Origin of the sequence: Streptomyces sp. NPDC046881 (genome assembly GCF_040645015.1) — a bacterium.
Taxonomy (GTDB): domain Bacteria; phylum Actinomycetota; class Actinomycetes; order Streptomycetales; family Streptomycetaceae; genus Streptomyces.
Genome location: NZ_JBEYXJ010000005.1, coordinates 1 through 53,927, shown reverse-complemented (window position 1 = coordinate 53,927; position 53,927 = coordinate 1). Strand labels below are relative to the sequence as shown.

General features: G+C 71.6%; 59 protein-coding genes. 25 read left to right on the top strand and 34 right to left on the bottom strand.

Annotated features, from left to right (window positions below):
- Window positions 1-84: 84 nt before the first annotated feature.
- From ABZ923_RS04570 to ABZ923_RS04555, 4 genes are all read left to right on the top strand, one after another.
- Complete coding sequence (locus ABZ923_RS04570) at window positions 85-735, top strand: class I SAM-dependent methyltransferase (protein WP_361466710.1); 651 nt, start codon at window positions 85-87, stop codon at window positions 733-735.
- A 22-nt stretch (window positions 736-757) separates the two neighbouring features.
- Window positions 758-1,714: an N-acetylmuramoyl-L-alanine amidase gene (locus ABZ923_RS04565; protein WP_361466708.1), complete on the top strand. Its 957-nt coding sequence runs from the start codon at window positions 758-760 to the stop codon at window positions 1,712-1,714.
- Window positions 1,715-1,830: 116 nt separating this feature from the next.
- Complete coding sequence (locus ABZ923_RS04560; RefSeq protein WP_361466705.1) at window positions 1,831-2,580, top strand: hypothetical protein; 750 nt, start codon at window positions 1,831-1,833, stop codon at window positions 2,578-2,580.
- A gap of 104 nt (window positions 2,581-2,684) precedes the next feature.
- Window positions 2,685-3,695, top strand: a complete 1,011-nt coding sequence (locus ABZ923_RS04555) for an LLM class F420-dependent oxidoreductase (RefSeq protein WP_361466702.1) — start codon at window positions 2,685-2,687, stop codon at window positions 3,693-3,695.
- Here the strand turns inward: ABZ923_RS04555 and ABZ923_RS04550 are convergent.
- Complete coding sequence (locus tag ABZ923_RS04550; RefSeq protein WP_361466699.1) at window positions 3,692-4,285, bottom strand: hypothetical protein; 594 nt, start codon at window positions 4,283-4,285, stop codon at window positions 3,692-3,694. The two genes, ABZ923_RS04555 and ABZ923_RS04550, sit on opposite strands and share 4 nt — an antisense overlap.
- Before the next feature lie 161 nt (window positions 4,286-4,446).
- Between ABZ923_RS04550 and ABZ923_RS04545 the strand changes: the two genes are divergently transcribed.
- Entirely contained in the window at window positions 4,447-4,740 is a 294-nt protein-coding gene (locus ABZ923_RS04545; protein WP_361466696.1) for a hypothetical protein, read from the top strand.
- Window positions 4,741-4,744: 4 nt separating this feature from the next.
- On the opposite strand, the gene ABZ923_RS04540 is transcribed toward ABZ923_RS04545, so the two are convergent.
- The 3 genes from ABZ923_RS04540 to ABZ923_RS04530 are packed head-to-tail and all read right to left on the bottom strand — an operon-like array spanning window position 4,745 to window position 7,904.
- Window positions 4,745-5,815 (bottom strand): prenyltransferase/squalene oxidase repeat-containing protein, encoded by a 1,071-nt coding sequence (locus ABZ923_RS04540; protein WP_361466693.1) that lies wholly within the window; start codon window positions 5,813-5,815, stop codon window positions 4,745-4,747.
- Window positions 5,812-6,564 (bottom strand): class I SAM-dependent methyltransferase, encoded by a 753-nt coding sequence (locus tag ABZ923_RS04535; protein WP_361466690.1) that lies wholly within the window; start codon window positions 6,562-6,564, stop codon window positions 5,812-5,814. The genes ABZ923_RS04540 and ABZ923_RS04535 overlap by 4 nt, the downstream gene beginning before the upstream one ends.
- Window positions 6,558-7,904 (bottom strand): glycosyltransferase family 4 protein, encoded by a 1,347-nt coding sequence (locus ABZ923_RS04530; protein ID WP_361466929.1) that lies wholly within the window; start codon window positions 7,902-7,904, stop codon window positions 6,558-6,560. Before ABZ923_RS04530 ends, ABZ923_RS04535 begins: the two co-directional genes overlap by 7 nt.
- Window positions 7,905-8,229: 325 nt before the next feature.
- Between ABZ923_RS04530 and ABZ923_RS04525 the strand changes: the two genes are divergently transcribed.
- Window positions 8,230-8,850 (top strand): TetR family transcriptional regulator, encoded by a 621-nt coding sequence (locus ABZ923_RS04525; RefSeq protein ID WP_358640844.1) that lies wholly within the window; start codon window positions 8,230-8,232, stop codon window positions 8,848-8,850.
- 31 nt (window positions 8,851-8,881) lie between these two features.
- On the opposite strand, the gene ABZ923_RS04520 is transcribed toward ABZ923_RS04525, so the two are convergent.
- Window positions 8,882-9,064: a hypothetical protein gene (locus ABZ923_RS04520; protein WP_361466685.1), complete on the bottom strand. Its 183-nt coding sequence runs from the start codon at window positions 9,062-9,064 to the stop codon at window positions 8,882-8,884.
- A 164-nt stretch (window positions 9,065-9,228) separates the two neighbouring features.
- Here ABZ923_RS04520 and ABZ923_RS04515 point away from each other — a divergent pair, with 164 nt between their 5' ends.
- Entirely contained in the window at window positions 9,229-12,864 is a 3,636-nt protein-coding gene (locus tag ABZ923_RS04515) for a helix-turn-helix domain-containing protein (protein WP_361466682.1), read from the top strand.
- A 266-nt stretch (window positions 12,865-13,130) separates the two neighbouring features.
- Here ABZ923_RS04515 and ABZ923_RS04510 read toward each other — a convergent pair whose 3' ends face one another.
- The 17 genes from ABZ923_RS04510 to ABZ923_RS04430 all read right to left on the bottom strand — a co-directional run bounded on the left by ABZ923_RS04510 (window position 13,131) and on the right by ABZ923_RS04430 (window position 22,654).
- Window positions 13,131-13,364, bottom strand: a complete 234-nt coding sequence (locus ABZ923_RS04510) for a ferredoxin (RefSeq protein ID WP_361466679.1) — start codon at window positions 13,362-13,364, stop codon at window positions 13,131-13,133.
- A gap of 3 nt (window positions 13,365-13,367) precedes the next feature.
- Window positions 13,368-14,819: an aldehyde dehydrogenase gene (locus ABZ923_RS04505; protein WP_361466677.1), complete on the bottom strand. Its 1,452-nt coding sequence runs from the start codon at window positions 14,817-14,819 to the stop codon at window positions 13,368-13,370.
- Between the two features lie 106 nt (window positions 14,820-14,925).
- Window positions 14,926-15,153: a hypothetical protein gene (locus ABZ923_RS04500; protein WP_361466674.1), complete on the bottom strand. Its 228-nt coding sequence runs from the start codon at window positions 15,151-15,153 to the stop codon at window positions 14,926-14,928.
- Window positions 15,154-15,266: 113 nt separating this feature from the next.
- The gene (locus ABZ923_RS04495; RefSeq protein WP_361466671.1) at window positions 15,267-16,514 is read right to left on the bottom strand and encodes a site-specific integrase; all 1,248 of its coding nucleotides are present in this window, start codon (window positions 16,512-16,514) and stop codon (window positions 15,267-15,269) included.
- Window positions 16,514-16,711 carry a helix-turn-helix domain-containing protein gene (locus ABZ923_RS04490; RefSeq protein ID WP_361466669.1) on the bottom strand — a complete coding sequence of 66 codons (198 nt, stop codon included), beginning with the start codon at window positions 16,709-16,711 and terminating at the stop codon, window positions 16,514-16,516. The genes ABZ923_RS04495 and ABZ923_RS04490 overlap by 1 nt, the downstream gene beginning before the upstream one ends.
- Window positions 16,708-18,087, bottom strand: a complete 1,380-nt coding sequence (repSA, locus tag ABZ923_RS04485) for a replication initiator protein RepSA (RefSeq protein WP_361466666.1) — start codon at window positions 18,085-18,087, stop codon at window positions 16,708-16,710. The genes ABZ923_RS04490 and repSA overlap by 4 nt, the downstream gene beginning before the upstream one ends.
- Window positions 18,084-18,287 carry a hypothetical protein gene (locus tag ABZ923_RS04480; RefSeq protein ID WP_361466664.1) on the bottom strand — a complete coding sequence of 68 codons (204 nt, stop codon included), beginning with the start codon at window positions 18,285-18,287 and terminating at the stop codon, window positions 18,084-18,086. Before ABZ923_RS04480 ends, repSA begins: the two co-directional genes overlap by 4 nt.
- Window positions 18,287-18,469: a hypothetical protein gene (locus tag ABZ923_RS04475; RefSeq protein WP_361466661.1), complete on the bottom strand. Its 183-nt coding sequence runs from the start codon at window positions 18,467-18,469 to the stop codon at window positions 18,287-18,289. The genes ABZ923_RS04480 and ABZ923_RS04475 overlap by 1 nt, the downstream gene beginning before the upstream one ends.
- An 85-nt stretch (window positions 18,470-18,554) precedes the next feature.
- Window positions 18,555-19,106, bottom strand: coding sequence for a GGDEF domain-containing protein (locus ABZ923_RS04470; protein WP_361466659.1), 552 nt, complete (start codon window positions 19,104-19,106; stop codon window positions 18,555-18,557).
- Between the two features lie 94 nt (window positions 19,107-19,200).
- The gene (locus tag ABZ923_RS04465; protein WP_361466656.1) at window positions 19,201-19,515 is read right to left on the bottom strand and encodes a SpdD-like protein; all 315 of its coding nucleotides are present in this window, start codon (window positions 19,513-19,515) and stop codon (window positions 19,201-19,203) included.
- Window positions 19,516-19,531: 16 nt separating this feature from the next.
- Complete coding sequence (locus tag ABZ923_RS04460) at window positions 19,532-19,690, bottom strand: hypothetical protein (RefSeq protein ID WP_107066016.1); 159 nt, start codon at window positions 19,688-19,690, stop codon at window positions 19,532-19,534.
- A gap of 11 nt (window positions 19,691-19,701) precedes the next feature.
- Window positions 19,702-19,893: a mobile element transfer protein gene (locus ABZ923_RS04455; protein ID WP_361466653.1), complete on the bottom strand. Its 192-nt coding sequence runs from the start codon at window positions 19,891-19,893 to the stop codon at window positions 19,702-19,704.
- A gap of 23 nt (window positions 19,894-19,916) precedes the next feature.
- Window positions 19,917-20,585, bottom strand: coding sequence for a DUF2637 domain-containing protein (locus ABZ923_RS04450; RefSeq protein ID WP_361466651.1), 669 nt, complete (start codon window positions 20,583-20,585; stop codon window positions 19,917-19,919).
- Window positions 20,585-20,743 (bottom strand): hypothetical protein, encoded by a 159-nt coding sequence (locus tag ABZ923_RS04445; RefSeq protein WP_361466648.1) that lies wholly within the window; start codon window positions 20,741-20,743, stop codon window positions 20,585-20,587. Before ABZ923_RS04445 ends, ABZ923_RS04450 begins: the two co-directional genes overlap by 1 nt.
- Window positions 20,744-20,747: 4 nt before the next feature.
- Window positions 20,748-20,885, bottom strand: a complete 138-nt coding sequence (locus ABZ923_RS04440) for a hypothetical protein (RefSeq protein ID WP_353755688.1) — start codon at window positions 20,883-20,885, stop codon at window positions 20,748-20,750.
- A gap of 54 nt (window positions 20,886-20,939) precedes the next feature.
- Window positions 20,940-22,295 (bottom strand): FtsK/SpoIIIE domain-containing protein, encoded by a 1,356-nt coding sequence (locus tag ABZ923_RS04435; protein WP_361466645.1) that lies wholly within the window; start codon window positions 22,293-22,295, stop codon window positions 20,940-20,942.
- 2 nt (window positions 22,296-22,297) lie between these two features.
- Window positions 22,298-22,654: a hypothetical protein gene (locus ABZ923_RS04430; protein ID WP_030346257.1), complete on the bottom strand. Its 357-nt coding sequence runs from the start codon at window positions 22,652-22,654 to the stop codon at window positions 22,298-22,300.
- A gap of 147 nt (window positions 22,655-22,801) precedes the next feature.
- On the opposite strand from ABZ923_RS04430, the gene ABZ923_RS04425 reads away from it, so the two are divergent.
- The 3 genes from ABZ923_RS04425 (at window position 22,802) to ABZ923_RS04415 (ending at window position 25,124) form a co-directional block, all read left to right on the top strand.
- Window positions 22,802-23,170: a winged helix-turn-helix domain-containing protein gene (locus ABZ923_RS04425; RefSeq protein ID WP_361466642.1), complete on the top strand. Its 369-nt coding sequence runs from the start codon at window positions 22,802-22,804 to the stop codon at window positions 23,168-23,170.
- A gap of 234 nt (window positions 23,171-23,404) precedes the next feature.
- Complete coding sequence (locus ABZ923_RS04420; RefSeq protein ID WP_361466639.1) at window positions 23,405-24,619, top strand: helix-turn-helix transcriptional regulator; 1,215 nt, start codon at window positions 23,405-23,407, stop codon at window positions 24,617-24,619.
- A gap of 19 nt (window positions 24,620-24,638) precedes the next feature.
- Entirely contained in the window at window positions 24,639-25,124 is a 486-nt protein-coding gene (locus ABZ923_RS04415; RefSeq protein ID WP_361466637.1) for an NUDIX hydrolase, read from the top strand.
- A gap of 464 nt (window positions 25,125-25,588) precedes the next feature.
- Here ABZ923_RS04415 and ABZ923_RS04410 read toward each other — a convergent pair whose 3' ends face one another.
- Window positions 25,589-29,149, bottom strand: coding sequence for a hypothetical protein (locus ABZ923_RS04410; protein ID WP_361466634.1), 3,561 nt, complete (start codon window positions 29,147-29,149; stop codon window positions 25,589-25,591).
- 628 nt (window positions 29,150-29,777) lie between these two features.
- Here ABZ923_RS04410 and ABZ923_RS04405 point away from each other — a divergent pair.
- Complete coding sequence (locus ABZ923_RS04405; RefSeq protein WP_361466631.1) at window positions 29,778-30,806, top strand: MBL fold metallo-hydrolase; 1,029 nt, start codon at window positions 29,778-29,780, stop codon at window positions 30,804-30,806.
- Window positions 30,807-30,877: 71 nt separating this feature from the next.
- Here the strand turns inward: ABZ923_RS04405 and ABZ923_RS04400 are convergent, their stop codons facing one another.
- Genes ABZ923_RS04400 through ABZ923_RS04385 form a run of 4 tightly spaced genes read right to left on the bottom strand, consistent with a single transcriptional unit; the run spans window position 30,878 to window position 34,691 of the window.
- Window positions 30,878-32,275, bottom strand: coding sequence for an FAD-dependent monooxygenase (locus ABZ923_RS04400; RefSeq protein WP_361466629.1), 1,398 nt, complete (start codon window positions 32,273-32,275; stop codon window positions 30,878-30,880).
- Entirely contained in the window at window positions 32,268-33,476 is a 1,209-nt protein-coding gene (locus tag ABZ923_RS04395; RefSeq protein WP_361466926.1) for an MAB_1171c family putative transporter, read from the bottom strand. The genes ABZ923_RS04400 and ABZ923_RS04395 overlap by 8 nt, the downstream gene beginning before the upstream one ends.
- Window positions 33,476-34,105 carry a hypothetical protein gene (locus tag ABZ923_RS04390; protein WP_361466626.1) on the bottom strand — a complete coding sequence of 210 codons (630 nt, stop codon included), beginning with the start codon at window positions 34,103-34,105 and terminating at the stop codon, window positions 33,476-33,478. Before ABZ923_RS04390 ends, ABZ923_RS04395 begins: the two co-directional genes overlap by 1 nt.
- A complete protein-coding gene (locus ABZ923_RS04385) occupies window positions 34,098-34,691 on the bottom strand; it encodes a helix-turn-helix transcriptional regulator (RefSeq protein ID WP_030341168.1) in 594 nt (197 codons plus the stop codon). The genes ABZ923_RS04390 and ABZ923_RS04385 overlap by 8 nt, the downstream gene beginning before the upstream one ends.
- Window positions 34,692-34,941: 250 nt before the next feature.
- Between ABZ923_RS04385 and ABZ923_RS04380 the strand changes: the two genes are divergently transcribed.
- The 8 genes from ABZ923_RS04380 (at window position 34,942) to ABZ923_RS04345 (ending at window position 43,508) form a co-directional block, all read left to right on the top strand.
- Window positions 34,942-35,997, top strand: a complete 1,056-nt coding sequence (locus ABZ923_RS04380) for a hypothetical protein (RefSeq protein ID WP_361466623.1) — start codon at window positions 34,942-34,944, stop codon at window positions 35,995-35,997.
- Window positions 35,998-36,361: 364 nt separating this feature from the next.
- Window positions 36,362-37,582: a prenyltransferase/squalene oxidase repeat-containing protein gene (locus ABZ923_RS04375; RefSeq protein ID WP_361466621.1), complete on the top strand. Its 1,221-nt coding sequence runs from the start codon at window positions 36,362-36,364 to the stop codon at window positions 37,580-37,582.
- Entirely contained in the window at window positions 37,579-38,229 is a 651-nt protein-coding gene (locus tag ABZ923_RS04370; protein WP_361466620.1) for an SCO2322 family protein, read from the top strand. Before ABZ923_RS04375 ends, ABZ923_RS04370 begins: the two co-directional genes overlap by 4 nt.
- Window positions 38,216-39,382, top strand: coding sequence for an energy-coupling factor transporter transmembrane component T (locus ABZ923_RS04365; protein ID WP_361466619.1), 1,167 nt, complete (start codon window positions 38,216-38,218; stop codon window positions 39,380-39,382). The genes ABZ923_RS04370 and ABZ923_RS04365 overlap by 14 nt, the downstream gene beginning before the upstream one ends.
- Entirely contained in the window at window positions 39,379-41,085 is a 1,707-nt protein-coding gene (locus tag ABZ923_RS04360; RefSeq protein ID WP_361466617.1) for an ATP-binding cassette domain-containing protein, read from the top strand. The genes ABZ923_RS04365 and ABZ923_RS04360 overlap by 4 nt, the downstream gene beginning before the upstream one ends.
- Window positions 41,082-41,915 (top strand): ECF transporter S component, encoded by an 834-nt coding sequence (locus ABZ923_RS04355; RefSeq protein WP_361466615.1) that lies wholly within the window; start codon window positions 41,082-41,084, stop codon window positions 41,913-41,915. The genes ABZ923_RS04360 and ABZ923_RS04355 overlap by 4 nt, the downstream gene beginning before the upstream one ends.
- A gap of 293 nt (window positions 41,916-42,208) precedes the next feature.
- On the top strand, window positions 42,209-42,661 hold the full coding sequence (locus ABZ923_RS04350) for a transglycosylase SLT domain-containing protein (protein ID WP_361466614.1): 453 nt from the start codon (window positions 42,209-42,211) through the stop codon (window positions 42,659-42,661).
- Between the two features lie 157 nt (window positions 42,662-42,818).
- On the top strand, window positions 42,819-43,508 hold the full coding sequence (locus ABZ923_RS04345) for a YoaK family protein (RefSeq protein ID WP_361466612.1): 690 nt from the start codon (window positions 42,819-42,821) through the stop codon (window positions 43,506-43,508).
- Between the two features lie 27 nt (window positions 43,509-43,535).
- On the opposite strand, the gene ABZ923_RS04340 is transcribed toward ABZ923_RS04345, so the two are convergent.
- Window positions 43,536-44,771: a cytochrome P450 gene (locus ABZ923_RS04340; RefSeq protein ID WP_361466609.1), complete on the bottom strand. Its 1,236-nt coding sequence runs from the start codon at window positions 44,769-44,771 to the stop codon at window positions 43,536-43,538.
- A gap of 230 nt (window positions 44,772-45,001) precedes the next feature.
- On the opposite strand from ABZ923_RS04340, the gene ABZ923_RS04335 reads away from it, so the two are divergent.
- The gene (locus ABZ923_RS04335) at window positions 45,002-46,171 is read left to right on the top strand and encodes a steroid 3-ketoacyl-CoA thiolase (protein WP_361466607.1); all 1,170 of its coding nucleotides are present in this window, start codon (window positions 45,002-45,004) and stop codon (window positions 46,169-46,171) included.
- On the opposite strand, the gene ABZ923_RS04330 is transcribed toward ABZ923_RS04335, so the two are convergent.
- The gene (locus tag ABZ923_RS04330) at window positions 46,155-46,352 is read right to left on the bottom strand and encodes a DUF397 domain-containing protein (RefSeq protein ID WP_361466605.1); all 198 of its coding nucleotides are present in this window, start codon (window positions 46,350-46,352) and stop codon (window positions 46,155-46,157) included. The genes ABZ923_RS04335 and ABZ923_RS04330 overlap by 17 nt on opposite strands.
- A complete protein-coding gene (locus tag ABZ923_RS04325) occupies window positions 46,324-47,160 on the bottom strand; it encodes a helix-turn-helix transcriptional regulator (RefSeq protein WP_361466602.1) in 837 nt (278 codons plus the stop codon). Before ABZ923_RS04325 ends, ABZ923_RS04330 begins: the two co-directional genes overlap by 29 nt.
- A 108-nt stretch (window positions 47,161-47,268) precedes the next feature.
- On the opposite strand from ABZ923_RS04325, the gene ABZ923_RS04320 reads away from it, so the two are divergent.
- A complete protein-coding gene (locus ABZ923_RS04320; protein WP_361466925.1) occupies window positions 47,269-47,655 on the top strand; it encodes an ATP-binding protein in 387 nt (128 codons plus the stop codon).
- On the opposite strand, the gene ABZ923_RS04315 is transcribed toward ABZ923_RS04320, so the two are convergent.
- Window positions 47,628-48,722 (bottom strand): alkene reductase, encoded by a 1,095-nt coding sequence (locus tag ABZ923_RS04315; RefSeq protein WP_361466600.1) that lies wholly within the window; start codon window positions 48,720-48,722, stop codon window positions 47,628-47,630. The genes ABZ923_RS04320 and ABZ923_RS04315 overlap by 28 nt on opposite strands.
- A gap of 143 nt (window positions 48,723-48,865) precedes the next feature.
- Window positions 48,866-49,876 carry an AsnC family transcriptional regulator gene (locus ABZ923_RS04310; RefSeq protein WP_361466598.1) on the bottom strand — a complete coding sequence of 337 codons (1,011 nt, stop codon included), beginning with the start codon at window positions 49,874-49,876 and terminating at the stop codon, window positions 48,866-48,868.
- Window positions 49,877-50,136: 260 nt separating this feature from the next.
- Here ABZ923_RS04310 and proP point away from each other — a divergent pair, with 260 nt between their 5' ends.
- A complete protein-coding gene (gene proP, locus ABZ923_RS04305; RefSeq protein ID WP_361466595.1) occupies window positions 50,137-51,510 on the top strand; it encodes a glycine betaine/L-proline transporter ProP in 1,374 nt (457 codons plus the stop codon).
- A 187-nt stretch (window positions 51,511-51,697) separates the two neighbouring features.
- Window positions 51,698-52,369: an O-methyltransferase gene (locus ABZ923_RS04300; RefSeq protein ID WP_361466593.1), complete on the top strand. Its 672-nt coding sequence runs from the start codon at window positions 51,698-51,700 to the stop codon at window positions 52,367-52,369.
- Between the two features lie 25 nt (window positions 52,370-52,394).
- Here ABZ923_RS04300 and ABZ923_RS04295 read toward each other — a convergent pair whose 3' ends face one another.
- Window positions 52,395-52,787, bottom strand: coding sequence for a hypothetical protein (locus ABZ923_RS04295; protein ID WP_361466590.1), 393 nt, complete (start codon window positions 52,785-52,787; stop codon window positions 52,395-52,397).
- 110 nt (window positions 52,788-52,897) lie between these two features.
- Between ABZ923_RS04295 and ABZ923_RS04290 the strand changes: the two genes are divergently transcribed.
- A complete protein-coding gene (locus tag ABZ923_RS04290; protein ID WP_361466588.1) occupies window positions 52,898-53,338 on the top strand; it encodes a DUF1992 domain-containing protein in 441 nt (146 codons plus the stop codon).
- On the opposite strand, the gene ABZ923_RS04285 is transcribed toward ABZ923_RS04290, so the two are convergent.
- Entirely contained in the window at window positions 53,327-53,743 is a 417-nt protein-coding gene (locus ABZ923_RS04285; protein WP_361466585.1) for a hypothetical protein, read from the bottom strand. The two genes, ABZ923_RS04290 and ABZ923_RS04285, sit on opposite strands and share 12 nt — an antisense overlap.
- On the opposite strand from ABZ923_RS04285, the gene ABZ923_RS04280 reads away from it, so the two are divergent.
- A partial coding sequence (locus tag ABZ923_RS04280) for a hypothetical protein (RefSeq protein ID WP_361466582.1) occupies window positions 53,742-53,927 on the top strand: 186 nt, incomplete at its 3' end. The two genes, ABZ923_RS04285 and ABZ923_RS04280, sit on opposite strands and share 2 nt — an antisense overlap.

Here is a 53,927-nt window from a genome sequence, read left to right as displayed (position 1 = left end):
TTCCGTCCGCACCCCCTGTCACCCGGTCGGCGGGGGGTGCGGCAGCATGGGCGCTCTGATTGCCGTACGACCGAAAGGCGTCCCATGCCCGCCGCTCCCCAGCCCGAGATCCTGGCCGCGTTCGAGGCGGCGAAGGGGTTCATGCCCCTCGACGAGGGGCTCGCCCTGTACGACGCCGCCGTCACCGCCGGCCGGCTCGGGCTGCCGGTGCTGGAGGTGGGGACCTACTGCGGGCGGTCCACGATCCTGGTGGCCGACGCGGCCCGCGCGACCGGGGTCACCGCGCTGACCGTCGACCACCACCGGGGCAGCGAGGAACAGCAGCCCGGCTGGGACTACCACGACCCGGAGACGGTCGACCCCGAGATCGGCCTCATGGACACCCTCCCGGCCTTCCGGCGCACGCTGTTCAAGGCGGGCCTGGAGGAGCACGTGGTCGCCCTCGTCGGCCGTTCCCCGCAGGTCGCGTCGGTCTGGAACGCCCCGCTCGGGTTCGTGTTCATCGACGGCGGCCACACCGACGAGCACGCCACCGCCGACTACGAGGGCTGGGCCCCGCACGTCGCCGAGGGCGGGCTGCTGGTCATCCACGACGTCTTCCCCCATCCGGAGGACGAGTTCACCGGCCAGGCGCCGTACCGGATCTACCTGCGGGCCCTGGAATCCGGGGCGTTCACGGAGGTGTCGGCGACCGGCTCGCTGCGTGTCCTGCGGCGAACGGAGGCGGGGACCTGACGCCCCGGTTAGAGTCGCAGACGTGTCGTACACAGGCCCGGACTTCGATCCCCCACAGCAACGCCGGCCCCGGCGCGGCCCGCTGACCGTGGCGCTCGCCGCGCTGGTGCCCGGCGCGCTGCTCGGCTGGTTGGTGTACGAGGCGGTGGGCGGCGGCTCGGGCGGCGAGGACCGTACGGCCTCGCCGGCGCCCGTCCCGCGCAGCGCCACGGCGTCCTCCGCGACGCCGGCCGCCTCGCCGAGCGACGACGCCAAGGCGTCCGGCTCGCCCTCGCCCTCCGCCCGGCCGGGCGGCACCGGTCCGCTCAAGGGCAAGGTCGTCGTCATCGACCCGGGGCACAACCCGGGCAACTTCCGGCACACGGCGGAGATCAACCGCCAGGTGGACATCGGCACCAACCGCAAGGAGTGCGACACCACCGGGACGTCCACCAACGACGGTTACACCGAGGCGCGGTTCACGCTCGACGTGGCACACCGGCTGCGGACCCTGCTGGAGGGGCAGGGCGCCACGGTGAAGCTCACGCGCGACGGCGACAGCCCGGCCTGGGGTCCGTGCGTGGACGAGCGGGCCCGGATCGGCAACACCGCGCGCGCGGACGCGGCGATCTCGATCCACGCCGACGGCTCCGCCGAGGGCGACCGCGGCTTCCACGTCATCCTGCCGGGCTCCGTGCACGCCGGTGCCGCCGACACCCGTGCCATCGTCGGCCCGTCCCACGACCTCGGGGTGCGTATCGCGGGCAACTTCCTGCGCGAGACGGGCGAGCCGCCCTCCAACTACCTCGGCGACGGTACCGGTCTCGTCACGCGCACGGACCTGGGTGGTCTCAATCTGTCAACGGTTCCCAAGGTGTTCATCGAGTGCGGCAACATGCGCGATAGCAAGGACGCGGCACTGCTGACCAGCGGCGCCTGGCGGCAGCGGGCTGCGCAGGGGATCTCTGAGGGAATCGTGAGTTTCCTGCGCGAGTCGTGACCGGTGGGCGGAACCGGGCGGACAGCCGGATCTTGCGGACGGTAGTGTCTACCGACGACGAGACGACCTACGAAGGACCTGAAGTGAATATCCGCTCCCTCACTAGAGGCGACGGCGTGGTGATCGGAGCAGCGGTGGTGCTGTTCATCGCGTCGTTCCTCACCTTCCAGAGCTACTCCTTTTTCGGCGCCTCGGCCGACGGGAACGCGTGGGACAGCCTGGGCATGGGCCTGGGCATCTACATGGGCGCGGTGATCGGTGCCGTCCTCATCGTCGTCAACCGCTGTCTGCCGCAGCCCCGCAAGGTGCTCGGACTCGACCTCGCCCAGATCGGCACGGCGTTCCCGGTCCTGACGGCCTGGGTGCTGCTGTGGACGCTGATCGACACGCCTGACGGTGCGGACGTCGGTGCCGGTCTCGTCCTCGGTTTCATCGCCGCCCTGGTGCTCGCGGGTGCCGCCATCGCCACCCCGCTGGTCCCCGCCCTCCAGGCCGCCCTGGTCCCGGCCCCCAAGCCGGCCGCCCCGCAGCCCTACGGCGCCCAGCCGTCCGGTGGTTACGGCTACCCGGGCGCCCAGCCGCAGCAGCCGTACGGTGCGCAGCCGCAGCCGGGGCAGCCGTACGGGCAGCAGCCGCCGGCCGCCCCGGCGCCGCAGCCGGCCACGGCCGACTTCTCGCCGTTCTGGTTCGCCGTGCCGGTGACCCGCCCGCTGTTCGCGGAGGACGGTTCGCCGACGCCGATCGCCGAACTGGCGCCGGGCACCTGGTACCTGGCCGTCGAGCAGCGCGGTGCCGCGCTGGTCGCGCAGACCCAGGACGGCCGCCGTGGCGTGCTCCAGGACACCTCGGGCATCCAGCGCGGCTGATCCGGCCGCCGTACCGCACCGGCCCCTCGCCCTTCCGGGCGGGGGGCCGTTGTCGTACAGTCGCCTCCCGGCTGGTATCTGACGGATCGCCAGGAGGCAGGCGCATGCGGCTCGGTCTCGCACTCGGCTACTGGGGACGCGGTCCGGACGCCGGCCATGTGCCGCTCGCCCGGGAGGCGGAACGGCTCGGCTACGACTCGGTGTGGACGGCGGAGTCGTGGGGCTCGGACGCCTTCACCCCGCTGGCCTGGATCGCCGCGCAGACCTCGACGATCAGGCTGGGTACGGCCGTTGCGCAGATGGCCGCCCGCTCGCCGGCCGCCACCGCGATGCACGCGCTGACCCTGGACCACCTCTCCGGCGGACGGGTGCTGCTCGGGCTCGGCCTGTCCGGGCCGCAGGTGGTGGAGGGCTGGTACGGCCGCCCGTTCCCGGCCTCGCCGCTGACCGCGACCCGGGAGTACGTGGACGTCGTACGGCAGGTGCTGCGCCGGGAGGCGCCGGTGGCGGTGGACGGACGGTTCCACCCCCTCCCCTACCGGGGTCCGGACGGCACCGGGCTCGGCCGACCGCTCAAGCCGATCACCCATCCCCTGCGCCGCGACCTCCCCGTCCTCCTCGGCGCCGAGGGCCCGCGGAACGTCGCCCAGACGGCCCGCATCGCCGACGGCTGGCTGCCGCTGTACTGGGCGCCGAGCCGGCCCGAGGTGTACGGGGACGTGGTGCGGGAGTTGCCCGAGGGGTTCCTGGTGGCGCCGATGGCCCGGGTGAAGGTGTGCGACGACGTCGCCGAGGGGCTGCTGCCCGTGAAGGCCATGCTCGGCTTCTACATCGGCGGGATGGGGCACGCGGCCCGCAACTTCCACGCCGACCTGATGGCCCGCATGGGGTACGAGGCCGAGGCCCGGCGGATCCGGGAACTGTTCCTCGCGGGACGCCGGGAGGAGGCCGTGCTGGCCGTGCCGGACGCCTTCGCCGACGAGATCTCCCTGGTCGGCCCGCGCGAACGCATCGCCGAGCGGCTGGAGTCGTGGCGCGCGGGCCCGGTGACGGACCTGCTGGCCCTGTCACCGGACCCGCACAGCCTGCGGGTGCTGGCGGAGCTGAACTCCTAGCCCTTGGTCAGCTGGGAGGTGGAGGGCACCTGGTCCTTGACCGGGGCGTCGGCGCTCTTGCCCGCGTCCTTGACGTCGCCGATGACGCCCTCGAACAGGCTCGCCGCGTTCCCGTCGCCGTTGCGGAGCTTGGACGGCAGGTCCTTCAGCGACGCGATGGCGGCGGTGAGCGGCGCGAGCGCCTTGGACAGGGTCGGGTCGGCCTGGGCGTTCTTCTGGGCCGCCTTGAGCCGGTTGTAGGCGAAGGCACCGGCCAGGCCGGCCTTGATCAGGGTCGTCTTGCGGCCCTTGGCGCCCTTCTTGAACTTCCCGGCCTTCCAGGGCTTCACGATCCACTGGTAGGTCGCGCCGGCGGCGAGGCCCGCGTCCACCACGAAGCGGGTCTTGGCGAACTTGCGCTTCTCCGCGGACGTGGTCGGGCTGGGGGTGACGGCGGCGGGCTCGGCCCGCACCTCCCCGCTGTCCTGGGCACTGTTCTTCGTGCTGGTCCTGGTACTGCTCGCCTGCTCGCCGCCGCAGGCCGTGGCACCGGCCACCAGGGCACAGCACAGGGTGAGCGCCACGACGAGGCGCCGTATCGGTACGGGCACGAGGTCCTCCGGACGTGTCCTCCCCGAGCGGTCTGCTTCCTCCGGCAGCCTCACCCGAGCCCGTCGGATCCGCCACCCGGGGGATGCCGTCCGGGTGGCGTCCGGGTGGGGTCCGGGTCCTGTCGTGGTTTCACCGGCGTTCGCCCGGCAATCCGGAAGGTATGTCCCCTCGATATCGCAACGGTGCGAATCAGGCCGGGACGGTCATCGCGATCGTCGCCGACGTCATGGCGCTGATACTCGGCCTGTGGATCCTGATGTACCTGCTGGACGCCAACCGGGCCAACAGTCTGGTCCAGTTCGTCCACGACGCGGCCTCCTGGCTGGCCGGGTGGTCGCACGACCTGTTCACCTTCGACGAGGCATGGGCGCGGGTGGTCGCCGGATACGGTCTCGCGGCCGTGGTCTACCTGTTCGTGGGCCACGCCATCGCCAACCGGATGCACCGGCACTGACCGTTCAGCGGCAGCAGTCCGGGTCGAGGCCCGCCGGCAGGTGGTCGCCGCCGAACACCGCGCACGTGGCGTCGTGGCCGCCCAGTGCGGCCACGGCCAGCAGCAGGGAGCCCGCCGTCCAGGTGGTCAGCTCGCGGGGCCAGATCGCGTCGTCGTCGAAGACGTAGCCCGTCCAGTACAGGCCGCTCTCCGGGTCCCGCAGGTGCTGGATGGACTGGAGGATCTCCAGCGCGCGGTCGGACTCGCCCATCGCCCACAGGGCCAGGGCCAGTTCGGCGGACTCGCCGCCGGTCACCCACGGGTTGGGCACCACGCAGCGCACCCCGAGCCCGGGGACGACGAACCGGTCCCAGTCCGCCTCGATGCGGGCCTTGGCCTCCGCTCCGGTGAGCGCGCCGCCGAGGACCGGGTAGTACCAGTCCATCGAGTAGCGGTCCTTGTCCAGGAAGCGCTCGGGGTGGCGGCGGATCGCGTGCCGCAGCGCCCCGGCCGCCAACTCCCAGTCCGGCTGCGGCTCCTCGCGCTCCTCGGCGAGGGCGAGGGCGCAGCGCAGGGCGTGGTGGATCGAGGAGCTGCCGGTCAGCAGGGCGTCTGAGGTGGGCGTGCCGTCGTCCTCGCGGCGCCAGCCGATCTCCCCGCCCGCCTGCTGCAGGCGCAGCACCCACTCGACGGCCGCGTAGACGGTCGGCCACATCCGGTCCAGGAACGTGTCGTCGCCCGTGGACAGGTAGTGGTGCCAGACGCCGACGGCTATGTAGGCGACGAAGTTGGACTCGCGGGCGCGGTCGGTGACCTCGTCGTGGGCGCCGTCGGCGTAGGCGGCGTACCAGGAGCCGTCCTCGTTCTGGTGCCGGGCGAGCCAGTCGTAGGCCCGTTCGGCGGCCTCGTGCTCGCCGGCCGCGTCCAGGGCCATGGCGGCCTCGGTGTGGTCCCACGGGTCGAGGTGATGCCCGCGGAACCACGGGATCGCGCCGTCCTCCCGCTGCACGGCGAGGATGCCGCGGACGGTCGCGGCGGCCTGCTCGGCGGTGAGGACCCCGGGCAGGACGAGGTGTTCTGTCCGGGGGGTGGTCACTTGGCGGCCACCCCGTCGGTCTCGGCGAGCCGGGGCAGGTGCGGCTTGGTCGCGTAGACCACGAAGCTCTTGCCGATCAGCGGGTTCAGCGCCTGTTCGGCGAGCCGGGTGGCGAGCGGCTTCTTCATGATGTCCCAGACCAGCAGCTTGTGGTACGCCCGCACCGGCAGCGCCTTGTCGTTGTCGACGCCGAACGCGCACTTCAGCCACCAGTACGGCGAGTGCAGCGCGTGCGCGTGGTGGGTGCCGTACGGCCTCAGGCCCGCCTCGCGGACCTTCCCGACCAGCTCGTCCGCCTTGTAGATGCGGATGTGGCCGCCCTCGACCTCGTGGTAGGCGTCGGACAGCGTCCAGCAGACCTTCTCGGGGCCGTAGCGCGGCACGGTGATCGCGATGCGGCCGCCCGGCCGGAGCACGCGCACCATCTCGGCGAGCACGCCCTTGTCGTCGGGGATGTGCTCCATCACCTCGGAGATGATGACGACGTCGAAGGACTCGTCGGGGAAGGGCAGGGCCAGCGCGTCGCCCTCCATCGCGGTGGCGGTGGCGCCCTCCGGCGCCTCTCCGGCCTCCTTCATCGCCGCGAACCACTTGGCGACCTCGCGGATCTCCTCGCCGTTCTGGTCCAGTGCCACGACCTGGGCGCCGCGCCGGTAGCACTCGAAGGCGTGCCGGCCGGCTCCGCAGCCGAGGTCCAGGACACGGTCGCCGGGGGCGAGCGGGAACCGGGAGAAGTCGACGGTCAGCACGTGGCCCTGCTTTCGGAGGAGACGCCTGCAACACTTGCCGGGGCCGCGGAGCGGCCGGTGGTCGGGGCCGCGGGACGGCTGTGGCCGGCCGCGGGGCGGTGGGGGCCCGCGGAGCGGGCGATGGCCTCGCGGTAGTGGGCGACCGTGCCCTCGGCGGCGCGGGCCCAGGTGAAGTTGCGCAGCACCCGTTCGCGGCCCGCCCGGCCCAGCCGCACCCGCAGCTCCGCATCGCCGAGCAGCCGGACGAGCCCGGCGGCCAGCGCGCCCGCGTCGCCGGGCGGTACGGCCAGACAGGTCTCCCCGTCCGGGCCGGCGACCTCGGGGATCGCGCCGCCGGTGGTGGCGAGCAGCGGGGTGCCGGTGGCCATGGCCTCGGCGGCGGGCAGCGAGAAGCCCTCGTACAGGGAGGGCACGCAGGCCACCTGGGCGGAGCGGATCAGGTCGACCAGTTCGGCGTCGGAGATGCCCTTGACGAAGTCGACGGCGCCCGCGAGGCCGTACCGCTCGATCGCCTGCGCGACCGGGCCCTCCTGCGGGCGCTTGCCGACGACGACGAGGTGCGCGGCCGGGTGCTCGGTGCGCACCTTGGCGAGCGCCTCCACGAGGAACACCAGCCCCTTCAGCGGGACGTCCGCGCTGGAGGTGGTGACGATCCGGCCCGGCACCTCGGGGACGGCCGGATTCGGCGCGAACAGGTCGGTGTCGGCGCCGATGTGGACGACGTGGACGCGGTCGTCGCGGACGCCGAGGTGGTCCACGATCTCCTGGCGGGAGCTGCCGGAGACGGTGAGGACCGAGGGCAGCCGGCGGGCGACGCGCTTCTGCATGCGGGTGAAGGCGTACCAGCGGCGCACCGAGTAGCGGCGCTGCCAGGTGCCGGCGGCGTCCAGCTCCAGCTGCCGGTCCACGGTGATGGGGTGGTGGATCGTGGTGACCAGGGGGGCGCCGATGTCGCCCAACAGGCCGTAGCCGAGGGTCTGGTTGTCGTGGACGACGTCGAACTCGCCGCGCCGGGCGCGCAGGTGCCGGCGGGCGCGCAGCGAGAAGGTCAGCGGCTCGGGGAAGCCGCCGGTCCACATGGTGCCGACCTCCAGGGCGTCGATCCAGTCCCGGTACTCGTCCCGCTTGGGGGTGCGGAAGGGGTCGGGCTGGCGGTAGAGGTCGAGGCTGGGCAGCTCGGTGAGGGTGAGGCCGGGGTAGCCCTCGTCGAGGACGGGGTACGGCTGCGAGCCGATGACCTCGACGCGGTGGCCGAGCCGGGCCAGCTCGCGCGAGAGGTGCCGTACGTAGACACCCTGTCCCCCGCAGAACGGGTTCCCCTTGTAGGTGAGGAGCGCGATGCGGAGCGGTCGCTCTCCCCCACCCTCGGCTGCGCTCGGGCGGGAGGGGCCCCCACCGGCAACGGGTCCGTTTCCGGCACCCGCTTCCCGGGCCTCAGCGGTCACTCCGTGCCCCCTTCTGCCTGCACTGTCCCGCGAGACTACGACGGGACGCTAATCTAGAACAAGTTTCAGACTTGATCGTTCAAGAGGCTCTGAATCTACCGGCAGGTAGGGGCGCTGTGAGCAGTGGATCAGGTGATTCGCGCCACGGCGCGCGGCCCTGCCATCCTGTCTGATCACGAGCCCTACAGACACCCTCACCGACTGTCACGGAACGGGACCCATGCCTGCGGAAGCCAGCACCTCGCGCCCGGCCTCGTCACCCCTCACGGAGCGACAGGAGGCCCGCCGGCGCAGGATCCTGCACGCCAGCGCGCAGCTGGCCAGCCGGGGCGGGTTCGACGCGGTGCAGATGCGCGAGGTCGCCGAGTCCTCCCAGGTGGCCCTCGGCACGCTGTACCGCTACTTCCCGTCCAAGGTGCACCTGCTGGTCGCCACGATGCAGGACCAGCTGGAGCACATGCACGGCACCCTGCGCAAGAAGCCGCCCGCGGGCGACACGGCGGCCGAGCGCGTCGCCGAGACCCTGATGCGCGCGTTCCGGGCGCTGCAGCGCGAGCCGCACCTGGCGGACGCGATGGTGCGCGCGCTCACCTTCGCCGACCGCAGCGTCTCGCCGGAGGTCGACCAGGTCTCCCGCCAGACCACCGCGATCATCCTGGACGCGATGGGTCTGGCGGATCCGACCCCCGAGCAGCTCTCCGCGGTCCGGGTCATCGAGCACACCTGGCACTCGGCCCTCATCACCTGGCTGTCGGGCCGCGCCTCCATCGCCCAGGTGAAGATCGACATCGAGACGGTGTGCCGCCTGATCGACCTGACGGACCCGGCCGCGCGCAGCTGACCGGCCTCACGAAGCCGGTCCTCGCCTCCGGTCACCCCCGTCGCCAGCGCCGCAGCGCCCCCAGGAGCCGGTCGAGCACCCTGAGCGCCGCGGTACGCCGGGCCGGCCGGCGGGACCACACGGCGGGCAGGACGACCCCGGCGTAGACGGCGAGGAAGACGAGCGCGGCGAGCAGGACGGGCAGCTGAACGGCGACCGGCAGCTGAAAGATCATGGCGTTCCCTCCGGGACGAACGACCGACGGCGTGCACGACGACCTTCGCTCCCTGGCGCACCCACCCGGCCGTACTCCGAATCCCCCCGAACTCCGGGCGAAACCCGCAGGTCGGGCCGTACCCTTCGGAGACATCCGCCGAATCGCACCGAAGGGGTGGGGAGTTGGCAGCACCACCGGCGGGTCCCGTCGCGGACTTCTGCGCCGAACTGCGCCTTCTGGTGCGCAAGTGCCGTGTGTCGCAGGGCGAGATCGCCGAGGTGCTCGGGCTGCGCAGCACCAGTACGGTCTCGGAGCTGCTCAACGGTCGGCGGCGCAGGGTGCCGGACTGGGACGTCGTCCGGAGGATCGTGGGCCTGTGCGCCGAGCGGAACGGACCCCAGCCGCCGCCTCCCGGGATGAACCTCGACGCCGGGTACTGGAAGAGCAGGCACGCGGAGCTGGAGCGGACGGCGGAGACGGCGCCCGAGCGGGCCGAGCGGCTTCCCGCGCCGCCGGCGTCGGTGCCCACGCCGCGCGTCCACGCGACGGACTGCGTCGAGATGGGCGTCGGGGAGGCGGTGCGGCTGCTGGCCGGGGGCCGCGAGCAGCTGATGGCTGTGGTGGACACCCTGATGACCCCGCCACGAGGCCCCCACGAGGAGCCTCGTGCCCTGGCCCGCCTCCTGCGCCACCTCCCGGCCCGCGTACGGGCGGTCCGGGGGGTCGAACGCGCCGCACTCGTCCAGGCCGCGCGCGTGGTGCTGGTGGCCGCCGCGGTGGTGCGGTCCACGAACCTCGCCGACGCCTACCCGCTGATCCGGGACCTGGCGGACGGCACCCACGGGACCCACGCCTCCCCGCTCGCGCCCTTCAGGACCGGCGGCGACGCCGTCCAGGCGTCCCGCATCACCGCCGAGTACCAGCGCCTGGCGACCGTACTGGCCGCCGCCTGCCCCGAGTTCGCGCTGGTGGCGGGCGTGCCCTCGGCCGTCGGTGGCGGCCGGGCGGCCGGTCCCGCTCCCCTGGGGCTGGCCGGACTCGGTGACCTCCTGTCGGAATGCGCCGGCCGGCCGGCGGACCGCGCACCCGCCGGAGCGGTGCTCCGGGCCCCGATCGCGTCCATCGACGGCCCGGGCCCGCGGCTGCCCAGCCTCGCGGACGGCTACGTCACCCCGCGCTACCGGCTCGCGGAGCCGTCCCGGAGCGCACGGGCCGGGGTCGCCTCGGACAAGTGGTGGGACCGGCGGCCCCTGCACGACGACATCGAGCGGTTCCTCGCCGCCCACGTCCTCGGCCTGCCCGCGCTGCTGGCGCCGCTCGTCGTGCTCGGCCACCCGGGCGCCGGGAAGTCCCTGCTCACGAAGCTGCTGACGGCCCGGCTGCCGGCCGGCGAGTTCCGCCCCCTGCGGGTGGAGTTGCGGCACGCACCGGCCGAGGCGGACCTCCAGACCCAGCTGGAACACGCCCTGAAGCGCCACACGGGACGGGATGCGACCTGGCCGGACTGGTACGACCAGGAGCCCGACGGCCCCCTCCCCGTGGTCCTGCTCGACGGCTTCGACGAACTGCTCCAGGCGGGTGCCCACAAGCTCGGTCACGGGCATCAGTGGGGCTATCTGCAGGAGATCAAGGAGTTCCAGAGGCGGGAGGCGGGGCTCGGCCGCCCGCTGATCGTGATCGTGACGAGCCGCACGGTGGTCGCCGACCGCGCGGACATCCCGTACGCCAGCCAGGTGATCCGCCTGGAACCCTTCGACGAGCCGGAGATCGAACGGTGGCTCGCCGTCTGGAACGCCACCAACCGCGATCACTTCGCCCGGTGCGCGCAGCCGCCGCTGACCCTGGAGGTCGTCCTCCCGCACCGGGACCTGGCCGCGCAGCCACTGCTCCTGCTCATGCTGGCGCTGTACGACTCCACCGGCAACGCCCTGCGCCTGCCGGGGAACGAGGACATCAACCGCACACAGTTGTACGACCGGCTGTTGCGGGAGTTCGTCCGCCGCCAGGTCGACAAGGACGGCCCGCTGCCCCCGGCCGAGACGGCCGGCGCCGTCGACCGCGAACTGCACCGGCTGTCCGTGGTCGCCCTCTCGATGTTCCACCGGGGTGCCCAGGCGATCAGCGGCGAGGACGCCGACCGGGACCTGCGGGCACTCGGCGCCTCGGCACCCGGCGCGGCGGACGACGGTTCGGGACTGCTGTTCGGCCGCTTCTTCTTCGTGCACGAGGCGCAGGCCGTCGTCACGGAGGAGCGGCTGCGCAGCTACGAGTTCATGCACGCGACCTTCGGCGAGCACCTGGCCGCCCGGCTGATCGAGCAGGCGCTGCGCCGCCTCGTCACGGGCCCCCAGCCGCCGGACGACGGCGAGTTGTACGCACTGCTGTCCTTCGCCCCGCTCACCGACCGGGCGCAACTCGTGCAGAACCTGCGGGACATGCTCGCGGCCTGGCCGGCGGACCGCGCCCGTGCCGCCCTGGTGCCGGCCCTGGTCGGCCTGTTCCGCGCCGCCGGATGGGACTGCGGGGCCCGCAGGCCCGTCGCCTACGCGCCGGTGCGCTTGCGCAGGGCGTACCGGGACGCCGTGTACGAGGTGAACCTCCTGCTGATCGCCGTACTGGCGGCGGGTACGGTGCTCGGCTCGCAGCTCGTCGACACCGACGGGGACGGGGACTGCGACGGGGAGGGGGACGCGGCGGACGGGTGGCGGCGCCACGCGCTGCAGTGGCAGGGGCAGCTGTCCGTGGAGTCCTGGGCCGCGCTGACGTCGACGCTCCACGTCGAGCGCTGCCGGCGCCCCGATCCGGGCCAGCGGGGCGCACAGCGGCCGGATGTGGAGATCACCATGCAGCGGGCTCCGCTCACGGACCATGTGCTCAACGGGTCGCTCCGGACGTATCCGCCCCGCCGGACCAGACCGCTGTCCGCCGCGCTGGAGCGGTGGCCGGCCTCCACGCGGCACGTCACGGATCTGATCAGGCGGGTCTCGTTCGCCGGCGACCGCGACACCGAGAAGCTGGTGCACGTCGGCTTTCCCGTGCTGCTCCGGTTCCCGACCGCCCTCTCCCTCACCGCCGACTTCGCCGGCACCGGGCACCGGTCGGCGCTCCAGCCGCTGCTCGCCCTGCTGACCCGCGACGTCTACGAGCCCGAGGCGCTGCCCGACCTGTACACCGAATGCCTGCACCACTCGCTGGGGCCCGAGTCGGACGAACGCACCGCCTACCTCGAAGCCGTGCTCCGCCAGCTCGTCCACGACGCCCCCGACCTGGACGACGAGGCTCTCGAGTCCGTCCTCTCCCTGCTGCGGCACGTGCTGAGCGAGGGAGAGGTGCGCGTCACGGAACGCATGGAGCACGCGCTCCTGGACTGCGTGGCCCACGCCATGGACCGCGGAAGTGCCCGCCTGGCCGACACGTCGGCCCTGCTGCTCACGCTCCTCGCCCGGGACGCTCCGACGCCCCTGCGGTCCCTGCTGGAGATCACCCGCCTGAGCCGTTCCACCCGGACGTGGCGCTGGTCGGGCCGCCCGACCGGCACGGCCGCCGCCGACCGCCTCGACCGGCTGCTCGACAGCCTGGACCTGCCCGAGGCCGGCGCCACGCACCCCGCCGCCCTCATCGGTCTCCTGCGCCTCGCGGCGGAGCTGGGGCTGCACGACTGGCTGGCCGCCCGCACGGCACAGGTCCTCGCCGCGCTGCCGCCGGCGGCCTTCGGCCTCCTGCGCCCCTCCGACCTCCCCCACCTCCGCGCGGCCCTGCCGCCGGACGCCTACGCCGGACGGTTCGAGCAGGTGGAGCGCGCCTGGCGCGGCCCGTGACACACGGAAGGACCTACGAGACGGGTTCCCTTCGCCGGTATGGTCCGGATCAGGTGATGGGGGTCGCCGTACGGCCTGACTGCTGCCTTCCGGCCTCTCAGCCCTTCCGTCGCTGTCGGCACGGGCGGATGCTTCTGCGTCTCGCCCAAGTCGGCTACTCCGGTGGGGCTCCCTCACTCGCCTCGTAGGCTGGTACCAGCATAGAACGGGACACCGGTGACGGAACCGTTCAATTGCCACCATTTACCAACATGCGGGGCGGGTGCCTAGTCCTCCGGCGGGAACACCGCCTCCCCGTTGTCCCGCAGGGTGATCACGATCGCCTCCACCGGGCAGTTCTCGGCCGCTGCCAGGATCCGTTCGTTGGCGTCCGTGTCCGGGGCGGTCGGGCGGGACTGGCGGGCGGGGTCGAGGCGGAAGCCAGCCGGGGCGTGGTGGAGGCACTGGGCCGAGCCGATGCAGAGCGACCGGTCGACCTCCACGTGCCAGCGGTCGCCCATGGGCTACGCCCCCGCCGGGAGGTGGATCATCTTGTGCTCCAGGTACGCGCCGTACCCCTCCGGGCCGAACTCCCGCCCCAGGCCGGAGTTCTTGTAGCCGCCGAACGGGCCGAGCATGTCGAGGCTGAAGGTGTTGACCGAGTAGGTGCCGGTGCGGATCCGCCGGGCGATGTCGATGCCGTGCCCGAGGTCCGCCGTCCACACGCTTCCGGACAGGCCGTAGTCGGAGTCGTCGGCGATCTGCACGGCCTCGGCCTCGTCGCCGTACGGGATCAGGCAGATGACCGGGCCGAAGATCTCCTCGCGGGCGATGCGCATGGAGTTGTCGACGTCGCCGAAGAGGGTGGGCTCGACGTACCAGCCGCGCTCCAGGCCCTCCGGGCGGCCGCCGCCGGTGAGGATCTTGGCGCCCTCCTCCTGGCCGATGCGGATGTAGTCCAGGTTCCGCTGCTGCTGGCGCCGGGCGACCAGCGGGCCGACCTGGGTGGCCGGGTCGAGCGGGTCCCCCACGACGAGGGCGCGCGCCGCCTGCGCGAAGGCGTCGGCGAAGTCGACGTAGCGGGCGCGCGGGACGAGGATGCGGGTCTGGGCCACGCAGGCCTGCCCGTTGTTCATCCAGGCCGCCGGGACGATCCCGGAGACGGCCGCCGCCAGGTCCGCGTCCGGCAGCACCAGCGCCGCCGACTTGCCGCCCAGCTCCAGGGTGACCCGGGTGAGGTTGCGGGCGGCGACCTCCATCACGCGTTTGCCGGCCGCGACCGAGCCGGTGAAGGAGACCTTGTCGACGCCGGGGTGGCCGACCAGGTACTCACTGACCTCGCGGTCGGCGGGAACGATGGACAGCACGCCCTCGGGGAGCCCGGCCTCGCGGGCGATCTCGCCGAGGAGGTAGGCGTCCAGCGGGGACTCCGGGGACGGTTTGAGGACGACCGTGCAGCCGGCCAGCAGCGCGGGGGCCAGCTTGGCGGCGGCGACGAACTGGGGGACGTTCCAGGGCGCGACGGCGGCGACCACGCCCACCGGTTCCCGCCGGACCAGGATCGGGCCCAGCACGCCGTCCCTGCGTTCCTCGTGGGTGAAGTCCCGGGCGACCCGGATCGCCGCGTCCCACACCATCATCGCGCCGAGCGCCTGGGCGAGGACGCTCCACGAGTAAGGGGAGCCGTTCTCCGAGGAGATCACCCGGGCGATCTCCTCGTGCCGGGCGGCGATGCCGTCCTTGATGCGGGTGACGACCGCGATCCGCTCCTCCAGCGAGGCCCGGGGCCAGGACCCCTCGTCGAAGGCGCGGCGCGCGACGGCCACGGCCCGGTCGACGTCGGCCCGGGACGCGTGCGGCACCCGGCCGATGACCTCCTCGGTGTGCGGCGAGATCACCTCGATGACGTCCCGGCCCAGCGGGTCGGTCCACTCCCCGCCGATGAGCAGCTGTCCGTGTTCCACGAGCTCGGTCATGGCCGACTGCCTCCCGCCGCACCGCATCCGCCGTTTCTGACGCCGTTTCAGAACTGATACCAGTTCTACTTGCAGTAGTCCACGGACAGGGCGGGAAGCGAGCCGATCACCCGAACGGCGACAGGCCCTTGCTCTCCAGGTGTGCGAGCAACGCGTCCAGGCATGCGTCAGCCGTGGCCAGGTCGGTGCGAAAGAAGGAATCCTCGCCCAGAGGGCCGCCGCTGACGACGACCGTCCACGCCTTCCGGTGCTCGATCATGCGGTCGCCGTCGACCTTGAACACGGTCGTGACTCCACGCTCGGCCAGCCACGCCATCAGTTCAAGCATGTCCATGCGCACCCTCCTATTGAAACCAGTTCTAGTTAAAGTAGTCCACGAACAGGACGAGAATGCCCCTGACCAGCGGTTTCCCGGAGATCAGGGGCGAGGGCCGAACCCGTGGGCCGTCAGGGGGCCGTAGGAGCCTTGTGGGCCGTGCGGTACATCGCGTCGACAGCCTTCCGCGTACGCGTCTCGCTGCTCGGCATGAGATGGGTGTAGGTGCGGAGCGTGAACCCGGCGTCGGCATGGCCGAGGTAGGCGCTCAGGGCCTTGATGCTCTCCCCTGCGTCGAGGAGAACCGATGCGTAGAAGTGCCGCAGCGCGTGCATGCCGTCTTCGCGGGCCTCCTTGTACCGCTCGCCCGGCCCGGGCTTGGGGATCACCCCCGCAGCGGCGAGGGCGGGTTTCCAGACATGCGCGTTGAAGGCGCTGCGCCAGACCGCCCCGCCATCAGCGGCAGTGAAGTACAGGAGCTTGGTCACCGGCTCTCCGTCGGGGCGCATCCAGGGCAACGTGACTTCGGCCGGCGGGAAGGCCGTCATGTGCTCGGCGAGCGCGAAGGCGACCGAGTCCGGCAGCGGCACGTCGCGGAGCTTGCCGTTCTTCGGCGGAGCGAAGACCAGCTTCCGGTCCACGATCTTGACCTGCTGGGTGACATGCAGGACCCCGGACAGCGGATCCACCTCGTCAACGGGCAGCCCGAAGATCTCCCCTTGCCGAAGTCCGCAACCGGCTCCGACATCGACCATGGCCCGGAACCGCTCAGGCAGCCCCCGCCGCACGGCGAACACCCGGTCGGCAGACCACGGAGTAACACGTCCAGGGGAGAGCTTCGGGCGCCGGACCGAGCCCGCTCGGCAGGGATTACGCGCGAGGCGACCATCGTCAACAGCGGCGGAGAGCACCGCCGAGACGTTCCCGAAGATCACACGACGGGACGATCCGGCGCTTCCCGTGTCCTCCAGCTTGCGCATCCAGGCACGGATGTCGGACGGCTGGAGCGAGGAGAGCGGACGGTTTCCGAGGTACGGGAAGGCATGCAGGCGAAGACGGCGCTCCGTGTTCTCACGAGTCGTCGGGTCGGTCGTCTGCCCGGTCAGCCACTCAGCGGCGTACTGCTGAAAGGTGACCTTCCCGGCGTCAGGGTCGACGTACTGGCCACGCGACATGTCCGCCTCGATACGGGCGAGCCACTGGTCAGCGAGCCGCTTCTTGCCATCGGGGAAGCTCTTGGACTTCTCGGTCCCGTCAGGGCCGACGTAGCGGGCGCGGTATCGCATGCCGGTGCCGTAGCGGTCTGTCCTGACCTTGCGGGTCTTCCCGTCCGGGGCGGCCTCGGTCTTGTACCAGCGGTCTTGGATGTGCCCGGCCATTACGCGGCCCCTTCCATGAGGGAGCCGACCCAGGCGCGCACGTCGCTGGGGTCGTAGCGCAGGTGCCGGCCGACGCGGAAGCCGCGGGGGCCGGTGCGCTTGCGACGCCACTGGTACAGCGTCTCGACCGGAACGCCGAGCAGCTCGGCGACGTCGGCCGGAGTCAGGTACCGCTCGGGAAGCGTGGGGACGGTCATGCGGCGGCTCCTTCCAGGAGCAGGTCTTGCAGGGCTTCGCGGGCGGTTTCGCGGTTGAGTTGGAGGTCGCGGGCGATGGTGGCGGCGAGGACGGATTCGCCGGGGGTGTGGCCGTGGCCGGCGTATTGCCAGTCGGCCAGGACGAGGACGGTGTCCGGCTCCTGGTCGTCGAGGCCGAGGACGGCGTGTTCCTGCGCGGCGCGGTAGTCGGCACGGGCCTGGCGGAGAGCGCCGAGGGTGGTGGAGTAGCGGCGGGACTTGGAGGAGAAGTGGCCGCGGAAGCCGAGCATGTGCGCCCAGGCCCAGAGGCGCCGGTCCGGGTACAGCGGGTCGAGGAGCTTGCAGGCTTCGATCAGGCGGCGGGTGTGGTCGGGGACGCCGTGGCGGTCGAGTTCGGAGAGTTCGCCGATGCGGCGGTCGAGGGTGCCGGTGTTCTCGGCGGCTTTGGTGGCGTACTTGGCGACGTAGGAGGCGACGGCCTGCTCGGTGATGTCGGAGCCGTCCCCGAAGGCCTTGACTGGTCGGACGTCGAGCTGTCGGCCCCAGCGGAAGGTCCGGGCCGGTTGGTCGGCGACGGCCGGGACGGAGACCGAGGTGTAGGAGTGCGTGGCGGCGGCGCGGATCGCGTCGGTGAGGACGTCGATCGTTGCCCAGGTGGGCGGCGGGGTGTCCGGGCCTTCCGGTCCGTCGAGGCGGATCACGGCATGGAAGTGCAGGGCGCCGCGTTTCTGGAACTCGGCGACCTTGCCGTAGGACAGCCGGGCGCATTCCTTCAGCTCCCGCTGTGAGAGGCCGGCGCGGGCGGCGATCTCACGGCGGAGCCGGTTGGTGAAGCGCTGCCAGAGCTGTCCGGCGTGGTTGTTGAAGAGCACCGCGCCCGCGTAGTCGTACGTCTCCGGGTCGAGGGCCGTGCCGAGTGCGGGGTCGTCGGCGGCGTGGCGGGTGCCGCAGTGGCAGACGCCCCGATCAGGCCGGTTGTGGACGCGGCCGAACGAGGGGGCCGTGAGGGTGGCGAAGACGCGGGGATGGTCGCGGACGGTGGCGGGGATGTCGCGGCGGTCGTCCCCGGCGAGTCCGGCGCGGATGAGGTGGTAGGTGTCGCCCGCGTAGGTCCAGGCGCAGGAGGGGCAGCGGGAGGCGCGGCGGTTGCCGCAGGCGAGGCGGAGCCGTCCGCCGGGTTCGCCCTCGGTGGAGTAGTGGTGCAGGGTCTCGCCGGTGGTCTTGTCCTTGTGCAGGACCCAGCCGGTCAGGTGGATGGGGTCGGCGCAGCCGCCGGTGCGGCGGATCTGTTCCTGCCAGCGGTGGTAGTCAGAGGCCGAAGCCACCCTCAGCAGGTCGCCGAGGGTGGTCGGGTCGAGCAGGGCTTTCGGGGTCAACGGCGCCAACCTCGCTTCTGCGGGGTGTTGGCGTCCTCGCTCGCGGCGGTGTTGGAGGAGCGGCCGTGGCGGCCGGGCTTGGTGGCCCGGTCGGTGTCGTGCAGCTGGTGGGCTTTGGCGGTCTTCTTCAGGCGGTCGTAGTCGCCGTCCAGTTCGTCGGACAGGATGCGGTCGACTCCGAGGCTCCAGCGGCGGGGCATCAGACGTTCACCCCCTGCCGGCGGGCGGGGCGGGTGGTGCCGGTGCCCTGGCAGGCCGGGCAGTGGGCGGTGATGGTGCGCAGGTGGCCCCGGTGGTCGCGGCCGCCGAGGGTGACGGCGACGGAGGCGAAGCCGTCGCAGGCCGGGCAGATCCTCGGCGGGGGCGGGGTGTGGTGGGCCATGATGGTGGTTCCTTTCGATCGCGGTTGGAAGGAACGGCCCCGGGTGGCGGCGTGCTTGGCGGCTTGTGCGCCACCCGGTGGCCTTTCAGCGAGTGGCGCGGGAGCCCCTGCGGGTACGGCCCTTGGCCGCGTACATGGCCGCGTCGGCGGCGGCGAGCGCGTCCGTGAGGAGCGGAACCGCCAGCTCTGCGACGGGGCAGACGCCGACCGAAGCGGCCAGCGGGAGCGACGTCCCGGCGTAGGGCAGCGGCCGGTGCAGTGCGACGGTCAGCGCGTCGAGGTCGACGGCGGCAAGGTCCCGGATCACGGCGACGAACTCGTCCCCGCCCAGGCGGCCGGCGGTGCCGTTGCGTCCGCACCAGGCGCGCAGCCGGGCGGCGATCTCCACGAGGGCGGCGTCCCCGGCGGCGTGGCCGTGGGTGTCGTTGAGGGTCTTGAAGTGGTCGAGGTCGACCAGGAGGACGGCGGCGGTCGGGTGCCGGCGGATGCAGTGTTCGGCGCGGGTGGTCCATCCGGCGCGGGTGAGCAGGCCGGTGAGCGGGTCGCGGCGGGCGGATACGAGGCGGCGGGTGAGGATGCCGCCGTGCACGGCCCAGCCGAGTAACGGCACGATGCTCGCGGCCATGTGCAGGTCCATGTCTTTGTCCCTTGGCGATGGCGGTTGGCTTGGCGGAACCCGGTCCCAGGAGCGGCGGCGTGCTTGGCGGCTTGTGCGTCGCCCCTGGGACCGCTCAGCGGCGGTGCTGCGAGGAGATGAGCGAGCGGATCACCACGGCGCAGACGGCGACGGACGCGCCGGTGACGGCGACGGCCAGGAGCATCGAGACCAGGACGGCACCGACGACCAGGACCACGGCCGTGCCGCCGCCGACGAGGGCGAGGACGGCTCCCGGGGTGAGCTGGACGGTGGGCCGGGAGGGGACCTGGGCGGCCCGAGCCGGGACGGGCGCCGGGTGGTGCTGGACCACGGTGGTCGGCTCGATGACGGTGGGCGGGGAGACGAGTCCGGTCGGTGTGGGCATGGTCGGGATCTTCGGGCGGAGCATGGCGGTTCTCCCTTCGCTACTTGGTGAGGGCGGTGTCGATGGCGGGGGCGAGGACGCTGTCGGCGAGGAGGTAGCCGCCGAGGAGGAGGACGGCGACGAGCCACCAGGGCGGGCGGAGGAACTTGACGCCGAGGTAGCCGACGACGGCGAGAGCGAACCAGAGCGGGACCTGCACGGCGGTGTCTCCTAGCGGACGCGGCAGCGGTGGGTACGGGCGGCGAGCTGGGCGGCGGTCTGGCTGAAGTAGTCGGCGGACCAGCCGCAGCGGTCGGCGGTGCACACGGCGGCGTACTTGGTCCGGCCGTTGCGGTCGCGGTGAGTGCCGATCTGCACGGGACCGATCCGCATCACGGAGTGGAAGTTGTCGCGGGCGGGCATGGCGGCAGGGTTCTCCTTCCGGGTCAGGCGAGCTGGGCGGCGATGGCGTCGGCGAGGTGGGGCGGGACGCCGAGGCGGGCGCGCAGGGTGTCGGTGTCGATGGGGGCGCCGGTGCGGTCGCGGTAGTCGGCGGCGACCTTGCGGGCGTGGTCGACCAGGACGGCGGGAACCGCGGGCACCGGGTCGGCGGACGGAGGCGCCGGAGGTTCCTCCACCGGGTCCGGGGCGGCCTCCAGGCCCGGGGCGGGTTCGGGGGCCGGTTCCTGGTCGTTCGCGATGTCGGGTTCCGGGGCCGGGGCGGGTGCCGGCGGTTCGGTCGTCGGTTGCTTGGCGGAGTGGGCGAGAAGGGTGCCGCCGAGGAAGGCCAGGGCGGGCCATCCGGCGATGCCGAGGCGGAGCAGCGCGGGCGGGTCGGTCAGGTCGAGGAACCCGGCGGTGGCGACGTTCGCGCCCAGCGAGGCGAACAGGGCGATGAGGAACCAGCACCAGGCCAAGCGGGACGGGCCCTCGTTGCGGAGCCGTCGCCAGGCGGCGACCAGGAGCAGGTCGACGGAGACGGGGTAGGCCCAGGCCTTCCAGCCGTCCTGTCCGGCAGCGGCGGCCAGGTCGTGCAGGTGGGCGAAGGACAAGGCTCCGGCGATGACGGCCTGGACCAGGACGGCGTCGACGCGCAGACCGTGACGGGCGGCCATCAGGACTCCTCACCGGTCGGCGGCTGCGGGAGCGAGGCGGCCAGGGACGGGCTGACGGCGTCCACGAAGTCGAGGTCGGCGCCGGTGGTGCCGGCGTAGAGGGCGAGCTGGCCCAGGAGCAGGACGGTGCGGGCGAAGTCCTCGCAGTCGGGGCACATGGCGTCAGTCCTCCGGGGTGTCGTCGTCGGCGGTCTCGTACCAGGGGCAGTCGCGTTCGTCGTGGTCGGTACCGGTCTCGGCGCCGTCGAGGTCGCCGCAGTGCTCGCAGAACATCGGGAGGGCCTTTCTGGGATCAGGCATGGAAGGGGTAGGGACCTGGCGCGAAGCGGTCGCGCCGACCGGGGAGCGGGGTGGTCAGGCCGTGGCAGGAGCCGTCTTGGACTGCGGCACTGCGGTTGCAGCGGTAGCGGTCAACTGCGGCCGGAAGGGGGCCAGCTCGGGCAGGTCCGGGGTGCGGTCTGCGTGCCGGTTGCAGGTGTTGACTGCCTGCCGGAGCGAGGTGTGCGGGGCGCGGATGCGGTGCCAGCCCCCAGTGACATCCCCGGAGATGGCAAGGCCGCGCCGTTCTGCGGGGATCTGGATGGCGGCGAGGACGGCGTCCGGGGAGATGTCGCCGAAGGCCATGTTGGCGGAGGTCTCGTCGTTGACGCGGTGGGCGGTGCGGCCGGTGAGCTGGGCGCGGAGCATGGTGATGCCCTTGCCGAGTTCGGAGCCGAAGCGCTGGCCGCAGATTTCGAGGTAGATGCCGGCCGCGCGGCCGAGCTGGGCGAGGCGGACCAGGGCGGTGATGATGTGGTCGCGCCGTTTCTCCTCGTCCTTGGTGGCGAACAGGGCGAGTTCGGCGACCTCGTCGACCAGGACCACGACCGGTACCGGTCGCAGGTGGTCGGGCAGGTCCCAGATGTCGGCGGCTATCTCGGCGTCCGGTACCGCGGCGGTGATGCGCTGTTCGGCCCGGATGAGCTGGTAGATCCCTTCCATGCGGGACACGAGCGCGTCCAGCAGCTCGGCGGCGGTGTCGGGGTTGTCAGCGAGGGCGGAGAACCGGCGGGCCAGCGGGAACAGCTCAACCCCCTGCTTGCAGTCGATGCCGACCAGGGCGACGTCCATCGGGGCCAGCCCGGCAACGAGGTTGCGCTGATAGACGGACTTACCCGACCCGGTGGCGCCGAGGGTGAGGGCGTGCGGGACGGCGCGGTAGTCGCGGTAGTGCACCGAGCCGTCCTCGCGCAGGGCGACCGGCACACGCATCGGCCGGGTGTCGACCTTGGCGGGCATCTGCACCCGCTTGAGAACGTCGTAGCCGGTCATCCGCACTTCCACGACCCCCGAGCGCACCTCACGCGAGGTGACTCCGTACATCGAGAACGAGTGCCGAAGCCGGTCCGAGGCGGCGGCGACGTCGAAGGCGTCCTGGCCGGGGCGCAGTCCCAGCCGCAGGACCAGGCCGGTCCGGGTCGGGCGGAAGCGCAGGATGCGCGGTGGACGGGATTCCGGCACGGGCCGGTTGGTGACCCGGGCCAGAGCCAGACGCCAGCGCGAGGGCGGGACCGTCAGCCCGCAGGCGTCCATGACGGAGGCGTAGCGGACCAGGACCCGCAGGCTCGCCAGGGTGACGCCGAAGGTCATCCAGTACCAGGCGGGGCGCCGCCACCGCAGGAGACCCGCAGCGGCGACGACCAGCACCACAGCGACCGTTAACGCGGTCATGATCAGGCCGCCTTGGAGTTCGCGGCAGCGGCGACAAGGGACGTGACCGCGACGGCGCGGAAGGCGATGCCGTGCCGCTTCTGACCGTTGAAGTCGTTCTCCCACGGCCGGGCGATCAGGCCCGTGAGCGCGACCGGGGTACCCATGGTCAGCTCACCGGAGATGCCCGGCTCGGGGACGGTGATGGACAGGATCTCCACCTCGTCGTTGGCCGCGAACATCACGTCCACGGTCATCAGCTTCGCGCCGGTCTCGACGTCGGTGGCGATCTCGCCGGTACGGCGGTCCTTGACCTTGGGCTGCGGGGTCTTGGCGACCATCACGGTCGCCGCGGAGGTGTCGACGGGGATCTGACGCATGAGTGCGCTCCTAGAGATCGGAACTTGACGTACTTAGTACGTCGACCTGTCACGAGAGTCCACCTGACACACTTAGTACGTCAAGTGCTTCTCGACGGGTGTCGGTTGGATGTGCTGCACTTAGTGCGACAAGCACTGAGAGGGGCTATGGCCGAGTTCACCGGGCGGGCGAAGTACCTGGAGATCGCCGACGACTTCAAGAGGCGCATCCGGCAGGGAGAGCTGGAACCCGGCACCAAACTGCCGTCCGAGACCGAGCTGATGAACGACCACGACGTCTCGCGGACCGTGGCCCGCCAGGCGATCTCCCGGCTACGTGAAGACGGCTACGCGATCTCCCACCAGGGCAAGGGCAGTTTCGTCACCCTCCCCGAGGAGCCCCGTCAGACGAAGCACAGCCCGGAGTTCGAGGAGATCGCCGGTTATCTGTCCGACGTACGACGCGAGGTGCGTCGGCTCGCGGAGCGGATGGATCAGCTTGAGCAACTGGTGCGAAGGCAGCCGCAAGACGGCTGACCAGCTCGTCAGCACGGTGTGCGATGACGTTCACCTCCTCGGCCAGCTCCTTCACTTCTCGGGTCAGCTCCACCACTTCGGCCGGCGTCAGCGGCATCGTGGCTCCTTCGTCGCGTGTTCGGCCTGGCCACCTCTCGGGGTAGCTACGACGCTAGAGGCGAGGCGGCGCACTACCCCGGAAAATTCCTCCGGGGTCCCATAGGGAGATGGGAAGACGCTCTAGCCATGCGAGGAATGACGACGAACCTGACGATCGGTGAACGAGTCGCTTGGTACCGCCGAAGGCGGGGGATCTCCCAAGAGGTCCTGGCCGGACTCGTGGGCCGCACGGTCGACTGGCTGAGCAAGGCGGAGAACAACCGCATCGAGCTGGACCGGCTCTCGGTCATCAAGTCGCTCGCCGACGCCCTGGACGTGACGCTCGGCGACCTCCTGGCCGAACCCACCCTCCTGGAATGGACGCCCGACAGCGGCACCCGCACGGTGCCGGCACTCCGCTCGGCCCTCATGAACTACCGCCAGCTGACACCCCTGCTGGGCGTCGCCACCGAAGGCGAGCCGACATCGCTCGACGAGCTGAGCCGCAACGTCGCAGAGGTGTGGGACGCCTACCAGGAATCGCGCTACGGCTTCGCGACCCGGCGCCTGCCCTTGCTCCTGGCCGACGCACTCATCGCCGCCCAGTCCTACCAGGGCCGGGAGCGAGAGCGGGCACACGAGCTGATGGCCATGACGTACCAAGGCGCGGCCATGGTGCTCACCAAGCTCGGCGAGACCGACCTGGCATGGATCGCGGCCGACCGCGGCCTGGCAGCAGCACAGCAGTCCGGCAACCCGGTCGTCACCGGTTCCCTCTTCCGGTCCGTCGCACACTGCCTGCTGTCCAACGGCCGGTTCGACGCAGCCGTACAACTGGTCGGGGACGCGGGCGAATACCTCCGGCCGGGTCTCCAGGAGGCAACGCCCGAGTTCCTGTCCATCTACGGGACCCTGTTCCTGGCCGGGTCCATGGCCTCAGCCCGTGCCGACGACCGGGCCACGACGCGGACCTTCCTGGACGAGGCGAAACGGGCAGCCGACCGACTCGGCACCGACGCCAACCACGTCTGGACCGCCTTCGGGCCGACGAACGTCGCCATTCACCGAGTGGCCACGGCGGCCGAGCTGGGCGACATGCAGGTAGCGGTCGACCTGGGCCCGCAGATCGACACGACCGGACTGCCGACGGAACGCCGTACACGGCACAACCTCGAGGTAGCCCGGGCCCTCAGCGCCCACAACCGGATGGACGACGCGCTCGCCAAAGTCCTCGAAGCAGAGAGCTGGGCACCAGAGCAGGTGCGGAGCCACTACCTGGCGCGGGAACTGGTGCTCACCTGGGTGCGAGGGCAGCGCGGCCGGCCGAGCCGGAACCTGGCGGACCTGGCCGACAGGCTGCGCGTGGTCTGACCTGGGTACCCTCGGCTGCATGGCGCCGAATGCACACGAAGCGAAGATGGCGCACCCGCGCATGGCAGCGGGTGCGCTCTTCTTTGATGCCGCCGGGCGGGTCCTCATGGTGGAGCCCTCCTACAAGGACTACTGGGAGATCCCCGGCGGGTACGTCGAGACCGGCGAGTCCCCGCTGCACGCCGCCATCCGCGAGGTCCAGGAGGAGCTGGGGATCACCCCGCCCATCGGACGCCTACTCGCGGTCGACTGGGCCCCCAACGACGCCGAGGGCGACAAGGTGCTGTACCTGTTCGACGGCGGTCAGCTCAGTCAGGACCGGTTGGCGAGCATCAAGCTCCAGCCGGACGAGCTAAAGAGCTTTGCCTTTGTCTCTGCGGACCAGCTGGCCGAGCGGACGATCCCACGCCTGGCCCGACGCATCAGGGCGGCTGTCGAGGCGAGGGGAAGCTCTGCTCCGGTCTACTTGGAGCACGGCGAGGAGCCTAAGAGCCGGGCTGCATGATCGATTCCTCGATGCCAGGTCACTAGCGCGGTAAGACTTTCTCTACATCATCAAGGGCTCGCTTCGCTCGCCGTTGCCCCGGCCTCCTGAACTGCAAGCAGTCCGATCACAGATCGGAGGTGCCGCGCACAGCGCGGCGGCGCCGGCCGGTCGCCGTCGCGCCGCCCCTCCTTGCCTTCGTCACCGGGGCCGCGCGCCGTCGCCCGTCCGCGCCCACAAGGGGCGAAGACCAGGCCGGGGTATGGGTGAGACGGCCCAGCGGAGGTCAGAACACGTCGTGGCTGGGGCGGTCGGCTCCACGGCTTTAGGCAGCCACTTTGGCGCGAGCCTCGAAGATCATGGCCCCAACGTCGTGCTTTACCGGGCAGGTCCACAGACTGCCCGACGCGCCGGAAGCTTACGGGGCCATGATCACTCGCGCCAAAGCAGCTCCCGCCCAAAGCCGCTCCGCCGACCTACGTACTTCACTTACGGCGCCGATTTCGTTTCTTCGGTGTACGAGCTCGCCCGCGACTCATTTTGACGTGTGGGGGCACCACTCTAGATCCACCCCATCGGACGAGCGAAGTACAGAGAAAGCCCCGCTGTGCCGCATCCCTGAAGTCCTGGATCGGACGATCAGTATCCTCTTCTCCTCGGAGATGCAGATCGAATCCAAATCCATAGAGTACTCGCACTCTGCCGCACTCGTTTGCCCTGGTAACCCAATGTTGCGACGGCCTCGCCTGGGCTACAGCCCAAAGACCTCCATACCCGTCCACCAGAAGGACTTCATCAGAGTTCACTTCCAAGCGCCAGCCCGGGGAAGCGAGGAACATCGGACCCTCATTACGAGCGTCATGGAAACCAGCCGCACAGATACCGAAGACCTGCATCTCCATTGTCTCACCCGTGACCCTATGGGTGGACCCCAGCATGTAACGCGGTTCAATGATCGCAAGGGGAACGTCATCCACCGCGCCGAGCCAACTGAACCGGCCTCGCCTTTCCCCTAGAACCGCGAGCATGCTGTCAAACTCATCAGCAGTGATAAGCCAACATCGTGCTTCAGTATCGCTGGCGGCCCGCATGAGTTCTTCGTGATCGAATGTGTACTTCGATCCTTCCGCTGGCTCAGCGCCCGGGTTGTGGCGCACCCGAGCCACCGATGCGCTAGCGGCAAGTACCCACGCGACATCCGATGCTTCGCCAGAATCAAGCGCATCCAAATCAGAATCTTGCAACTTGAGCTCGAAGGCCTCAATCCCCGATCCGCTGTATGCGGCCAGGGATTCAAGCAGCACAAAGCGTAGTCTTTCGCTTTCCCTGTCTGTTCCGTTGAGTATGTGTGCTAGATCGGCGACTGAAACTATTTTTTCGAGTAGACGTAGCGCCTCTTTCGTGCCAAATATGCCCCAATGCAAGGCGCAAGAAAGCCCTGCATTGTGTAGCAAATGAAGCGCCGAGTGATGATAGAGTGAATGTTTCCCGAATAGGGGTGCTAGCTTCCCAAACTCTTCTGCTGCTTCCTCCCATCGGAGATCATGCACCAGAGCTTCGACCAGAAGTCTGCGTAGTTCGACGATTGGTGGTGTAACCACTCCCTTCCAGCGCTCCAGCACATCCTTGGCTAGCGAAGTTGCTTCAGCGCCTCGATTCTCTCCTATGAGTTTGGCAACTTCGAAGGTCGCAGTGATACTGCGAGAGGCCGGCGTCTCGGGTAGTTGACGTACCAGCTCCTCGAATTCCTCTGCCAACTCGGAGATTTGTGGCGAGGATCGCCCATTCGTTTCAGCCTGTTTGAGGGTGAAGGCGCACTCGGCAGCCAGGAAAGCTGCACTTCCGTCATTCTCTCGTGCAAGCTGTTTGACGTAGTCGAGCACCGGTCCTAGATGTCGGCTTGGGGAGTCGTCCGGGGCGTGGTCGAGGTCTGGGCTGTTTAAAAGGAGTGCCGCTAGGGAGATCCGTGTTTGTATGGCAAGCACCTCGTTTGCATCTTCCATGCCCTCAAGCCAATCCAACTCCGTCCTCAGAAGCCTGAGGGCGAGCTGGTTATTCCCGCGTGAGTGATGAAAAGATGCCAGGTTACCCAGGAGATGAGCGGTGAAATTACTCCTTACATTTAGCAATGCCGCATGATGAGCAAGCTCACTCGCATGGAGAGATATTTCGTGTGCTCGCAGCCCGACTCCGAGGTCCAATGCCTCACGCAGCCATCTTTCCGTATGAAATGCAGCTTGAGACAATAGATCTGGAATGGGGGAGTTGAGACTGAAGATGCTGCGCAGTATCTCTTGGACGACGGAGTTCAGAGTGATCGTGTCGTCAGCTTTTGCGTCTGAGCCGCAGTCTAGCCTGTCCAGTGGCGCGTCGTACCTCGCAAAAGACACGCGAGTCAAAAGACGGATCACTTCCCGTACGGGGATATCTGAGCCGCTTTCATCGATTGTTATACCACCGCTCGCCGTCTTTATTTGGTTTGGATCAACGAGGGCTGAAACAGTGGCCAAATGGATTGGAATGCGCTGGGAGTTGAAAAAGCAACAGGCACCGACTATCTGAAGGAGAGCGTGCTGTACTTCTGGTCCCTCACGTTCGGCAAGATCCGAGGCATGGCGCATACTGAGGTGAATGGCCGCAATGAGCGTCCGGGGGTAACCGCGAGGGACTGAAAAGGAATCACCGAGTGCCCGCTTCTTAAGGGAGTCGAGGTACTCACCGATGCTTGCTATCGGCATCTCGCAGCTGTCAATATATCCGCAGGCAAGCTCCAGCGCCAATGGCCAGCACTCAAGGGCGAGAGCCAAGGAGCAGATCTGCTGATCAAACTCTTCGACTTCAGTAGCGGACATGCGTAGACGATTACTTATGAGACAGGTCGCCTCAGGCAAGTCCATGGATCCAACGGCGAGCTTGGCATTGCAGCGATTCCAGGCCGCACTGTCGATAGACGTAATAAGAACATCGCCGCTACCAAGATCCGGCAGCCAACTATCCACCTCCCGTGCCCGTGCGTCGTCGAACACCATGAGCCATCGCCCGGGCAGCGTAGCAAGGAAGGAATGAACCCGCTCTCTAAGTAGAGGGACGTCATCACCACCTGCCCCTTCCCCAGAGTTTTGTGATAGATGTGTATCGACTTTCCGAAACGACATTGCCAGGGATTCTTCGGAGCCCGCCTCGATCCACAGAATCAAGTCATATTTGAACGCGTTTTTCGCCAGATATGCAGACGCCAAACTTGACTTCCCGATTCCTGACAGGCCGGTTAATGCGCAGGTTCGAACGGTTCGACAGGGAACCACGTCAGGAAATGCCGCCTCAATCTCTTGCAGGAGAGAAGAACGACTTACGTCCGGGACCGGAGCGACTGGGCCGAAGACGGTGCCCCAATCTTGCTTGCCCAGCGCGCGAAGCAGCGTCTCATCTTCGACCAGGCATTCACGTCTGAAGTCGGAGATCATCCAGCTACTGGCGCTTGATGCTGCCCTTGCATGCACTTCACTCAAGAGATAGCCAACAAGGAGCCCTGCGGACCGTTCCCCTATTGCCACATCTTGACGGTTTCTGTAGGCCCGCACATAAGCATGCAAGTCTGCTCTGACTTCGGCGTCCGTGCGCGCGTCAAATATCACCTGTGCCCGAGTTAGCCGGTCAAGCTCCTCTGTCGTCATCTCATCGAGAAGTGAAAGGCTTTGTTTCGACCTTCCCAAAATATCTTTGAGTTTACTCTTGAGATCGGAAGTCGACTCGCTATTTCTGAGCGCTTCAGTTAATGCAGAGCATTGCCGATCCGGGATCATGTTGGTGATTAGCTCATATCGTTGCGATACGCCAGAACGGACGAGGCGAGCAAGAACAGAGAAGGAGTTGTGAGCGCTAACCGTGCGACCAGGACCACCGCTCTTGACTTGAGCTGCCACCAGGCATTCCCCGGCGCTGTTCAGAATGTCGAAGTCGACAACTTCTCTATCTTCCAGCGAGGTTGAGTTCGGCTCGGGTCCTTCTATCCGGCAGGTATGAGCGCTGTCGCGTGCTGACAACATAGCTTCCAGTGTTCGCATATATTGGAACTGGAAGCCTCGAGCTGCAATTCTTCCGCCATCCACCTGCATGCCCCCCGGCTCGGCTTTGGGTATGCCGATCCAAAAGGTTACACAAACCTCGCTCCCTCCTGCACCCCATCGGGTGGGGCCAGCACCGCTCCGTGGGTCCGCTGCGAAGCCTCCTCGTCTCGCGCTACCCGCGCAGCACCGGAGCGCTTGCACTGGCCAACGCCCGGCACCTGCCACCAGGTGGACCGACTCGTTTTCATCGTTTGGCCGCCTCTGTGGCGTTCAAGGGCTCTCGAAACTGGAGTAGCGGCGACCGACAGCTTCTCCGAGCGCGAGGACGGTGGCTGGTGGATACGCCGCACCGGGTAGCTACTTGTGGTTCGCCGGCGACTGAAGACATGCCACCGAAGCCGCCGCCGTCCGCCGACCAGACGACACTCAACGCTGGGCCGTCTCTGGGCCGTCCGACAGTGACCAACGTCGACAGGCGACGACAGTTAGCGCGCACGTCAGCGCAGGTCAGGTCAACGCCCAACAGTATCCGTCGACTTGGGCACCCACTGAAACCAGTTCTAGTTATAGTGGGCCATGGCCGTGGCGGCGGAGGGGCGGAGGGCTGATGGTGGTGACGTTCGATCACGGTGGGGGTGTGCGGGCCGTTCAGGTGTCCATTCCGGACAACCCCCTCGGGTACACGCTGGTGTACGTGGTGGACACCGACCGGGGGCCCGTGCTGATCGACACCGGGTGGGACGACCCCGGGTCCTGGGACACGCTGGCGGCGGGGCTGGTGGCCTGCGGTACGGCGGTCGGGGAGGTGTACGGGGTGGTGATCACCCATCATCACCCGGACCATCACGGGCTGTCGGCCCGGGTCCGGGAGGCCTCCGGCGCCTGGGTGGCGCTGCACGTGGCGGACGCGGCGATCGTGCGGCGGACCCGGGAGACCCGGCCGGAGCGGTGGTTCTCGTACATGGCGGCCAAGCTGGCGGCGGCCGGGGCGCCCGAGGAGCACGTGGCGCCGCTGCGGACGCCCCGCGCGCGGACCCTGCCCGGCCTCTCCCCGGCGCTGCCCGACCGGGAGATCGTCCCCGGCGAACTCCTCGACCTGCCCGGCCGCCGGCTGCGCGCGATCTGGACGCCGGGGCACACGCCGGGCCATGTCTGCCTGCACCTGGAGGAGGAGCATCCGGCCCGGCTCCCGGGCCGAGGGCGCCTGTTCAGCGGCGATCACCTGCTGCCCGGGATCACCCCGCACATCGGCCTGTACGAGGACCCCGACGACGCGACGGTCACCGACCCCCTGGGCGACTACCTGGACTCCCTGGAGCGGGTCGGCCGGCTCACCCCGGCCGAGGTGCTCCCGGCCCACCAGCACTCCTTCACCGACGCCCCGGGCCGCGTCCGCGCCCTGCTCGACCACCACGAGAGCCGTCTGGCCGGCCTCCTCGCCCTCCTCGCCGAGCCCCTCACCCCCTGGCAGCTCGCCGAGCGCATGGAGTGGAACCGCCCCTGGGCCGACATCCCCTACGGTTCCCGCACCATCGCCGTCTCCGAGGCGGAGTCCCACCTGCGCCGCCTGGTGAAACTGGGCCGCGCGGAACCGGTACCGGGCAGCGACCCGGTGACGTACGCGGCGGCCGCGTAGTCGGCCCACATCGACCGGCCGACCCCGCTTCCCTCAATGGGCCCCGCCGGCCCCCCCTCACCTCAACCGGCTCACGTCAGCCCCGCCGACTCCCGCTCGGTCTCCGTCAGCGGGGGGCCCGGCAGGGGGCCCTTGCGGGGGCCGAAGCAGATGTTCCACAGCATGTCCGGGGCGAACAGGCGGGCCGCCGGGGTGCGCAGGCTCATCACGTCCAGCAGGCCCCGCAGGGCGCGCGGGTTCTCGGAGCCGGCGGCCACGGCCTTGTCGACGTAGGCGGTGAGGAGGCGTTCGACGGCGGTCGGCGGCTGGGGCGCGGCCCCGGGGTAGTAGGCGTCCTGCCCGACCGCGAGGTTCCACGCGTTGCCGACCGGCCGGGCCACCGCGCGCTGGACGCGGCGGGCGGTGCCGGGGGCGGTGGGGCCGTACCGGTCGAGGGTCCGGCCGAGGGCCAAGGCGCTCTGCGCGGCGACGGACAGGCCGTGGCCGTACACCGGGTTGTAGCCGGCGACGGCGTCGCCGAGGACCGCGAAGCCCTCCGGCCAGGCCGCGGCCTTCTCGTAGAAGCGGCGGCGGTTGGCCGTACTGCGGGTGATCACCGGGTCGGTCAGCGGCTTGGCCTGGGCGAGGAGCCGGCCGATCACCGGGTCCTTCAGGCCGGTGAGCGCGAAGTCCTCGAACGCGTCGGGGTCGGCGGAGGGTTCGCCGCCCCGGGTGCCGGAGAGCGTGACCAGCCAGCGGTCGCCCTCGACCGGTACGACGACCCCGCCCCGGCCGGGCGCGTCGCGCGGGTCGGCCTGCACGTTCACCACCGGGTAGCGCAGGGTCGCCGTGGCGCCGGGGGCGGCGTAGACCCGGCTGGCGTAGGTGACGCCCGCGTCGACCACCCGCTCCTCGACCGGGGCGTGCCCCAGCGCCTGGAGCCAGTTGTCCGCGTGGGAGCCGCGGCCGCCGGCGTCGATCACCAGGTCGGCGTGGAGCGTCTCACCGGAGGCCAGGAGGACGCCGGTCACCCGGTGCCGGTCGCCGGCCAGGCCCGTCACCCGGGTCCCGTCGCGCAGAGTGATCCGGCGCATGGCGAGGACGTCGGCGCGGATCACCGCGTCCAGCAGGTCCCGGCTGCACACGATCATGTGGTGCCGGGAGTCGGTGAACCGCCGGAACCACTGCCCGGACGGCGCCTTGCTGACCAGGTCGCGCATCACGCCGATGAGTCCGGCGCCCTGCGCGGTCAGCTCCCCGGTGATGCCCGGCAGCAGCTGCTCCAGCGCGGCCACGCCGCCGGACCAGAGCAGGTGCGCGTGCCGCGCCTGGGGCAGGCCCTTGCGCGGCTCGGGGCCCGCCGGCAGCCGGTCGGCCTCCACGATCGTCACCTCGTGGAAGCGGCTGGCGAGCACGGACGCGGCGAGCATGCCGGCCGTGCTGCCGCCGACGACGAGCGCGGTACGGCGGGCGGTGGGTATGTCAGGCATGTGAGGTGAGACCTTCCGTGGCGACCGCCTGCCGGCGGAACCTTTCTACGGCCGCCGCGTGGAAGCGCAACGCGTGGGCGACGGACTCCAGTTCGCTGTCCCGGAAGGAGGCGCAGCGTGGGTGCTCCTCGGGCGGCGGACGGTCGTGGTCCGCGGGCGCGTGCAGCGCGTCGGCCGCGACGAGGATGTCCACCGCGGCCCCGATGCCCCGGGCGACGGACTCCGGGTAGCCCACCGCCCCCGCCGCCTGCCGCGTCCGTTCCCGCCGGTGCGGGCTCAGGTGCGGGGCCAGCTTGAGCAGCCCGTCGTTGATGGCGGCCCGGCGCAGTTCCAGGCGGAGGGCGGCCCCGCTGACCCGGCCGGTCGCGGGCGCCGCGGGCGCGGTGACGGTCAGCATGGTCTGCCACAGCGGTTTCAGGCGCCGGTGGGTGCGCACCAGCCGCCGGTGCTCGGCCGCCCACGGTCCGGCCTGCCCGGCGATGAAGCCGACGGCCACCAGGCCGGCCTCGGCGATGGCGAACGGCGGGGCGACGTACGTGGACAGCCAGTCCCAGTCCCGGCCGCTCCACCGGGCGCCGATCGCGGCGAGCTTGGCCAGGTCGAAGATGAGTCCGAGGGCGTAGGCCTCCTGGAGGTAGATCACCGCCCGGCGCAGCCAGGTGTCCTCGATCTCCCGGAACCAGGCCCACAGCATGCCCGCCGCGACCAGCGCGGACACCAGGTGGGCGACGAGGTAGAGCAGGACGAACTCGCGCATCCAGGGCGTGCCGGCGTAGTAGGTGTCGAGGTCGCGGGTGCGTTCCACGTGGTGGTCGCCGAGCAGGAACGTCGTCCACAGGCCGACGATGATGACGGTGTACGCCATCCAGACCAGCCGGGTGCGCCGGCGGCGCACGGCGGACGGCGGCTCCCGCCAGGTGATGATGAGCCACAGGCAGGCGCCGCAGTACGCGGTCAGCAGCGAGTACACCCACAGGCCGGCGAAGTTGGGGATGCCGGAGAGCTCGTTGATCCGGTGCAGGTTGGCCGGCGGCAGCGAGGCGAAGACGATCGCGCCGATGCCGAGCAGCAGCGCGGTGGCCCGCAGGATCGGGTCCTGCCAGGCGCGCCGCAGCAGCGGCAGCTTGATCACGAAGGCCACGGCGAGCAGGGCGGCCGGGACGGCGTAGGCGGCGAAGGAGCCGGCGATGTCCCAGCGCATCACGGCCCGCCGATGTTGCCCAGGGAGGACGACAGCCGGTCGGTGAGGGTGTCCTGGGTCATCCGGCCGGCCGCGCCCGGCCCGACGACCTTGGAGAACTTCGCGGCGAGGCGCAGCCCGCACTCCTCGGCCTCCCACTCGGCCTCGGCCGCCGCCGCGGCGGGCGACCGGGTGGCCATGGCCGCCACCCGGTCCCAGGGGACGTCGTCCTCGGCGCGGGACAGCAGCCGCCGGGCGGCGGCGGGCAGTCCGGCCGGGTAGTGCACGTCCAGCGTGCCGTAGTGGATGTGGCCGATCTCGTGCCCGGCGATGACGAACTTGTGCGGGTCCGGGGCGCGTTCCTCGACCACGACGATGTAGTCCTCGTCGCGTGCGAGGGTGATGCCGGAGACGTCGAGGCCCGGCGGGAAGGCGACGAACTTGAGCCGGACCGGGCGGTCCAGCTGGGGGCTGAGCGTGGCGCACAGCGCGTGCAGGAAGGCCTCCGGACCGGTCGGCGGGGTGAGGCCGCGGACGGTGTCGCGGACGAGCCGGTCGAGGAAGCGCCGCGGGGACCTCGGGTACCTGGCGGGGGCAGCCGACCGAGGACGCCTGGCCGGCCTCGGGGCCCCGGCGGTCGGTTCAGGCACGCCCGGTGCCCTCCGCACGCTCGGAGGCGATGATCATCTCGGCCAGGTCGGCGAGGGTGGCGAGCTGCCGGGCGTTCATCTGCGGGGCCCGGGCGGCCAGTCGTACCAGTCCGCTCTCGCGCAGCCGCAGCAGCGGGTCCGCCTCGGCCTCCAGGGCCTGCAGCACCGGTTGCAGCGCCTCGTGCAGCGCCTCCGGCTCGTCGGCCGTGAAGAAGCCCGCGGGCAGGCCGAAGAAGCGGCGCAGCCGGTCGGCGTGTTCCAGGCTCGGCATCCCGCTCTTGCGCCACTCGCTCAGCCACTGCCGGCTGGTTCCGGCTATCCGGGCCAGCTCGTCCAGCGAGTACCGCTTGCCGTCCGGGCGGCGCCGGCTCTCGCGGATGAAGTCCAGCCGTTGGCGCACGCGTTGGGCCAGGCAGGCCTCGGGGGCCCGGCCGCCGGAGAGCAGTTCGACGACGACGCCCACGGGGATGCCGGTGCGGTAGGAGAGGCCGGCCACGTCGAGGGCCTCCGGCAGCCGTCCGGGGCGGCCGGTCAACTCGCCGAGCCGGTCCAGGACATCGGCCAGCGAGGCGTAGGCGTCACTCACCGAGGTCCCCCCTGGGCGTGTCATCCGTTCGGTGGCTGGGCTGACGCGAGGCTACCCGTTCGCCCGTTCGGCGACCAGACGTGACAACGCTCCCTGCCAAATTACGCAGCTATCGTTGACAGTTGGGGGCGCTGTGGGTGAGGATCACTGCACGGAGAGCAAGATCCGACCCGCCCCGGGTGCCGCCTATGGGGGAGCGGCACCCGGGGTGTTTCTTGTCCGCCCTCTCCTCTAGGAAGGTCCAGGCACCATGGCGCAGCCCGTCGTGCTCCTCGGGGCCGGCCGCCGGGAGACGTGCGACGACTTCCCGCTGGCCCGGATCGCCGCGCTCCGCCCGGTCGTCCTGGTCGACCCGGATCCGCCCGCCTGGGCGCGCCCGTACCTCTCGGCGCACCTCGCGGCCGACCCGGCCCGGGAGGCCCAGGCGGCGGAGGCGGTCCTGGCGTACGCGGCCGGGCATCCGGTCGCCGGCGTCCTGACCTGGTCCACGCAGCACGTGGCCGCCGCCGCGCGGATCACCGGCCGGCTGGGGTTACCGGGCCTGCCGTACGAGACGGCCGCGGCCTGCGCCGACCCGGTGGCGTTACAGGCCCTGCTCCTGCGGCACCGGCTGCCGACGGCCGGACCCGGTGACCCGCAGGAGCCGCCCGACCCGCTGGTGTCCGCCGAGACGGTGGTCCTGGACGACGAGGTCCGCATCGTCGCTCTCACCCGTACGACCCCGGGCCCGCCGCCCGCCCGTGTCGCGCTGCGGCACAGCGTCCACGCCCACGACGGCCTGCTGCACAACCGTTTCCTGCGCCAGTGCGTCGAGCGGACCGTCCGCGCCCTGGGCCTGAGCCACACGGTCGCGCACGTCACCCTCCGGCTGACGGCCCGCGGCCCCCGCGTCCTCGACGTCGCCCCGCACCTCCCCGGCGACCTGATCCCGCTGCTGGTGGAGCGCGCCACCGGTGTCGACCTGGCCGAGGCCGCGGCCGCCCTCGCCACCGGCCGGCACCCCGAACTGACCCCCACCCGCCAGCAGGCGGCCGCCGTCCAGTTCGCCTACCCGACCGTGACCGGCCGCCTGACCGGCCTCCACCTGGACCCCGCGGCCGACGAGGACCCGGCCGCCGACCGCATGGTCCTGACCCACCGCCCCGGCGCCCCGGTGACGGCGGCCCCGCACGCGAACGCCGGCGACCGCCTGGCCCACTGGGTGGTCACGGCCGAGACCCCCACGGACTGCGAGACGGCCCTGCGCCGCCTGGCCCACCACCTGACGGCGACGGTCCTCCCGACGACCGACGTGTACGCGGCCTAGCCCCCGTTCACCGCCCCGCGGCCCGTGACCCCGGTCACCGCTCCCCTGTGCCGACGGCCACCCCCCGGCCGTCGCGGGGCGGCCGGTAAAGTGGCGGGGTCGTCATCACACCCGTACGGGGGGAAGCCGGTGCAATTCCGGCGCTGAATCTCCCTCAGCTCCCGGCTGCGCTCGCGCCGGGGGTGCCCCCAGCCGTGTGCCGCCGGAAGGGGCGGTGAGCCGGTCTGCCCCGGGCGGGACGTTGACCGACTCGCGTGCGCCGGCGGTCCGCCGCGCACGGCACCGTCGAGGTCTACGGAGCCGAGCCGCCCGGGGTGTCTCCCGTGCGCTGCCCGGCTCCCCACAGGAGAGGCAGTCGCCGACCATGAACGTCCGCCGCAGTGCCGCGGCTCTCGCCGCCGTAGGCGTGCTGGCCGCCGCCGCGCCCGCCACGGCCGCCGACCCGTCCCCGTCCGCGTCCCCGAAGGTGACGGTCCCGCACGGCCTGTACGGCAAGGGCGACCCGACGTACGACGGCGTGTGGCGGCAGTCGCTCACGCTGCTCGCCCAGCGCACGCTCGGCTACCGGCCCGCCCCCGCGGCCGTGGACTGGCTCGGCGGGCAGCAGTGCGCGAACGGCTCCTTCGCCGCCTTCCGCGCCGACACCGCCAAGCCCTGCGACGACAAGACCAAGTCCGACACCAACAGCACGGCCGCCGCCGTCCAGGCCCTGGCCGCGACCGGCGGACACGGCGCGGCCGTCGGCAAGGCCGTGGACTGGCTGAAGTCCGTGCAGAACAAGGACGGCGGCTGGGGCTACTACCCGGGCGGCCCCAGCGACACCAACTCCACCTCGGTCGTCATCGGCGCGCTCACCGCGGCCGGCACCGACCCGGCGAGCGTCCACAGGTCCGGCAAGTCGCCGTACGACGCGCTGCCCGCCTGGTCCCTCCCCTGCGACCAGGACGGCGGCGGCGCCCTCGCCTACCAGGCGGACAAGAAGGGCAAGCTGCTCGCCAACGCGGACGCGACGGCGGCCGGCGTGCTGGGCGCGCTCGGCAAGGGGTTCGCGGCGGAGGCCGGCAAGTCCCCGGCGCAGGACGCCTGTGCCGAGGCCGACCACCCGACCCGCGAGCAGGTCGCCGACAACGCCGGCGCGTACCTGGCGACGGCGCTCGCGAAGACCGGGCACCTCCGGTCGACCCTGCCCGGCGCCAAGGACCAGCCCGACTACGGCAACACGGCGGACGCCGTCGTCGCGCTCGCCGCGGACGGCCGGACCGAGCCGGCGAAGAAGGCGTACGCCTGGCTGGAGAAGAACGCCGGCCCGTGGGCGGTGCAGAGCGGCCCCGCCGCGTACGCCCAGTTGATCCTCGCCGCCCACGCGATCGGCGAGCAGCCGGGCGACTTCAACGGCACCAGCCTGGTCGGCTCCCTCAACGCGCTCGGCCCCGCCCCCTACATGGACTCCGCCACGGGGCACTCGGAGAGCGCGGAGGAGTCCGACGACTCGGACAACGGTGTCTGGTGGATCGTCGGCGTCGGGCTCGTCGCCGGCATCGGCATCGGCTTCCTGCTGAGCGGCCGGAAGAAGCGCCGGTCGTGACCCTCGTCCGCCGTGCCGTGCCGGTGCTCGCCGCCGGGTTCGCCGCGCTGCTGCTGTTCGCCTCCGCCGGTCCGGCCGGGGCCGCCGGCTACCGCTACTGGTCCTTCTGGGAGCGCGCCGGCGGGCACTGGACGTACGCCACGCAGGGGCCGGCGACCGTCCGCCCCGACGACGGCGCGGTGCAGGGCTTCCGGTTCGCGGTGAGCGCGGACTCGGCGGACGCGAGCCGCCCGCGCGGCACGGCGGACTTCACCTCCGTCTGCGCCGGTACGCCCGCCGCTCCCGGCAGGAAGCGCGTGGCCCTCGTCCTCGACTTCGGCACCCGCGCGGACGCGCCGGCCGGGGAGACGCCGCCGGGTCGCCGTACGGCCTGCGCGCGGGTAGCGGAGGACGCGACCAGCGCCGACGCGCTGGCCGCCGTGGCCAAGCCGCTCCGGTACGACACCAACGCCCTGCTGTGCGCGATCGCCGGGTATCCGGCGACGGGGTGCGGCGAGCAGGTCTCCGCCGAGGGCGAGCGGAGCGGAAGCGGACACGGAAGCGGGAGCGGACCTTCGCTGGGGCTGCCGATCGGTGTGGGGGTGGTCGCCCTGCTGGCGGGGGCGGCGGTGTGGCAGGCACGGCGGCGGCGCGATGAGTCCGCGTGAGCGGGAGCGGTCGTACGGGGGCGCGGTGGCCGGCCGCACGGTTCCCCGCGCCCCCGAGGGGGTGCGGCCGCCGGGCGACGGCCCCGGCGCCCGGCGCCGGGCGGCTGTGCACCCCGGGGCCTGGTGGGCCTGGGCGATATGCCTCGGGACCGCTGCCACCCGGACCACGAACCCCCTCCTGCTCGGCCTGCTCACAGCGGTCTCCGCGTACGTCGTGGCCACGCACCGCTCCCCCACTCCCTGGGGCCGCTCCTACACCGCCTTCGTGAAGGTCGCCCTCGCCGTCGTGTGCATCCGCGTCGTGTTCGCGGTGGCGCTCGGCTCCCCGATCCCGGGCACGCACATCCTGCTCACGCTGCCCGAAGTCCCGCTGCCGCACTGGGCGCAGGGCATCCGGCTGGGGGGCCGGGTCACCGCGGAGGCGGTCGTCTTCGCCGTCTACGACGGGCTGAAGCTCGCCACCCTGCTCATCTGCGTCGGCGCGGCGAACGCCCTCGCCGGCCCGACCCGGCTGCTCAAGTCCCTGCCCGGCGCGCTGTACGAGACGGGCGTGGCCGTGGTCGTCGCCCTCACCTTCGCGCCGCATCTGATCGCCGACGTGCAGCGGCTGCGCGCCGCCCGCCGGCTGCGCGGCCGGCCGGACCGGGGCCTGCGGGGGCTGCTCCAGGTGGGACTGCCGGTCCTGGAGGGCGCGTTGGAGCGCTCGGTCGCGCTCGCCGCCGCGATGGAGTCCCGCGGCTACGGCCGTACCGCCGAGGTGCCCGCCCGGGTCCGCCGTACGACGACCGCGCTCACCCTGGGCGGCCTGCTCGGGGTGTGCGCGGGAACGTACGGGCTGCTGACGGCGGAAGGGGGCGCGTACGGGCTTCCCCTGCTGCTCGCCGGAGTCGTCGCCGCGCTGGCGGGGCTTCGGCTGGGTGGCCGGCGTTCGCCGCGGACGCGGTACCGCCCGGACCCGTGGGGGCCGCGCGCCTGGCTGGTCACGGGTTCCGGTGCCGTGGTGGCCGCGCTGCTCACGCTCGCCTCCGTCCGCGATCCGCAGGCCCTGCACCCGGGGGTCGTACCGCTGGTCGCGCCCGCCCTCCCGCTCTGGCCGGCCGCGGCCGTCCTGCTCGCCCTGCTGCCCGCCTTCGTCCCCAGGGAGCATCCGTGATCCGCTTCGAGGATGTCAGCGTGACGTACGAGGGTGCCGCCGAACCCACCGTCACCGGTGTGGACTTCGAGGTGCCCGAGGGTGAACTGGTGTTGCTCGCCGGTCCGTCCGGGGTCGGCAAGTCGACCGTGCTGGGCGCGGTCAGCGGGCTGGTCCCGCACTTCACCGGCGGCACCCTGCGCGGCCGTGTGACGGTGGCCGGCCGGGACACCCGTACCCATCAGCCGAGGCACCTGGCCGACGTGGTCGGCACGGTGGGCCAGGATCCGCTGGCGCACTTCGTGACGGACACCGTGGAGGACGAACTCGCCTACGGCATGGAGTCGCTGGGCCTCGCCCCGGAGGTGATGCGGCGCCGGGTGGAGGAGACCCTGGACCTGCTGGGCCTCGCCGGGCTGCGGGACCGCCCGATCGCCGCCCTGTCGGGCGGGCAGCGCCAGCGGGTCGCGATCGGCTCCGTGCTCACCCCGCACCCGCGGGTGCTGGTCCTGGACGAGCCGACCTCGGCGCTGGACCCGGCCGCCGCGGAGGAGGTGCTGGCCGTGCTGCAACGGCTGGTGCACGACCTGGGGACGACGGTCCTGATGGCCGAGCACCGCCTGGAGCGGGTGATCCAGTACGCCGACCGCGTGGTCCTGCTCCCGGCTCCGGGCGCCGCCCCGGTCGTGGGCCCGCCGGCCGAGGTCATGGCCGTCTCCCCGGTCTACCCCCCGGTGGTGGCCCTGGGCCGCCTGGCCGGCTGGTCCCCGCTCCCGCTCACCGTCCGCAACGCCCGCCGCCAGGCCGCGGCCCTGCGGGACCGGCTGGCCCGCGCGGCCGCGGACCCGGGCGGCACCCGGCCGGCGCCGGCGAGCGCCCCCGCCCCCGCCCGGCAGCGGCCGGGCGCGCCCGGCACGCCCCGCCGCTCCCTGTTCCGCCGCCGCCCCGCGCCCACCGGCGAACCCCCGCGCCCGCACGTCGCCGAGGTGCGCGCCCTCTCCGTCCGCCGCGACCGCGTCCAGGCCCTCCGCCGGGTGGACCTGACCGTGGCTCCCGGCGAGACCATCGCCCTCATGGGCCGCAACGGCGCCGGCAAGTCCACCCTGCTCGGCTCGCTCGTCGGGCTCCTGGCGCCCACCTCCGGAGACGTCACCGTCGGCGGACTCGCCCCCCACCGCACCGGGCCCAAGGACCTCGTGCGCCACGTCGGTCTCGTCCCCCAGGACCCACGCGACCTGCTGTACGCGGACACGGTCGCGGCCGAGTGCGCGGCGGCCGACCGGGACGCGGGCGCCGAGCCCGGCACCTGCCGGTCGCTGGTGTCGGGCCTGCTGCCGGACATCACGGACGACACGCATCCGAGGGACCTGTCGGAGGGCCAGTGCCTGGCGCTCGCGCTGGCCGTGGTGCTGACCGCCCGCCCTCCCCTGCTCCTGCTGGACGAGCCGACCCGCGGCCTGGACTACGCGGCCAAGGCCCGTCTGGTCGCCGTACTGCGCGGGCTCGCGGCGGAGGGGCACGCGATCGTGCTGGCCACGCACGACGTGGAGCTGGCCGCCGAGCTGGCCCACCGGGTGGTGCTGCTCGCCGAGGGCGAGGTGATCGCGGACGGTCCGACGGCCGAGATCGTGGTGTCGTCCCCTTCCTTCGCGCCGCAGGTGACGAAGATCCTGGCCCCGCAGCGGTGGCTGACGGTGGCCGAGGTCCGGGAGGCCCTGGCATGAGCCGCACCCCACCGGGCGCACGCGTCCGTGCCGTCCGCCTCGGCCCCCGCTCGCTGGCCGCGCTCGCGCTGACCAGTGCCGTCGGGGTGGCCGCCCTGTTCTGGCCCTTCCTCGCCCCGCCCGCCTCGCACCTGAGCGCCCACGCCCAGGACGCTCCGTGGTTCTTCGCGGGTCTGCTGGTCCTGCTGGTGGCGATCGTGGCGGCGACGATCTCGGAGTCGGACCTCGGGCCGAAGGCCGTGGCCATGCTGGGCGTGCTGGCCGCGACGGGGGCGGCGCTGCGGCCGATCGGCGCGGGTACGGCGGGGATCGAGCCGATGTTCTTCCTGATGGTGCTGAGCGGGCGGGTGCTCGGCCCCGGCTTCGGGTTCACCCTGGGCTCGGTGACGATGTTCGCGTCCGCGCTGCTCACGGGCGGGGTCGGGCCGTGGCTGCCGTTCCAGATGCTGTCGATGGGCTGGTTCACCATGGGCGCGGGCCTGCTGCCGGGCCCGGTGCGGCTGCGCGGCCGGGCGGAGCTGCTGATGCTCGCCGGGTACGGCTTCCTGGCGGCCTTCGCCTACGGCGCGGTGATGAACCTGGCCGGCTGGACCTTCCTGGACAGCGCCGCCTCGAACATCTCCTTCACCGCCGGTGCCCCGGTCGCCGTGAACCTGGCCCGCTTCGTGGCGTACTGCGTGGCCACCTCGCTCGGCTGGGACCTGGGCCGGGCCGTCTGCACGGTGGTGCTGACCCTCGTGCTCGGCCCGGCGGTGCTGCGGGCGCTGCGCCGGGCGACCCGGCGGGCCGCTTTCGAGACCGCGGTCACATTCGACGGTCCCGCTGCGTGAGGACTCGCCTGCGTTCCGTGAGCGGGACGGTGAAGCACCCCACATGACGCACGTCACCTACGAGCCGGGATCGTAGTCCTATTTGTCCGATACCCCCTTTCTTGCACCCCTTCTGACCTGCGGATTGCGAGCCACGTCACAGAGGGGACGTTTACCTACTATCCGGCCACAACTAGTAAAAGGGGTCATTGCGGACGGCTTCCGGGCCTGCTTCTCTGGACGACGTCGCCAGGCACCACGAGCCCGACCGGGCCGCGGCGCCGACGCATACGGCCACAGCGCGTGGTCCTTCCATGCGGGCGACCCACTGTCCCCGACGTAAGAGGTTCTCCGTGTCCTTCTCCTTCATCCGCCGCATCGCTTCCCCGAAGAAGGCCCTCACCACCGCCGCCGTGGCCGCCGCCACCGCCGGTCTGGCTCTGACCGCGGCCCCCGCCCAGGCCGCCACCACCTCCGCCTCCTCCGCCCAGGCGATCGCGCACCGGATGATCCCGGACGCCGCGCAGTTCAACGCCTTCAGCAAGATCGTCGAGCACGAGAGCGGCTGGAACCCCGCCGCCACCAACAGCGCCTCCGGCGCCTACGGCCTGGTCCAGGCGCTGCCGGCCTCGAAGATGTCCTCCGCGGGCGCCGACTGGAAGACCAACCCGGCCACCCAGATCAAGTGGGGTCTGGACTACATGAACTCCCGCTACGGCAGCCCGGTCAAGGCCTGGAACTTCTGGCAGGCCAACGGCTGGTACTGAGCCGCCGCACCCCGGCAGCACCCCGGCTGACCCGGCACCCGCACCCGCACCCTCGCCTCCGCTCGGCGAGGGTGCGCGCGCATGTCCGGGCACGCACGCCGGCCGCCGTTCCCTACCGTGTCCCCGTGGTGGCACCTCGCAGGACCGCGGAGGAACGATGACGACACCGACGGCACCGGTGGAGCGGGACCCGGAGACGCGCGGGCTGCGGCTGGTGGCCGTACTCCTGATGCTCACCGTCGTCAGCGGCCTGATCGACGCCGTCAGTTATCTGGGGCTGGGCCGGGTCTTCACGGCCAACATGACCGGCAACGTGGTCGTGCTCGGCTTGGCCGCGGCCGGCGCCCCCGGTTTCTCCGTCCCGCTCACGGCCACGTCCCTGGTCTGCTTCCTGCTCGGCGCGGTGGCGGGCGGCCGGACGGCGGCCCGCTTCGGCCGGGGCTCGCGCCGCCGCTGGACCCGGCTGAGCCTGGCCGCCGAGGCGGTGCTGGTCGGCGGGTCGGCGGCGGTGGCCTTCGCCTGGCCGGGCACCACCGGCACCCGGTACGCCCTGATCGCCCTCACCGCCTTCGCGCTGGGCCTGCGCAACGCGACGGTCCGCAAGCTGGGCGTGCCCGATCTGACCACCACCGTCCAGACGATGACCCTCACCGCCCTCGCCTCCGAGTCCCGCCTCGGCGACGCCACGGGCCACCGCTCCCCCCGCCGCTCGGCCTCGGTCCTCGCCATGGCCGGCGGCGCCTGCCTGGGCGCCTGGCTGGTCCTCCACCACGGCCTGGGCATCCCGCTCCTGCTCGCGGCACTGGCGTCGGCAGTGATGGCGGTGCTCGCGTCGGGCCGGGAGTGACTCGGCCGGGAGCCGCCCTACTCCCGGTCAACCGGCGCTGACCCGCAGCTCCTTCACCCCGTTGATCCACGCGGAGCGCAGCCGGCGCGGGGGGTCGGCCAGGTGGAGGTCGGGCATGGTGTCGGCGACCGCGTTGAAGATGAGGTCGATCTCCAGGACCGCGAGGGACTTGCCGAGGCAGTAGTGGGGACCGCCTCCGCCGAAGCCCAGGTGGGGGTTGGGATCGCGGGTGATGTCGAAGCTGTCGGGGTCGGTGAAGACCTCGGGGTCGTGGTTGGCGGAGGCGTAGAAGAGCCCGACCCGGTCGCCCTTCCTGACGGAGGCCCCGCCCAGCTCCGTGTCCTGGGTCGCCGTCCGCTGGAAGGAGTTGACCGGGGTCGCCCAGCGGACGATCTCCTCGGCCGTGGTCGACGGGCGCTCGCGGCGGAAGAGGTCCCACTGGTCGGGGTGGGTGAGGAACGCGTGCATGCCGTGGGTGATGGCGTTGCGGGTCGTCTCGTTGCCGGCCACCGCCAGCATCAGCACGAAGAAGCCGAACTCGTCGGAGTTCAGGTTGCCCTCGTCCTCGGCCGCCACCAGGGTCGTCACGATGTCCCGCGCGGGGCAGCGCTTGCGCTCGGCGGCCATGTTCATGGCGTAGGCGATGATCTCGGCGGCCGACTGGCGGCCGACCTCCTCCGTGATCGCGTACTCGGGGTCGTCATAGGCGATCATCTTGTTGGACCAGTCGAAGATCTTGGACCGGTCGTCCTGCGGGACCCCGATCAGCTCGGCGATCGCCTGGAGCGGCAGTTCGCACGCGACCTCGGTGACGAAGTCGAAGGGCCCGGAGCGGGCGCGGGCGGCGGCGACGATCGCCTCGGCGCGGGCCCGCAGCCGCCCCTCCAGCGCGCGGATGGACCGTGGCGTGAACCCGCGCTGCACTATCTGCCGGACCCGCGTATGTTCCGGTGGATCCATGTTGAGCAGGATCAGCCGCTGCGCGTCGATCGCGTCGCGTTCGATGTGCTCGTTGAAGCGGATGATCGCGGTGTTGAGGGAGGACGAGAACAGTTCCGGGTGCGTCGAGACGTACTTGACGTCGGCGTGCCTGGTCACGGCCCAGTAGCCGGTGTCGGCGAAGCCCGCGATGCCGTGCGGCTGCGGGATCCAGCGGACCGGCTCGGTGCGGCGCAGCTCGGCGAACTCCGGGAGGGGCACACGGTGGTGCAGCAGATCGGGGTCGGTGAGGTCGAACCCGTCGGGCAGCGCTGGACAGGGCATCGGCGACTCCAGCCATCTGACGGTCCATCAGCGGGTGCCGTGAAGGTAGTAACGGGTTCTACAAGTAGCAAGAGGCAGGGCACCCCCAATCGGTGCGGACCGCGCGCGGATCGCACCCTCGGCACCTGCAAGACCCTTGCGGTGATGGACGTCACGTCAGCAGACTGCTGAGCAGAACTAGAACGCGTACTAGTTCTGGAGGAGAGCCCTCTCGGAGAGGACCCGCACCCATGGCCGCCGAACCCGTGATCGTCGAAGCCGTCCGCACCCCGATCGGCAAGCGCGGCGGCGCGCTCGCCAACCTGCACCCCGCCTACCTCCTGGGCGAGACCTACCGTGAACTCCTCGGCCGCACCGGCATCCCCGCCGACGCCGTCGAGCAGATCGTCGGCGGCACGGTGACGCACGCCGGCGAGCAGTCCATGAACCCCGCGCGCACGGCCTGGCTGACCATGGGGCTGCCGTACGAGACGGCGGCCACGACGGTCGACTGCCAGTGCGGGTCCTCGCAGCAGGCCTCGCACATGGTGGCCAACATGGTCGCGGCCGGGGTGATCGACGTCGGCATCAGCTGCGGTGTCGAGGCGATGTCCCGCGTCCCGCTGGGCTCGGGCTCCAAGCACGGCCCCGGCAAGCCGTTCCCCGACGAGTGGAACGTCGACCTCCCCAACCAGTTCGAGGCGGCCGAGCGGATCGCCCGCCACCGGGACCTGACCCGCGAGCACGTCGACGCGCTGGGACTGCTGTCGCAGGAGCGGGCGGCCCTCGCCTGGGCGGAGGAGCGTTTCAAGCGGGAGACCTTCGCCGTCCAGGTGCCCACGACGGAGGAGGAGCAGTACGCCGGGCAGGGCATGTGGCGCCTGGTGGACAAGGACGAGGGCCTGCGGGACACCACCCCGGAGGCGCTGGCGGGCCTCAAGCCGGTCATGCCGACGGCCGTCCACACCGCCGGCAACTCCTCCCAGATCTCCGACGGCGCGGCGGCGATCATGTGGGCGTCCAAGCGGATGGCTCGCGCCCTGAAGCTGAAGCCCCGGGCCCGTATCGTCGCCCAGGCCCTCGTCGGCGCCGACCCCCACTTCCACCTCGACGGCCCGATCGACGCCACGCGCGCGGTGCTGGGCAAGGCGGGGATGTCCCTGAAGGACATCGACCTCGTGGAGATCAACGAGGCCTTCGCGTCCGTGGTCCTGAGCTGGGCCCGGGTCTTCGAGCAGGACCTGGAGAAGGTCAACGTCAACGGCGGTGCGATCGCCCTGGGCCACCCGGTCGGAGCGACGGGCGCCCGCCTCATCACCACCGCGCTGCACGAACTGGAGCGCGCGGACAAGGAGTTCGCCCTCATCACGATGTGCGCGGGCGGCGGCCTGGCCACCGGCACGATCATTCAGCGGCTGTAGCCGACGTCCAGGTGATGAAGCGGGTGAAGGCGGCGGGGGCGACGGTGAGGATCGGCCCCGCCGGGGTCTTGGAGTCGCGGATGGCGAGGGTGGCGGTGGGGGTTTCGGCGACTTCTACGCACTGGCCGCCCTGGTCACCGCTGTAGCTGGACTTACGCCACTGAATCGCCTTGCTCTGCATAGCGTTCCTCCATCACTCGCCGGATCAGCCCCGCCGAGTCCTTGAGTGAGAGTGCGGCGGCTCGAAGGTGATCGTAACGGAGCGAACAGTCCTTGACCGTGTCCGGATTCGCAGTCGGATGCCCGCTGCCATACCCCTCGGTGTAGACGATGCTCGGGTCCGCGGTGAAGCGGTAGACGTCGAACGGGCCTTGCAAACCCGCGTGCGCGCCGGCTGAGAACGGCAGGATCTGGATGTTGATCAAAGGGTTCGCCTCGAAGGTCAACAGGTGGGCCAGTTGCTCTCGCATCGTCTCCGGGCCGCCCACCTCCTGGAACAGCGCAGCCTCGCTCAGCACGGCCCAGAAGATCGGCGGATCCTTCTTCTCGAAGACACGCTGGCGAGCCAACCGTGCGGCGGTGCGGTCGTCGAGCTTGTTCTGGTGCAGCGCGCCAAGCACCGCACGGGCGTACCTCTCGGTCTGAAGGAGGCCCAACACCAAGTGCTCCTGGAAGGAGGAGATAGCCGTGGCCCGCGCTTCCAGCTCAGCCACCTCCCGGAACCAGGCCGGTAGTTGACTTCGCAACACCAGCTGGACGAGCCGCGAAAGCAACCCACCCGTCCCCAGCGCCGCATCCACCCGCTCGCTGAACTCCAGCGTCGGCACCTTCCTGGCCGTTTCGATCTGGCCGATCAGCGACCCGGTGTAGTTCACGATCTCACCGAGTTGCCGCTGCGTCAGGTCGGCGGCCTCCCGGCACCGGCGCAACTCGAAGCCGTAGTAGTCGAGCGGCGAGGCGCCGGGGTCGAGGGTGTTGATGTTCACCACGGCAAGTCCCCTCCAGGACGCGTTGTGTTCAGCCGGTAGCCCAGCGTAGTGACCCGACGTCAGCCTCGTCCTGTGAACCTGAACTTTCCCCACACCCCCCAGTACCGCATGCAGCTCACCGTGGGCGAGCACTCGGTACGCCACATCCGCCGCATCGTCCGCTCGCTGCTGGACGAGTGGCAGTTGCAGGAGCTGACGTTCGCCGTCGAGCTGGGCGTGAGCGAGCTGGTGACCAATGTCGTACGGCATGTTCCCGACCGGCGCTGCACCCTCCTGGTGGCCCGGCAGACCGCGGGCGTCCGGGCGGAGGTGACCGACGGTTTCGCCGGGCGGCCCCTGCTGGAGCCGGACGCGGACCGGGACGCGGAGGGCGGCCGGGGTCTGGCGCTGCTCGACGCCGTGGTGGACAAGTGGGGGGTGTCGCCGGGGGCCGGCGGCGGGAAGACGGTCTGGTTCGAGTGCGGGTTTCAGGATGCCTCGGCGAGCGCCGGATAGTCGGTGTAGCCGCGGTGGTCGCCCCGGTAGAACGTCCCCTCGTCGGCCGGCGCCAACGGGCTGCCGTCGCGCAGCCGGGTGACCAGGTCGGGGTTGGAGACGAAGAGGGTGCCGAAGGAGAGGATGTCGGCGAGCCCGTCCTCGACCAGGTGCAACTGGCGCGGTCCGGCGGGCCAGTCGGCGTGGGTCTCGTGCGGGTTCAGCATGAGGACGCCGGGCCAGCGCCGCCGCATCCCCGCCGTCAGGTCGCGGTGGCCGGGGAACTCGAACAGGTGCAGGTAGGCCAGGTCGGGGCGCAGCCGGTCGATCAGGCCCAGGTAGAGGTCGTCGAGGTCGTCCTCCACGATGCCGAACGCGGGGCAGCCGGGTGACAACCGCAGGGCGAGGTGCTGCGGCCCGATGCGGTCGGCCACCGCGTCGACGAGTTCCAGGACGAAGCGCCGGCGGCCCTCCAGGGAGCCGCCGTAGCGGTCCGTGCGGAGGTTGGCGGAGCTGGAGAGGAACTGCTGGATGAGATAGCCGTACCCGCCGTGCAGTTCGACCCCGTCGAAACCGGCGTCCATGGCGAGCGCGGCGGAGTCGGCGAAGGCGGAGACGGTGGCCGCGATGTCGTCGCAGGTCATCTCGGTGGGCACCGGGTACGGCTTCCGTACGGCCGGTTCGCCGCCGTGCACGCGGACGTCGCCCTCGGCGGCCACGGGTGAGGGGGCGAGCGGGTGCAGTCCCGCGCCGAGCAGTTCGGGATGGCTGTTGCGGCCCGCGTGCATGAGCTGGGCGAAGATGCGCCCGCCGGCCTCGTGCACACGCCGGGTGACCGGCCGCCAGGACAGCGCCTGGCGTTCGTCGTGCAGGCCCGGGGTGTCGGTGTAGCCCTGCCCCACGGGCTCGGGCTGGAGGCACTCGGAGACGATCAGGCCGGCGGAGGCCCGCTGGGCGTAGTACTCGGCCATCATCGCGGTGGCGCTCAGGCCCTCGCCGTAGGCGCGGCGGCGGGTCAGCGGCGCCATCGCGATGCGGTTGGGCAGCCGCAGCGCGGGCAGGTCGATCGGATCGAAGGGGGTCGGCATGACTGCTCCCGGGAAGAGGGGGGTGGGTGGGACGTCGTCCACCCTCGCCCGGGGACGGGCTGGTTCACCAGCCACGGGCCGGGAACCGCCCCCATCCGACCGGCAGGCACACATCCGGCGAAGTTTTCACCACCGGAGGCCGCTCAGACGCCCCTTTCCGTCTGCGTGCTCGTGCGCTTGAGTGTCTGCAGCACGGGTGCGGTCTGGACGTCCCTGACTCCGGGCAGCGCTGCGACCGGCCCGGTCAGGTAGGCGTACAGGGCCCGGGCGTCCCGCACCTGGACGCTGGTGTAGAGGTTGGTCGGACCCGTGGTCGCGGCGGCGAAGGCGACCTCGGGGTGCCCGGCGAGCGCCGCCCCCGCCGCGGGCAGGTCGGCCGGCGCGACCGACAGCCACAGCGCCGCCTCGCAGGACAGCCCGAGCAGGGCGGGCGAGAAGTCGACGTCGAAATAGAGGCCACCGGAGCGCCGCAGCTCGTTCACCCGGCGCCGCACCGCCGTCGGCGACCATCCCGTGGCGGCGGACAGCTCCCGGAAACCGGCGCGTCCGTCGCGGGCCAGCTCGGCCAGCAGGGGCGCGTCGCCTGCCCGCGGTCCCTCGGTCCGCGACCCGGGCACGGCGGCCGGTACACCGGCGGAGAGCCGGGCGACCTGCTCGGCGGAGAGCGGGCCGCGTTTGACCAGCGGGCTGTTCTGGCCGCCGGCGAAGACGTGCAGGATCTCGTGGGCGTCGAGCCGGGTGACGCGGGGGCTGCGCGGGAGGCGGGAGAACACCGTGGCCGCCCGTCCGCCCACCGCGTCCCGGGTGCGCACCATGCACAGGATCTCCGCCCCGCCCGAGACGAGCTGGACCCACTCCGTCTCCGGCCGCTGCGCCAGCCCCCGCGCCAGACCGGCCGCCGCGTCCGGGGCGCACCCGACGCGCACCAGCCAGTGCTCCTCCCCCGCGGAGCCCGGCCAGGTGAGCCCCGTGACGCGGACCGAGCCGGTGCCGTGCAGCCTGCGGTAGCGCCGGGCCACCGTCTGGTCGGACACGCCGAGCACCTCGCCGACCGCGGAGAAGGAGACCCTCCCGTCGATCTGCAACGCGTGCAGCAGCCCCCGGACCACCGGGTCCGCACCCGCCTCCGTCATCGCGGCATCCCGTTCTCGCACGCGGCCACCCTAGGGGCGGCGGCCGCGGGGCCCCGGTTCCGCGTCCGGGACGCGAGAAGGATCACAGTGATCAGGCGGCATGGCCGGGCCCGAGCGGGCAGACGTACCTGCGTATCCGCGGTTTGGATGCACTCTGCACTTAAGTGCATACGGCACGTAAGGCGCAGAACTCCCCCTATGGTCGATTTTCGGCCCGTCGCACGTCACCGCCGCCGTCCGGGTCCGTCCCTGTTCCCGTCGAAAGGTAGGCGAGTCTCGTTTTGGCGACCGCCACAGCCGTCCTCCCGCATCAGAAGACCCGCCGGGCCGCCAAGGCCCACGACGTCACCGTCACCGACCCCGCGCTCGTCAAGCGCGCCGTGAAGGCGGCCGCGCTCGGCAACGCCATGGAATGGTTCGACTTCGGTGTCTACAGCTACATCGCGGTCACCCTGGGCAAGGTCTTCTTCCCGTCCGGCAACCCGACCGCGCAGCTGCTGTCGACGTTCGGCGCCTTCGCGGCGGCCTTCCTGGTCCGCCCGATCGGCGGCCTCGTCTTCGGTCCGCTGGGCGACCGCGTGGGCCGGCAGAAGGTCCTCGCCGTCACCATGATCATGATGGCGGTCGGTACGTTCGCGATCGGCCTCATCCCGTCCTACGCCACCATCGGCGTCGGCGCGCCGCTGCTGCTGCTCGCCGCCCGGCTGGTGCAGGGCTTCTCCACCGGCGGGGAGTACGCGGGCGCCACGACGTTCATCGCCGAGTACGCGCCCGACAAGAAGCGCGGCTTCCTCGGCAGCTGGCTGGAGTTCGGCACCCTCGCCGGCTACGTCGGCGGCGCGGGCCTGGTCACGCTGATGACCGCCCTGCTGTCCTCGGACGACCTGACGGCCTGGGGCTGGCGCATCCCGTTCCTGATCGCGGGCCCGATGGGCATCATCGGCCTGTACCTGCGGATGCGGCTGGAGGAGACCCCGGCGTTCGCGGCGGAGGTCGAGAAGGCCGAGGCCGCCCGGCCGAAGGTGCCGCTGCGCGAGATGGTCACCGGTCAGTGGAAGTCCCTGCTGCTGTGCATGGCCCTGGTCCTGGTCTACAACGTCACCGACTACATGCTGCTGTCGTACATGCCGAGCTACTTCACCAGCGAGCTGAAGTACGACGAGACGCACGGGCTGCTGGTCGTGCTCGCGGTGATGGTCCTGATGATGGTCGTCCAGCCGTTCGCCGGCGCGCTGACCGACCGGATCGGGCGTCGGCCGGTGATCGCGGCGGGCTGCGCGGGCTTCCTGTTCCTGTCCGTTCCGGCCCTGCTGCTGATCCGCCAGGGCAGCCTGCTGGCCGTCGGCCTGGGCATGGGCGCGCTGGGCCTGCTCCTGGTGTGCTTCACGGCGGCCATGCCGGCCGCACTGCCCGCGCTCTTCCCGACCCGGGTGCGCTACGGGTCCCTGTCCGTCGGCTTCAACGTGTCCGTGTCGCTGTTCGGCGGGACGACCCCGCTGGTCGTCACCGCGCTGATCGGGGCGACGGGCAACATGATGATGCCCGCGTACTACATGATGGCCGCGGCCGTCGTGGGCGGTGTCGCCGTGTGGCGGATGTCGGAGTGCGCGGGACGGCCGCTGCCCGGTTCCGCGCCGTCCGTGGAAGGCCGCTAGGCACCTCAGGGGTGCGGGGCGCCCGCCCGGTGCGGGTCGTCCCGCCCCGCGCGCAGTTCCCCGCGCCCCTCAGGAGCGGCGGTGCCGTCGGTTTCGAGGCGCCGCCCCGGCCTGCCGATCGTCCTGCCGGAGACGGCGCTCTGCTGCGATCATCGGAGCAGGACACTCGGGAAAGGCAGCAGACGCTATGAGCGGGTCGCAGGTCTGGGACGACGTCGACGACTACTTCATCAGCAACCTCTCACCGGACGACGAGGCCCTGTGCGCGGCCCTGCGCGACAGTGATGCCGCCGGGCTGCCCGCCATCGCCGTCACGGCCGCGCAGGGCAAGTTCCTCCAGTTGCTCGCCCAGGTGCAGGGCGCCCGGAACATCCTGGAGATCGGCACGCTCGGCGGGTACAGCACGATCTGGCTGGCCCGCGCCCTGCCCGAGGACGGCAGGCTGATCTCGCTGGAGTACAGCGCCAAGCACGCCGAGGTGGCCGTGCGCAACCTCGCCCGCGCGGGCCTGGACCGGATCGCGGAGGTGCGGGTGGGGCCGGCCCTGGAGTCGCTGCCCAAGCTCGCCGACGAGAACCCGGCCCCCTTCGACCTGGTCTTCATCGACGCGGACAAGGTCAACAACCCGCACTACGTGGAGTGGGCGCTCCGGCTCAGCCGGGCGGGCAGCCTGATCATCCTGGACAACGTGGTGCGCGGCGGCCGGGTGGCCGACGCGGGCAACACCGAGCCGGACGTCGTCGGCACCCGCGCCGCGATCGAACTGATCGCCGGTCACCCCCGGTTGACCGGTACGGCGATCCAGACGGTCGGCAGCAAGGGCTACGACGGGTTCGCGCTGGCCCGCGTGCTGGGCTGAGGCCGCGCACGCACCGCGGGCCGGTTCACAGGTCGTGGTAGAAGCCGACGTTGACGCTGCGCGGTTCGGTGCGGTCCTGGATGACGATCTCGCCGGACCCGCCGTGCGGCAGCGCCACGGTCGCGCCGTAGCCGACGGGCTGCACCTGCGCTCCGAGGGCCAGCCGGACCTCGGACGCCGGGTCGGGCTGGGAGCCGCGCAGCCAGGTCAGGTGCCAGGTGCCGTCCTGGCCGCACTGGAACTCCAGGTGGACGCGGGAGACGAACAGCCAGTCCTCGGGGGTCGCCAGCCGGCACAGCGCCGCGTCGCGGCCGACCCGCAGGACGGCGCCGGGCTCACTGGGGGCCTCGGCCATCGTCATGCCGGCGGTGGCGCCCGTGTCGGCCCCGGAGACGGTGGCCATGGTGAGTTCGAGCACGAGCGGTCCCCCTGAAACGTCCTGGTGTGGTGCTGGTTCGCGGCGGACGGTGCCGTACCGCCGCCGAATGATAAAACGCCCGGCGGGGCCGCGTCCGGCACAATGGGTTCATGACCGAGCGAAAGCCACCGGGTGTGCCGTTCGAGTCCTGGGTGGACAAGCAGATCCGCGACGCGCAGGGGCGCGGGGAGTTCGACCGGCTGCCGGGCGCGGGCGCGCCGCTGCCCTCGGAGGTCGACTCCACGTACGACGAACTGTGGTGGGTCAAGCGGAAGTTGGTGCGTGAGGGGCTCGCCGTGCTGCCGCCCGCGCTCGCGCTGCGCAAGGAGGCGGAGGACGCGCTGGAGGCGGCGTACGCGGCGCCCTCCGAGCGGATCGCCCGGAAGATCATCGAGGATGTCAACGTCCGGATCCGGGACATGATGTTCAAGCCGCCGCCCGGTCCGCCGCTGGGGAAGAAGCCGTACGACGTCGAGGAGGTCGTACGCGAACGGCGGCAGCGCAGGGCTGCCGCCAGGGGTGAGGGGGGCGTGGCCGGTTCAGCCGTGTAGCAGCCGCCCGGCCAGCTCCCGGTAGTCGCGCAGGGCGAGTCGCAGTTGCTCGGTGTCGGTCTCCGCGGCGGGGCCGCGCTCCTCGGTGCCCTGCCAGGACATGCGCAGGGTGCGGCGGCGGCGCGTCACGGCCTCGGTGAACCGCTTGGTGATCTCCTCCAGGGCGCGGTCGGCCTCCTCGACGGCCTCCCTGGGGTCGTCCACGAACCCGACGGCCACCTCGCGCAGCCGGCGCTCCCACCGGTCCGTCTCCTCGTGCGGGAGCAGCGGGGCGCCGGTGCCGGACGCCGCGCCGGCGGTCGCCGGGGCGGCCGGCCAGGAGTCCGTGCCGCGTCCGTTGGCCGTGCGGGCCTCACGCCCGCTGGCCGCAGCGACGGCCGGGGCACCGAGCCCGTCGTCCGGCATGAGTTCGTCCTCGTCGTCCGTGCCGCCGTGCCGGGCAGCCGCGTCCGGACGGCCGGCGCCGGCCGGCCCCGGCCCCCGCGCCGCCGGCCCCGCCCGCCCCCCGGCCCCCCCGGTCGCCCCGGCCGCCCCCACCGACACCGCCGCCGCCTGGGCGGCGGCCTGGAAGGACCTCGGCTACACCTCG

Excerpts from the sequence above, each read along its gene's own strand:
- ABZ923_RS04355 (WP_361466615.1), top strand. The coding sequence starts at position 41,082 with ATGAGCCGCACCCCACCGGGCGCACGCGTCCGTGCCGTCCGCCTCGGC.
- ABZ923_RS04380 (WP_361466623.1), top strand. The coding sequence starts at position 34,942 with ATGGCGCAGCCCGTCGTGCTCCTCGGGGCCGGCCGCCGGGAGACGTGC.
- ABZ923_RS04445 (WP_361466648.1), bottom strand. The coding sequence starts at position 20,743 with ATGTGCCCCGACTGCGAGGACTTCGCCCGCACCGTCCTGCTCCTGGGC.
- ABZ923_RS04315 (WP_361466600.1), bottom strand. The coding sequence starts at position 48,722 with ATGCCGACCCCCTTCGATCCGATCGACCTGCCCGCGCTGCGGCTGCCC.
- ABZ923_RS04470 (WP_361466659.1), bottom strand. The coding sequence starts at position 19,106 with ATGGACCTGCACATGGCCGCGAGCATCGTGCCGTTACTCGGCTGGGCC.
- ABZ923_RS04520 (WP_361466685.1), bottom strand. The coding sequence starts at position 9,064 with ATGATCTTTCAGCTGCCGGTCGCCGTTCAGCTGCCCGTCCTGCTCGCC.
- ABZ923_RS04320 (WP_361466925.1), top strand. The coding sequence starts at position 47,269 with ATGCAGCTCACCGTGGGCGAGCACTCGGTACGCCACATCCGCCGCATC.
- ABZ923_RS04425 (WP_361466642.1), top strand. The coding sequence starts at position 22,802 with ATGGCCGAGTTCACCGGGCGGGCGAAGTACCTGGAGATCGCCGACGAC.
- ABZ923_RS04570 (WP_361466710.1), top strand. The coding sequence starts at position 85 with ATGCCCGCCGCTCCCCAGCCCGAGATCCTGGCCGCGTTCGAGGCGGCG.
- ABZ923_RS04495 (WP_361466671.1), bottom strand. The coding sequence starts at position 16,514 with ATGGCCGGGCACATCCAAGACCGCTGGTACAAGACCGAGGCCGCCCCG.
- ABZ923_RS04525 (WP_358640844.1), top strand. The coding sequence starts at position 8,230 with ATGCCTGCGGAAGCCAGCACCTCGCGCCCGGCCTCGTCACCCCTCACG.
- ABZ923_RS04455 (WP_361466653.1), bottom strand. The coding sequence starts at position 19,893 with ATGCCCGCCCGCGACAACTTCCACTCCGTGATGCGGATCGGTCCCGTG.
- ABZ923_RS04545 (WP_361466696.1), top strand. The coding sequence starts at position 4,447 with ATGTCCCCTCGATATCGCAACGGTGCGAATCAGGCCGGGACGGTCATC.
- ABZ923_RS04290 (WP_361466588.1), top strand. The coding sequence starts at position 52,898 with ATGACCGAGCGAAAGCCACCGGGTGTGCCGTTCGAGTCCTGGGTGGAC.
- ABZ923_RS04340 (WP_361466609.1), bottom strand. The coding sequence starts at position 44,771 with ATGCCCTGTCCAGCGCTGCCCGACGGGTTCGACCTCACCGACCCCGAT.
- ABZ923_RS04365 (WP_361466619.1), top strand. The coding sequence starts at position 38,216 with ATGAGTCCGCGTGAGCGGGAGCGGTCGTACGGGGGCGCGGTGGCCGGC.
- ABZ923_RS04435 (WP_361466645.1), bottom strand. The coding sequence starts at position 22,295 with ATGACCGCGTTAACGGTCGCTGTGGTGCTGGTCGTCGCCGCTGCGGGT.
- ABZ923_RS04400 (WP_361466629.1), bottom strand. The coding sequence starts at position 32,275 with ATGCCTGACATACCCACCGCCCGCCGTACCGCGCTCGTCGTCGGCGGC.
- ABZ923_RS04480 (WP_361466664.1), bottom strand. The coding sequence starts at position 18,287 with ATGCCCCGCCGCTGGAGCCTCGGAGTCGACCGCATCCTGTCCGACGAA.
- ABZ923_RS04465 (WP_361466656.1), bottom strand. The coding sequence starts at position 19,515 with ATGCTCCGCCCGAAGATCCCGACCATGCCCACACCGACCGGACTCGTC.
- ABZ923_RS04555 (WP_361466702.1), top strand. The coding sequence starts at position 2,685 with ATGCGGCTCGGTCTCGCACTCGGCTACTGGGGACGCGGTCCGGACGCC.
- ABZ923_RS04475 (WP_361466661.1), bottom strand. The coding sequence starts at position 18,469 with ATGGCCCACCACACCCCGCCCCCGCCGAGGATCTGCCCGGCCTGCGAC.
- ABZ923_RS04440 (WP_353755688.1), bottom strand. The coding sequence starts at position 20,885 with ATGCCTGATCCCAGAAAGGCCCTCCCGATGTTCTGCGAGCACTGCGGC.
- ABZ923_RS04395 (WP_361466926.1), bottom strand. The coding sequence starts at position 33,476 with ATGCGCTGGGACATCGCCGGCTCCTTCGCCGCCTACGCCGTCCCGGCC.
- ABZ923_RS04285 (WP_361466585.1), bottom strand. The coding sequence starts at position 53,743 with ATGCCGGACGACGGGCTCGGTGCCCCGGCCGTCGCTGCGGCCAGCGGG.
- ABZ923_RS04330 (WP_361466605.1), bottom strand. The coding sequence starts at position 46,352 with ATGCAGAGCAAGGCGATTCAGTGGCGTAAGTCCAGCTACAGCGGTGAC.
- ABZ923_RS04335 (WP_361466607.1), top strand. The coding sequence starts at position 45,002 with ATGGCCGCCGAACCCGTGATCGTCGAAGCCGTCCGCACCCCGATCGGC.
- ABZ923_RS04345 (WP_361466612.1), top strand. The coding sequence starts at position 42,819 with ATGACGACACCGACGGCACCGGTGGAGCGGGACCCGGAGACGCGCGGG.
- ABZ923_RS04405 (WP_361466631.1), top strand. The coding sequence starts at position 29,778 with ATGGTGGTGACGTTCGATCACGGTGGGGGTGTGCGGGCCGTTCAGGTG.
- ABZ923_RS04510 (WP_361466679.1), bottom strand. The coding sequence starts at position 13,364 with ATGGGCGACCGCTGGCACGTGGAGGTCGACCGGTCGCTCTGCATCGGC.
- ABZ923_RS04430 (WP_030346257.1), bottom strand. The coding sequence starts at position 22,654 with ATGCGTCAGATCCCCGTCGACACCTCCGCGGCGACCGTGATGGTCGCC.
- ABZ923_RS04415 (WP_361466637.1), top strand. The coding sequence starts at position 24,639 with ATGGCGCCGAATGCACACGAAGCGAAGATGGCGCACCCGCGCATGGCA.
- ABZ923_RS04500 (WP_361466674.1), bottom strand. The coding sequence starts at position 15,153 with ATGGACATGCTTGAACTGATGGCGTGGCTGGCCGAGCGTGGAGTCACG.
- ABZ923_RS04450 (WP_361466651.1), bottom strand. The coding sequence starts at position 20,585 with ATGGCCGCCCGTCACGGTCTGCGCGTCGACGCCGTCCTGGTCCAGGCC.
- ABZ923_RS04490 (WP_361466669.1), bottom strand. The coding sequence starts at position 16,711 with ATGACCGTCCCCACGCTTCCCGAGCGGTACCTGACTCCGGCCGACGTC.
- ABZ923_RS04350 (WP_361466614.1), top strand. The coding sequence starts at position 42,209 with ATGCGGGCGACCCACTGTCCCCGACGTAAGAGGTTCTCCGTGTCCTTC.
- ABZ923_RS04375 (WP_361466621.1), top strand. The coding sequence starts at position 36,362 with ATGAACGTCCGCCGCAGTGCCGCGGCTCTCGCCGCCGTAGGCGTGCTG.
- ABZ923_RS04300 (WP_361466593.1), top strand. The coding sequence starts at position 51,698 with ATGAGCGGGTCGCAGGTCTGGGACGACGTCGACGACTACTTCATCAGC.
- ABZ923_RS04420 (WP_361466639.1), top strand. The coding sequence starts at position 23,405 with ATGACGACGAACCTGACGATCGGTGAACGAGTCGCTTGGTACCGCCGA.
- ABZ923_RS04410 (WP_361466634.1), bottom strand. The coding sequence starts at position 29,149 with ATGTTGTCAGCACGCGACAGCGCTCATACCTGCCGGATAGAAGGACCC.
- ABZ923_RS04505 (WP_361466677.1), bottom strand. The coding sequence starts at position 14,819 with ATGACCGAGCTCGTGGAACACGGACAGCTGCTCATCGGCGGGGAGTGG.